Annotated in this window: 61 protein-coding genes and 1 riboswitch (2 of these 62 running past the window's edge); of the genes, 18 read left to right on the plus strand and 43 right to left on the minus strand. The window is 41.6% G+C overall.

Annotation, left to right across the window (positions count from 1 at the left end):
* The 14 genes from recN to EP57_RS06825 form a co-directional block, all read right to left on the minus strand.
* Nucleotides 1-276 carry the start of a DNA repair protein RecN gene (gene recN, locus EP57_RS06760; protein WP_036085397.1) on the minus strand. 1,422 nt of this gene lie to the left of the window's left edge, so only the first 276 of its 1,698 coding nucleotides appear in the window; it begins with the start codon at nt 274-276; the stop codon falls past the left edge of the window.
* Between the two features lie 18 nt (nt 277-294).
* Nucleotides 295-744 carry a transcriptional regulator AhrC/ArgR gene (gene ahrC / locus EP57_RS06765; protein ID WP_036085398.1) on the minus strand — a complete coding sequence of 150 codons (450 nt, stop codon included), beginning with the start codon at nt 742-744 and terminating at the stop codon, nt 295-297.
* A gap of 197 nt (nt 745-941) precedes the next feature.
* Nucleotides 942-1,757 carry a TlyA family RNA methyltransferase gene (locus EP57_RS06770; protein ID WP_036085399.1) on the minus strand — a complete coding sequence of 272 codons (816 nt, stop codon included), beginning with the start codon at nt 1,755-1,757 and terminating at the stop codon, nt 942-944.
* Between the two features lie 2 nt (nt 1,758-1,759).
* Nucleotides 1,760-3,652 carry a 1-deoxy-D-xylulose-5-phosphate synthase gene (gene dxs, locus EP57_RS06775; protein ID WP_036085400.1) on the minus strand — a complete coding sequence of 631 codons (1,893 nt, stop codon included), beginning with the start codon at nt 3,650-3,652 and terminating at the stop codon, nt 1,760-1,762.
* Nucleotides 3,653-3,841: 189 nt separating this feature from the next.
* Nucleotides 3,842-4,723 (minus strand): polyprenyl synthetase family protein, encoded by an 882-nt coding sequence (locus EP57_RS06780; protein ID WP_036085401.1) that lies wholly within the window; start codon nt 4,721-4,723, stop codon nt 3,842-3,844.
* Entirely contained in the window at nt 4,723-4,953 is a 231-nt protein-coding gene (xseB, locus tag EP57_RS06785; protein ID WP_036085402.1) for an exodeoxyribonuclease VII small subunit, read from the minus strand. The genes EP57_RS06780 and xseB overlap by 1 nt, the downstream gene beginning before the upstream one ends.
* A gap of 2 nt (nt 4,954-4,955) precedes the next feature.
* The gene (gene xseA, locus EP57_RS06790) at nt 4,956-6,296 is read right to left on the minus strand and encodes an exodeoxyribonuclease VII large subunit (protein ID WP_036085403.1); all 1,341 of its coding nucleotides are present in this window, start codon (nt 6,294-6,296) and stop codon (nt 4,956-4,958) included.
* Between the two features lie 18 nt (nt 6,297-6,314).
* Nucleotides 6,315-7,181 (minus strand): bifunctional methylenetetrahydrofolate dehydrogenase/methenyltetrahydrofolate cyclohydrolase FolD, encoded by an 867-nt coding sequence (gene folD / locus EP57_RS06795; protein ID WP_036085404.1) that lies wholly within the window; start codon nt 7,179-7,181, stop codon nt 6,315-6,317.
* Nucleotides 7,182-7,327: 146 nt separating this feature from the next.
* Nucleotides 7,328-7,711: a transcription antitermination factor NusB gene (gene nusB, locus EP57_RS06800; RefSeq protein WP_036085405.1), complete on the minus strand. Its 384-nt coding sequence runs from the start codon at nt 7,709-7,711 to the stop codon at nt 7,328-7,330.
* A gap of 49 nt (nt 7,712-7,760) precedes the next feature.
* Complete coding sequence (locus tag EP57_RS06805; protein ID WP_036085407.1) at nt 7,761-8,159, minus strand: Asp23/Gls24 family envelope stress response protein; 399 nt, start codon at nt 8,157-8,159, stop codon at nt 7,761-7,763.
* Nucleotides 8,160-8,171: 12 nt separating this feature from the next.
* A complete protein-coding gene (gene accC / locus EP57_RS06810; RefSeq protein ID WP_036085408.1) occupies nt 8,172-9,527 on the minus strand; it encodes an acetyl-CoA carboxylase biotin carboxylase subunit in 1,356 nt (451 codons plus the stop codon).
* Between the two features lie 12 nt (nt 9,528-9,539).
* Entirely contained in the window at nt 9,540-10,004 is a 465-nt protein-coding gene (gene accB, locus EP57_RS06815) for an acetyl-CoA carboxylase biotin carboxyl carrier protein (protein ID WP_036085410.1), read from the minus strand.
* A 184-nt stretch (nt 10,005-10,188) separates the two neighbouring features.
* Nucleotides 10,189-10,749 carry an elongation factor P gene (efp, locus tag EP57_RS06820; RefSeq protein ID WP_036085411.1) on the minus strand — a complete coding sequence of 187 codons (561 nt, stop codon included), beginning with the start codon at nt 10,747-10,749 and terminating at the stop codon, nt 10,189-10,191.
* A 71-nt stretch (nt 10,750-10,820) separates the two neighbouring features.
* Entirely contained in the window at nt 10,821-11,882 is a 1,062-nt protein-coding gene (locus EP57_RS06825) for a M24 family metallopeptidase (protein ID WP_036085412.1), read from the minus strand.
* 219 nt (nt 11,883-12,101) lie between these two features.
* Between EP57_RS06825 and EP57_RS06830 the strand changes: the two genes are divergently transcribed.
* The 4 genes from EP57_RS06830 to EP57_RS06845 all read left to right on the plus strand — a co-directional run bounded on the left by EP57_RS06830 (nt 12,102) and on the right by EP57_RS06845 (nt 14,426).
* Nucleotides 12,102-13,007, plus strand: coding sequence for a DUF1385 domain-containing protein (locus tag EP57_RS06830; protein WP_077916815.1), 906 nt, complete (start codon nt 12,102-12,104; stop codon nt 13,005-13,007).
* Nucleotides 13,008-13,016: 9 nt separating this feature from the next.
* The gene (locus tag EP57_RS06835) at nt 13,017-13,292 is read left to right on the plus strand and encodes an SA1362 family protein (RefSeq protein WP_036085415.1); all 276 of its coding nucleotides are present in this window, start codon (nt 13,017-13,019) and stop codon (nt 13,290-13,292) included.
* 121 nt (nt 13,293-13,413) lie between these two features.
* Complete coding sequence (locus tag EP57_RS06840) at nt 13,414-13,728, plus strand: rhodanese-like domain-containing protein (protein ID WP_077912889.1); 315 nt, start codon at nt 13,414-13,416, stop codon at nt 13,726-13,728.
* A gap of 56 nt (nt 13,729-13,784) precedes the next feature.
* A complete protein-coding gene (locus tag EP57_RS06845; RefSeq protein WP_036085416.1) occupies nt 13,785-14,426 on the plus strand; it encodes a pentapeptide repeat-containing protein in 642 nt (213 codons plus the stop codon).
* Nucleotides 14,427-14,476: 50 nt separating this feature from the next.
* Here the strand turns inward: EP57_RS06845 and gcvPB are convergent, their stop codons facing one another.
* The 3 genes from gcvPB to gcvT are packed head-to-tail and all read right to left on the minus strand — an operon-like array spanning nt 14,477 to nt 18,418.
* Nucleotides 14,477-15,961 (minus strand): aminomethyl-transferring glycine dehydrogenase subunit GcvPB, encoded by a 1,485-nt coding sequence (gcvPB, locus tag EP57_RS06850; protein ID WP_036085417.1) that lies wholly within the window; start codon nt 15,959-15,961, stop codon nt 14,477-14,479.
* On the minus strand, nt 15,958-17,304 hold the full coding sequence (gene gcvPA, locus EP57_RS06855) for an aminomethyl-transferring glycine dehydrogenase subunit GcvPA (protein WP_036085418.1): 1,347 nt from the start codon (nt 17,302-17,304) through the stop codon (nt 15,958-15,960). The genes gcvPB and gcvPA overlap by 4 nt, the downstream gene beginning before the upstream one ends.
* 16 nt (nt 17,305-17,320) lie before the next feature.
* Entirely contained in the window at nt 17,321-18,418 is a 1,098-nt protein-coding gene (gene gcvT / locus EP57_RS06860; protein WP_036085419.1) for a glycine cleavage system aminomethyltransferase GcvT, read from the minus strand.
* A gap of 96 nt (nt 18,419-18,514) precedes the next feature.
* A riboswitch (glycine riboswitch) is annotated at nt 18,515-18,608 on the minus strand.
* A gap of 359 nt (nt 18,609-18,967) precedes the next feature.
* Between gcvT and comGA the strand changes: the two genes are divergently transcribed.
* From comGA to EP57_RS06910, 10 genes are read left to right on the plus strand one after another with little or no spacing between them, the layout of a single operon-like run.
* Complete coding sequence (gene comGA / locus EP57_RS06865) at nt 18,968-19,987, plus strand: competence type IV pilus ATPase ComGA (RefSeq protein WP_036085420.1); 1,020 nt, start codon at nt 18,968-18,970, stop codon at nt 19,985-19,987.
* A complete protein-coding gene (gene comGB, locus EP57_RS06870) occupies nt 19,965-20,996 on the plus strand; it encodes a competence type IV pilus assembly protein ComGB (RefSeq protein WP_036085421.1) in 1,032 nt (343 codons plus the stop codon). Before comGA ends, comGB begins: the two co-directional genes overlap by 23 nt.
* A gap of 23 nt (nt 20,997-21,019) precedes the next feature.
* Nucleotides 21,020-21,340, plus strand: a complete 321-nt coding sequence (comGC, locus tag EP57_RS06875) for a competence type IV pilus major pilin ComGC (protein WP_036085422.1) — start codon at nt 21,020-21,022, stop codon at nt 21,338-21,340.
* Nucleotides 21,337-21,771, plus strand: a complete 435-nt coding sequence (gene comGD / locus EP57_RS06880; protein WP_036085424.1) for a competence type IV pilus minor pilin ComGD — start codon at nt 21,337-21,339, stop codon at nt 21,769-21,771. Before comGC ends, comGD begins: the two co-directional genes overlap by 4 nt.
* A complete protein-coding gene (gene comGE, locus EP57_RS16485) occupies nt 21,758-22,060 on the plus strand; it encodes a competence type IV pilus minor pilin ComGE (RefSeq protein ID WP_052167597.1) in 303 nt (100 codons plus the stop codon). Before comGD ends, comGE begins: the two co-directional genes overlap by 14 nt.
* Nucleotides 22,026-22,478: a competence type IV pilus minor pilin ComGF gene (comGF, locus tag EP57_RS06890; RefSeq protein WP_036085425.1), complete on the plus strand. Its 453-nt coding sequence runs from the start codon at nt 22,026-22,028 to the stop codon at nt 22,476-22,478. Before comGE ends, comGF begins: the two co-directional genes overlap by 35 nt.
* 4 nt (nt 22,479-22,482) lie before the next feature.
* Entirely contained in the window at nt 22,483-22,845 is a 363-nt protein-coding gene (locus tag EP57_RS06895; RefSeq protein WP_036085426.1) for a hypothetical protein, read from the plus strand.
* A gap of 23 nt (nt 22,846-22,868) precedes the next feature.
* Nucleotides 22,869-23,384 carry a shikimate kinase gene (locus EP57_RS06900; protein ID WP_077916808.1) on the plus strand — a complete coding sequence of 172 codons (516 nt, stop codon included), beginning with the start codon at nt 22,869-22,871 and terminating at the stop codon, nt 23,382-23,384.
* The gene (locus EP57_RS06905; protein ID WP_036085427.1) at nt 23,381-24,319 is read left to right on the plus strand and encodes an ABC transporter ATP-binding protein; all 939 of its coding nucleotides are present in this window, start codon (nt 23,381-23,383) and stop codon (nt 24,317-24,319) included. The genes EP57_RS06900 and EP57_RS06905 overlap by 4 nt, the downstream gene beginning before the upstream one ends.
* Complete coding sequence (locus EP57_RS06910; protein WP_036085428.1) at nt 24,316-25,143, plus strand: ABC transporter permease; 828 nt, start codon at nt 24,316-24,318, stop codon at nt 25,141-25,143. The genes EP57_RS06905 and EP57_RS06910 overlap by 4 nt, the downstream gene beginning before the upstream one ends.
* A 47-nt stretch (nt 25,144-25,190) precedes the next feature.
* On the opposite strand, the gene EP57_RS06915 is transcribed toward EP57_RS06910, so the two are convergent.
* From EP57_RS06915 to rpmG, 6 genes are all read right to left on the minus strand, one after another.
* Nucleotides 25,191-26,288 (minus strand): YqgU-like beta propeller domain-containing protein, encoded by a 1,098-nt coding sequence (locus tag EP57_RS06915; RefSeq protein WP_036085429.1) that lies wholly within the window; start codon nt 26,286-26,288, stop codon nt 25,191-25,193.
* 140 nt (nt 26,289-26,428) lie between these two features.
* Nucleotides 26,429-27,388, minus strand: coding sequence for an ROK family glucokinase (locus EP57_RS06920; RefSeq protein WP_036085430.1), 960 nt, complete (start codon nt 27,386-27,388; stop codon nt 26,429-26,431).
* A gap of 18 nt (nt 27,389-27,406) precedes the next feature.
* Nucleotides 27,407-27,613: a YqgQ family protein gene (locus tag EP57_RS06925; RefSeq protein ID WP_036085431.1), complete on the minus strand. Its 207-nt coding sequence runs from the start codon at nt 27,611-27,613 to the stop codon at nt 27,407-27,409.
* A 12-nt stretch (nt 27,614-27,625) separates the two neighbouring features.
* Nucleotides 27,626-29,173: a rhomboid family protein gene (locus EP57_RS06930; protein ID WP_036085432.1), complete on the minus strand. Its 1,548-nt coding sequence runs from the start codon at nt 29,171-29,173 to the stop codon at nt 27,626-27,628.
* Nucleotides 29,174-29,266: 93 nt separating this feature from the next.
* Nucleotides 29,267-29,821, minus strand: coding sequence for a 5-formyltetrahydrofolate cyclo-ligase (locus tag EP57_RS06935; RefSeq protein WP_036085434.1), 555 nt, complete (start codon nt 29,819-29,821; stop codon nt 29,267-29,269).
* 61 nt (nt 29,822-29,882) lie between these two features.
* Nucleotides 29,883-30,032, minus strand: a complete 150-nt coding sequence (rpmG, locus tag EP57_RS06940) for a 50S ribosomal protein L33 (RefSeq protein WP_003719608.1) — start codon at nt 30,030-30,032, stop codon at nt 29,883-29,885.
* Nucleotides 30,033-30,232: 200 nt separating this feature from the next.
* Here rpmG and EP57_RS06945 point away from each other — a divergent pair, with 200 nt between their 5' ends.
* The 3 genes from EP57_RS06945 to rsgA all read left to right on the plus strand — a co-directional run bounded on the left by EP57_RS06945 (nt 30,233) and on the right by rsgA (nt 32,378).
* Entirely contained in the window at nt 30,233-30,586 is a 354-nt protein-coding gene (locus EP57_RS06945) for a hypothetical protein (protein ID WP_036085435.1), read from the plus strand.
* A 30-nt stretch (nt 30,587-30,616) separates the two neighbouring features.
* The gene (locus tag EP57_RS06950; RefSeq protein ID WP_036085436.1) at nt 30,617-31,096 is read left to right on the plus strand and encodes an MltG/YceG/YrrL family protein; all 480 of its coding nucleotides are present in this window, start codon (nt 30,617-30,619) and stop codon (nt 31,094-31,096) included.
* Between the two features lie 217 nt (nt 31,097-31,313).
* Nucleotides 31,314-32,378 (plus strand): ribosome small subunit-dependent GTPase A, encoded by a 1,065-nt coding sequence (gene rsgA / locus EP57_RS06955; protein WP_415820904.1) that lies wholly within the window; start codon nt 31,314-31,316, stop codon nt 32,376-32,378.
* 93 nt (nt 32,379-32,471) lie between these two features.
* Here the strand turns inward: rsgA and pnp are convergent, their stop codons facing one another.
* From pnp to pyrH, 19 genes are all read right to left on the minus strand, one after another.
* Nucleotides 32,472-34,649: a polyribonucleotide nucleotidyltransferase gene (gene pnp / locus EP57_RS06960; protein WP_036085437.1), complete on the minus strand. Its 2,178-nt coding sequence runs from the start codon at nt 34,647-34,649 to the stop codon at nt 32,472-32,474.
* A 250-nt stretch (nt 34,650-34,899) separates the two neighbouring features.
* Nucleotides 34,900-35,169, minus strand: coding sequence for a 30S ribosomal protein S15 (rpsO, locus tag EP57_RS06965; protein WP_036085439.1), 270 nt, complete (start codon nt 35,167-35,169; stop codon nt 34,900-34,902).
* Between the two features lie 143 nt (nt 35,170-35,312).
* On the minus strand, nt 35,313-36,239 hold the full coding sequence (locus tag EP57_RS06970) for a bifunctional riboflavin kinase/FAD synthetase (RefSeq protein WP_036085440.1): 927 nt from the start codon (nt 36,237-36,239) through the stop codon (nt 35,313-35,315).
* A 119-nt stretch (nt 36,240-36,358) separates the two neighbouring features.
* A complete protein-coding gene (gene truB, locus EP57_RS06975; RefSeq protein WP_036085442.1) occupies nt 36,359-37,285 on the minus strand; it encodes a tRNA pseudouridine(55) synthase TruB in 927 nt (308 codons plus the stop codon).
* Between the two features lie 73 nt (nt 37,286-37,358).
* On the minus strand, nt 37,359-37,703 hold the full coding sequence (gene rbfA / locus EP57_RS06980; protein ID WP_036085445.1) for a 30S ribosome-binding factor RbfA: 345 nt from the start codon (nt 37,701-37,703) through the stop codon (nt 37,359-37,361).
* 14 nt (nt 37,704-37,717) lie between these two features.
* Entirely contained in the window at nt 37,718-37,996 is a 279-nt protein-coding gene (locus EP57_RS06985; protein WP_036085446.1) for a DUF503 domain-containing protein, read from the minus strand.
* Nucleotides 37,993-40,299, minus strand: coding sequence for a translation initiation factor IF-2 (infB, locus tag EP57_RS06990; protein WP_036085448.1), 2,307 nt, complete (start codon nt 40,297-40,299; stop codon nt 37,993-37,995). Before infB ends, EP57_RS06985 begins: the two co-directional genes overlap by 4 nt.
* A gap of 22 nt (nt 40,300-40,321) precedes the next feature.
* Entirely contained in the window at nt 40,322-40,624 is a 303-nt protein-coding gene (locus EP57_RS06995) for a YlxQ family RNA-binding protein (protein WP_036085450.1), read from the minus strand.
* A 1-nt stretch (nt 40,625) separates the two neighbouring features.
* Entirely contained in the window at nt 40,626-40,901 is a 276-nt protein-coding gene (gene rnpM / locus EP57_RS07000) for an RNase P modulator RnpM (protein ID WP_036085452.1), read from the minus strand.
* A gap of 18 nt (nt 40,902-40,919) precedes the next feature.
* Nucleotides 40,920-42,041 carry a transcription termination factor NusA gene (nusA, locus tag EP57_RS07005; protein ID WP_036085454.1) on the minus strand — a complete coding sequence of 374 codons (1,122 nt, stop codon included), beginning with the start codon at nt 42,039-42,041 and terminating at the stop codon, nt 40,920-40,922.
* Between the two features lie 34 nt (nt 42,042-42,075).
* Nucleotides 42,076-42,543 carry a ribosome maturation factor RimP gene (gene rimP, locus EP57_RS07010; protein WP_036085456.1) on the minus strand — a complete coding sequence of 156 codons (468 nt, stop codon included), beginning with the start codon at nt 42,541-42,543 and terminating at the stop codon, nt 42,076-42,078.
* A gap of 244 nt (nt 42,544-42,787) precedes the next feature.
* Entirely contained in the window at nt 42,788-47,122 is a 4,335-nt protein-coding gene (locus EP57_RS07015) for a PolC-type DNA polymerase III (RefSeq protein WP_036085458.1), read from the minus strand.
* 149 nt (nt 47,123-47,271) lie between these two features.
* Nucleotides 47,272-48,984, minus strand: coding sequence for a proline--tRNA ligase (locus tag EP57_RS07020; RefSeq protein ID WP_036085459.1), 1,713 nt, complete (start codon nt 48,982-48,984; stop codon nt 47,272-47,274).
* A 43-nt stretch (nt 48,985-49,027) separates the two neighbouring features.
* Nucleotides 49,028-50,293 (minus strand): RIP metalloprotease RseP, encoded by a 1,266-nt coding sequence (gene rseP, locus EP57_RS07025; protein WP_036085460.1) that lies wholly within the window; start codon nt 50,291-50,293, stop codon nt 49,028-49,030.
* Between the two features lie 10 nt (nt 50,294-50,303).
* On the minus strand, nt 50,304-51,446 hold the full coding sequence (locus EP57_RS07030; protein ID WP_036085461.1) for a 1-deoxy-D-xylulose-5-phosphate reductoisomerase: 1,143 nt from the start codon (nt 51,444-51,446) through the stop codon (nt 50,304-50,306).
* 15 nt (nt 51,447-51,461) lie between these two features.
* Nucleotides 51,462-52,262 carry a phosphatidate cytidylyltransferase gene (locus EP57_RS07035; RefSeq protein ID WP_036085463.1) on the minus strand — a complete coding sequence of 267 codons (801 nt, stop codon included), beginning with the start codon at nt 52,260-52,262 and terminating at the stop codon, nt 51,462-51,464.
* Between the two features lie 12 nt (nt 52,263-52,274).
* Nucleotides 52,275-53,033 (minus strand): isoprenyl transferase, encoded by a 759-nt coding sequence (locus tag EP57_RS07040; RefSeq protein ID WP_036085464.1) that lies wholly within the window; start codon nt 53,031-53,033, stop codon nt 52,275-52,277.
* Between the two features lie 204 nt (nt 53,034-53,237).
* Entirely contained in the window at nt 53,238-53,795 is a 558-nt protein-coding gene (frr, locus tag EP57_RS07045) for a ribosome recycling factor (protein ID WP_036085465.1), read from the minus strand.
* A gap of 1 nt (nt 53,796) precedes the next feature.
* On the minus strand, nt 53,797-54,525 hold the full coding sequence (gene pyrH / locus EP57_RS07050; protein WP_036085466.1) for a UMP kinase: 729 nt from the start codon (nt 54,523-54,525) through the stop codon (nt 53,797-53,799).
* 202 nt (nt 54,526-54,727) lie between these two features.
* On the opposite strand from pyrH, the gene EP57_RS07055 reads away from it, so the two are divergent.
* Nucleotides 54,728-56,512: a glycerophosphoryl diester phosphodiesterase membrane domain-containing protein gene (locus EP57_RS07055; RefSeq protein WP_036085468.1), complete on the plus strand. Its 1,785-nt coding sequence runs from the start codon at nt 54,728-54,730 to the stop codon at nt 56,510-56,512.
* A 45-nt stretch (nt 56,513-56,557) separates the two neighbouring features.
* Here EP57_RS07055 and nagA read toward each other — a convergent pair whose 3' ends face one another.
* Nucleotides 56,558-57,671: the 3' portion of an N-acetylglucosamine-6-phosphate deacetylase gene (gene nagA / locus EP57_RS07060; protein WP_036085469.1), read on the minus strand. The gene runs 26 nt beyond the window's last position; 1,114 of the gene's 1,140 nt are visible here — the last part of the coding sequence; its start codon lies beyond the right edge, outside the window; the stop codon is at nt 56,558-56,560.

Genomic DNA, 57,671 nt, shown 5'->3' on the forward strand with positions numbered 1-57,671 from the left:
CATGTGATCACTTGCATCGATACCATTACTTTCTAGTGCTTCCAAACAGCCTTTATTCTGCGGATTAATCGTAAATAACCCTTGGATTTCTAACTTTTCTTCGCCGTGTCTAATAAAATCAACAGAACCTCGGCCACCGACAAGAAGACCGAGCGCATCAATAATAATCGATTTCCCAGCGCCGGTCTCCCCCGTTAATACCGTCATACCTTCTTGAAAAGATAGATTTAAAGATTCGATGATAGCAAAATTTCTAATCGTTAATTCTTGTAACAAATCTATTCACCTCAAAACTTAGAGCATCTCAATAAAGCGCTCTGATAATACTTTCGCGTCTTCTTCGCTGCGACAAATGATTAAACACGTGTCGTCTCCACATAAAGATCCAACTTTCTCATCCCAATTCAAGTTATCGATGAGTGCACCTATCGCATTGGCGTTTCCTGGCATTACTTTCAAAAGAACCATGAATTGCACCGTTTCCACACTGATGAAGGCGTCTACGAGAGAGCGCTTTAACTTCTGATGTGGGTTGAAACGATTATCTGCTGGTAAGCTGTATTTATAGGTACCTGTTTGCGTTGGGACTTTGACTAAATGCAGTTCTTTAATATCACGTGAAATCGTGGCTTGAGTGACTTTGACATCTCTTTTTAGCAATAATTCAACAAGATCTTCTTGCGTTTCAATCTCATTTGATGTGACTAGTTCTCTAATAATAATATGGCGATGACCTTTATTCATTATTTCTCACCTCACGAACTTTTTTCTCTCTTACATCTTAGCCCAAAACGAGCATAAAGTCACGGATTTAACTTGAAAAAGTTTCACGGAAAGGCTTATGCATGTGAAAATGACGTATTAAGGCTTAGAAAAATGGGAAAGTAGCTGAAAATACAAAAATACCGAGCCATCTAAATCAGACGACTCGGTATGCATAATTATTCTAATTTCGTATGAGCTTCCTTCACAAGTTCTGCCAATCGGGCTTCTGTGAGGTGATTTTCGCTCTTATTATCCCATTTCAAATGGGCGATAAATTCGATGTTGCCTTCCCCACCTGTAATCGGCGAGAAATCAATCGCTAGCACAGAATAACCTTCTGCCAAAGCAAATGTCGTAATTTTTTCGATGACTTCTAAATGGACTTTGGCATCGCGAATAATGCCTTTTTTGCCAACTTGTTCTTTTCCAGCTTCGAATTGCGGTTTAATTAAGGTCATCACTTCTCCATCATGCACCAACACCGTTTTTAAAACCGGTAGAATCAGCTTTAAAGAAATAAACGATACATCAATTGTCGCAAAATCTGCCAAGCCTTGGTCAAAATCAGCTGGTGTGACATAGCGGAAATTCGTGCGTTCCATGACAGTCACACGAGGATCACTGCGCAACTTCCATGCTAGTTGATTATAACCGACATCAAGCGCATACGAATGTTTCGCGCCATTTTGTAATGCGCAATCCGTGAATCCGCCAGTTGACGAACCGATATCAAGCAATAATTTGTCTTTTACATCCAAATCGAATACTTGTAGTGCTTTTTCCAGTTTGAGGCCACCACGACTTACGTAAGGCATGACTTTTCCTTTCACTTGGAATTCGGATTCGACTGGAAACTTCTCACCAGGTTTATCCACGCGTTCTTCTTTCAAATAAACTAAGCCAGCCATGACAGCGCGCTTTGCTTTTTCGCGTGTTTCGAATAAACCTTGTTCTACTAATAATACGTCTACACGTTCTTTTTTTATCGCCATTTTTACGCCCTTATCTGTTTTTCTGGTAATATTTTTTGGATAGTATTTAGAATGCCTAGTGCTGAAATGCCGTGTTCCGCCAAAATCATGTCGACAGAACCGTGGCTAATGAACTCATCTGGAAGACCGATTCGGCGAATAACCGCTTGATCGTAACCATTCTCTTCGGCAAATTCGAGCACCGCTGTACCAAATCCACCGGCTAGCAATGATTCTTCCACTGTGATAATCGGAACGTTGCGTTTCATCAAATCGTGCAACATTGCTTCGTCTAGCGGTTTGATAAAGCGAGCGTTGATGACTCCTGCTTGAATACCTTGTCGTTTCAGTTCCATCGCAGCTTCTAGAGCCATCGGAATCGTCGTCCCAAATGTCAGAATCGCCACATCAGCTGGCGTACTCAGTGCTTCCCAAGAACCAATTGGTATAGCTTTCATCTCATCATCAATCGTGACACCAAGACCGTTGCCGCGCGGATAACGAATCACAATTGGTCCACCATCGTAATCATGTCCTGTTTTCACTAAATGACGTGCTTCATTCTCATCTTTTGGCATCATAATTGTCATATTCGGGATCCCACGCAAAAAGCCAATATCAAAAATTCCTTGATGCGTCTCGCCATCTGCACCAACAAGCCCAGCGCGATCAATCCCAATAAACACATTCAATTCTTGTCTACAAATATCATGAACGACTTGATCATACGCCCGTTGTAAAAAGGTCGAATAAATCGCCAAAAACGGTTTCATATCAAGCGCTGCAAGCCCAGCCGCCATCGTAGTCGCATGCTGTTCCGCAATACCGACATCAAAAAAGCGATCTGGAAACGCCGCTGCGAATTTCTCTAATTTAGAACCTACTGGCATCGCCGGCGTAATCGCCACAACGCGTTCGTCATTTTGCGCTAACTCTAAAACGGCATCGCTAATGACTGCGCTCCATGCTGGAGGCCCGCCAACTGGTTTAATGAAGTCGCCAGTTTCGATTTTGTATGGTCCTGTGCCGTGCCAAGTACCGGTACGATCAGACTCGGCGGGTTGATAGCCCTTACCTTTTGTCGTGACAACATGCATTAATACCGGGCCTTTCACTTTTTTGGCAAATTCCATATTCGTAATTAAATCGTGGTAATCGTGTCCATTCACTGGGCCAAGATATGTGTAACCCATTTCTTCAAAGAAGGTGCCTTGTACGAGTAAATACTTGATGCTATCTTTAATTCGTTCCGCCGCGCCGGCAATTTTGTCACCGGCTGTTGGAATACGTTTCATGGCTGTTTCAATGTCTTTTTTAGCGCGTTTAAATTTGCCTGATGTGCGTAATTTACCAAGAACATTATGCATTGCGCCAACGTTCGGAGCAATCGACATATTGTTATCATTTAGCACGACAATCACATTTTTCTTCATATCGCCAATGTGGTTCAGCGCTTCTAGTGCCATACCGCCTGTTAACGCGCCATCGCCAATAATCGGCAATACATGGTACTTCTCGCGACGAATATCTCTCGCAATCGCCATCCCTGCTGCTGCTGATAACGAAGTAGAACTGTGGCCTGTCTCCCAAACATCGTGTTCTGATTCCTTCCGTTTTGGAAAACCGTCTAAGCCATCATGTTGTCGTAATGTATCAAATCTATTTGCTCTACCAGTTAAAATCTTGTGCACATAAGACTGATGCCCAACATCCCACAAAAATTTATCCTCCGGGCTATTAAAACAATGGTGAAGTGCTACCGTTAGCTCAACAACACCAAGGTTTGGTCCAATGTGTCCACCTGTTTTGGACGTCGATTGAATTAGGAATTCGCGAATATCCGCACTGAGCGCTTCCATTTGCGCCACGTTCAAATCTTTAACGAACGCAGGATCCTTAATTTCCAATAAATCCAAACAAAACAACTCACTTTCTAGGATTTCTCCATCAATATCGTGTGTAGTAGCTCACTTAAGCGCTACTGTAATGTATTCATTGTTTCCATTATAAACTAGATGCGGGGAATTTACTATATAAAACTGTTCGTGCGTGTTTCCACAAGAAGAAACCCCAACCTTCAAAAGAAAGTCAGGATTTCCAACTTATTAAAATTCGCGAACAGCAATGAGTTCCGTCAAACCTAGCAAATACGTCGCATCAATATCTAGGCTCGCCAAGGCTTGCTCCGCTTTTTCTGTATGTTCCGCGAGCGCTTTTTTAGCACCTTCTAATGAGAGCAAAGCCGGGTACGTACTCTTTTGCAAATCAATATCCGAGCCGGTCTTCTTGCCCATTTTTTCTGAGTCACCGATAACATCCAGAATATCATCACAAATCTGAAAAGCGATTCCGATATGATGGGAAAATTCCCGCAAAATGTCTTGTTCTTGCTTAGAAGCACCAGCAATCATTGCCCCACTAAGTACCGAAGCAGTTAACAATGCACCCGTTTTCCGACGATGAATCGATTCTAGTTCTTCCAATGTCAGCTTCTGATTCTCACCTAAAATATCGGCTTGCTGCCCGCCAACCATGCCATCCGCGCCAGCACTTTTTGCGAAAAGTTGAATCAGTTCGACTTTCACCGTCGCGTCTAATTGGTCATCCATCACAATCAGCTCGAAAGCCTTCGTCAGCAACGCATCTCCTGCCAAAATCGCCGTCGCATCCCCGTACACCTTATGATTTGTCAGTTTTCCACGTCGGTAATCGTCATTATCCATCGCCGGCAAATCATCATGAATCAGGCTATATGTATGAATCATTTCCATCGCAGCCGCAGTCTGATAACCAAGCTCAGGCTTACTTCCAAACGCAACCAATGTCGCTAAAACAAGTAATGGCCGAATTCGCTTGCCTCCAGCTTCTAACGAATAAATCATCGACTGCTCGAGTTTCTGCTCTGAATCCGTGGCTACAATCGCTTGCGCCATACAACGTTCAATTTCCTGCTTATAATGTTCCATAAACTGTTCAAATGTCATCATTATTTACCTTCTTCTGCCTGAAATGGCACTTCTTCATCAGATTCCGTCACAACTTTAGCGAGCTTATCTTCAGCAGCCGCCAATTTCTCTTGACATAGTTTCGTCAGTTCAATACCGCGCTGATACATTTCTAGCGAATCTTCAAGCGACACATTGCCTTCTTCCAATGCTTGCACAATGCCCTCTAGCTCTTTCATAGCTTCTTCATAGCTTACTTTTTTTGTTGCCATCTTTATTTATCCTCCTTTTCTGTGATTTTTGCGTGTAGTTTGCCTTCTGCCATCGTTATTTGTACGGTATCCCCAACGGCTACTTTCGCGCTTGACGTGAGAATATCATCCTCTTTATAAACAACGCTATATCCGCGGTTTAACAAGGCGAGCGGACTTAAATGTTCTAATGCCTCGACCTTTTGTAAAAAATCGCGACGCAAGGTGGTAAGTTGTAGTTCCATTTGTCGATGGAGTTGTCTCGTCACGCTCGTTAAATGTTCTTGCTGCTGCACAATTTCACGGTCTAATCCAAGATGCGTCAATCTAAAAGCCACTCGCTCAAACGCATGTTGCTTCAAAACAAGATGTTGCTTGAGCCCACGTTCTAAACGCTCGATAAAATAATCCGTTCGTTCCTGGTATTGCTCCATTTGGCGCTTTGGACCGTGCATGATGAGGCGTTCCTGCTGTTGTAAAACGTGCTGTTTCGACACATCAATCCGTTGCCGCGTTGCCTGAATCAAGCGAAAACGTCTCTCTGCCACGCGCTCTAATAAATCACGATAATCCGGAACAGCTAATTCGGCTGCAGCTGTAGGTGTTGCCGCTCTAATATCCGCCGCATAATCGGTCAATGTTGTATCTGTTTCATGCCCAACTGCAGAAATGACCGGAATATCCGAATCCGCGACTGCCCGTACGACCATTTCTTCGTTAAACGCCCACAAATCCTCAATCGAACCACCGCCACGACCAACAATCAACACATCAATATCATTTCGAAAATTTGCGCGTTCAATGTTTCGAACTATATTTGGTGCCGCCGTATCCCCTTGCACAATCGTTGGGAAAAGCAGAATCTCTGTAGCTGGCATCCGTCTTTTAATCGTCGTAATCATATCGCGAATCGCAGCCCCAGTTTTAGATGTCACAATCCCCACTTTTGCAGGAAAAGAAGGAAGCGCTCGTTTGCGATTTTGCGCAAAAAGCCCCTCCTTATCTAATTGATTCTTTAATTGCTCAAGCTTGATATACAGGCTTCCGATGCCATCTGGCTCCATCCACTCCGCATAAAGCTGATAACGCCCACCTTTACTAAAAACACTCACACGGCCAGTCAATAGGACCTGCATCCCATCTTCTGGCTTAAATGCAAGCTTTGTTGCGGACTTCTGGAACATGACACAACGCAATTCTGCGCCCTCATCTTTTAATGTGAAGTACATATGGCCACTGACTGGCTGCTTGAAATTCGAAATTTCGCCTTTCACGTAAATATTTTTTAAATACGGATCAACTTCGAATTTCTTTTCAATATATTTCGTTAGTGCCTCGACACTGAGGTATTTATCTTGTTCCATCGTCACACAACCTTGTCTTTATTTCGTTTGTAGTTGTTTATCCCAAATACGTTTCGCCGCTTTTAGTGTGTTAGCAAGCAACATCGTAATCGTCATTGGGCCAACGCCACCAGGAACCGGCGTGATATAACCCGCTGTATCTTTGACGTCATCAAAATCAACGTCACCACATAGTTTATTATTTTCATCGCGATCCATACCAACATCAATAACAACCGCACCAGGCTTAATCGCGTCTTTCTTAATGAATTTCGCAAGACCCGTCGCCACCACTAAAATATCGGCTTCACGAGCTACTGCTGGCAAGTCTTTCGTACGACTATGCGCGATTGTCACGGTTGCATTTTCTTGTAAAAGTAACTGTGCAACTGGTTTACCAACGATATTACTACGGCCAATAACGACTGCGCGTTTGCCTTCTATCGCTGTTCCCGTAGATTTAATCAATTCAATGATTCCAGCAGGCGTACACGGCACAAAAGCCTCTTTACCAACGTATAAATTACCGACATTGATTGGGTGGAAACCGTCCACGTCTTTTTCTGGAATAATTGTGTCAATGACCTTATCTTCTGAAATATGTTTTGGAAGTGGTAATTGTACTAAAATACCATGAATCGTAACGTCATTGTTTAAATCTTCTACCGTCTCTAATAATTTCGCTTCTGAGATGTCTTCTGGAAGTTCGATTAGAACAGACTTCATTCCTGCTTCTTCTGTGCGCTTTTGCTTATTTCTGACATATGTACGACTCGCCTGATTGTCGCCAACAAGTACAACCGCAAGACCTGGTTGCAGATTTTGTTTTGCGAGTTCGGCTACCTCATGTGTTACGTCTTCCTGAATTTTCTTCGCCAGCTGTTTACCATCAATAATTTGTCCCATCAAAAAAGCCCCCTTGAATTTTATATGAAACCCGCTCAAAGCAATAGGCTCTAAGCGGATAACATGACATTTGAAGTGAAACTGTTCTTGCATCACACAAGAATTTGGAAATTAAAAATGACACTGCGTAAAAAAATGCTACGTAATTATTCGTCTTTGGCAATGTTCGCGAGTACACCGTTGATGAACTTGCTAGACTTCTCGTCGCTAAAAATTTTCGCGATTTCTAATGATTCATTTAAACTAACTCGGTCTGGAATATCTTCACAATAAACCATTTCAAAAACGCTGACACGTAATATGGCAAGGTCTACTTTATTTAGTCGATCCATGCTCCAGTTATCTAAATTCGCTTCGATTTGCGCGTCAATTTCTACTTTATTCGCAACGACACCTTCTACTAGTTTCTGCAAGTAGGCATCGCTTTCTTCCTCCATTACATTGGCTATCGCTTGGTCCAAATGCATCTCGTTTAGTTCCATTTGAAACAATATTTGGAGAGCTTTTTCACGGGCTTCTCGTCTTTTCATTAAGAGCTCTACTCCTTACTTACTGCAATGAGGAATTCCCCATTCGTTATTATATTTCTAATTCGTCAAATGATAGGGTTTCTTGACGCTCGAATTGTACACCAACGATATGGATGTTCACTTCGATGACTTCAAGTCCAGTCATATTTAGAATTGTTTCGCGAATGCTATCTTGAATGTTTTGTGCTAGCAATGGGATCGTTGCGCCAAATTGAATGTAACAAAAAACATCGATAATAATACCGTCTTCTGTTAAATCGATTTTGACACCTTTACTATGATTCACTGCGCCACCAAGACGTTCGCGCATTTCGTTTGTAAAACTGCCTTGCATTCCCGCAACGTTTTCTACTTCTGCTGCGGCAAGTCCGGCAATAACACCAATGACTTCTGGTGCGATTTCAATTTTCCCTAGTGTTTCCTCGTTCTTACTTTTCGTTTGTGCCATGATCATCTCTCCTTACGATTGATTCATTACATCATACTTTTCAAGGAATTTCGTGTTAAAGTCTCCTGATTTGAAAACTTCGTGATCCAATACGCGTAAATGGAAAGGAATCGTTGTTGGAATCCCTTCAATGGCAAATTCGCCAAGTGCGCGTTTCATTTTTGTAACAGCTTCCTCACGCGTCTCACCATAACAAATCACTTTTGCGACCATAGAATCATAGTATGGTGGGATTTTGTAGTTCGGATACGCTGCAGAATCAATGCGTACGCCATTGCCGCCTGGTGGTAAGTAAAACTTGATTTCTCCAGGTGCTGGCATGAAGTTCTTCTCTGGGTTCTCCGCATTAATACGGCACTCAATCGCCCAACCAGTTAGTTTCACGTCGTCTTGTTTAATTGTTAATGGTTCGCCAGATGCAACGAGGATTTGTTGTTTCACAATATCGATACCTGTGATCCATTCTGTCACGGGATGTTCCACTTGTACACGTGTATTCATCTCCATGAAGTAAAACGATTTCTCGTGTGGTTCGTAAATGAATTCGATCGTTCCAGCGCCAGAATATTTCACAGCTTTTGCAGCTTTGACGGCAGCTTTCCCCATTTTTTGACGCATTTTTTCGTCAAGTGCTGGAGATGGTGCTTCTTCAATTAGTTTCTGCAAACGGCGTTGGATCGAGCAATCACGTTCACCTAGATGAATCGCATTGCCATAATTATCGGCTAAAATTTGGATTTCGACATGGCGGAAATCTTGAATGAACTTCTCGATATAAACGCCTGGATCGCCAAATGCTGTTTCTGCTTCTTGTTGCGTGATTTGCAAGCCTGAAATTAGCTTTTCTTCGTCCTCGGCGACACGGATACCTTTACCGCCACCACCAGCTGTTGCTTTAATGATGACTGGATAGCCGATTTTCTTGGCTAATTTCTTCGCTTCTTCTACGTCTTTGATGATACCTGTAGAACCTGGAACAACTGGTACGCCTGCTTTTTTCATTGTTTCACGAGCGACGTCTTTTGTCCCCATTTGCGAAATCGCGTTCGCACTTGGTCCGATAAAAATAATATTGCAATCTTGGCATAGCTCTGCAAAATCAGCATTCTCCGCCAAGAAACCGTAACCTGGATGAATCGCGTCACAGTTCGTTAAAATTGCGACACTAATAATATTCGACATGTTTAAGTAACTTTCTTTGGATGAAGCTGGACCTACGCAGTATGCTTCGTCTGCGAGTTGGATATGTAAACTCTCGGCATCTGCTTCAGAATAAATCGCAACGGTTTCTATGTTCATCTCTTTCGCTGCACGAATGATACGAACGGCAATTTCTCCCCGATTCGCAATCAGTATTTTTTTTATCATGTTAATTACCCCTTATTTCTTTCTAACTTTAAATAACGGTTGGCCAAATTCGACTAATTCTCCATTAGAAGCAAGCACTTCGACGATTTCCCCGTTCACTTCTGCTTCTACTTCGTTCAATAATTTCATTGCTTCGATGATACATACTGTTGTTTTATCGTTTACAGATGCTCCTGCTGACACAAAATCTGGGCTTTCTGGGTTCGGCGCACTGTAGAACGTACCGACCATTGGCGATGTAATCACATGTAAATCTTCTGCTACTGGTGCTGGCGTTTCTACTTGTGTGTCTGCTGCTGGTTGTTGTGGCGCTGGAAGAATGGCTTGTACTGCAGGCGCTGTTGGAACGTGTGCTACTGCGTGTTCGCCACCTTTTTTCATTTTGATTTTCCCTTGCTCTGTTTCATATTCGAATTCAGTCAATGAAGACTCATCCACTAATTTCACAAGTTGCTTAATTTCGCTAATTGAAAACATTATTATAAACACTCCTTAAAATTCATCTATACAAATTATATATAAGTTCAAATGCATTCGCCACGCATCTTAATTATTGTATCATACTTTTAAAAGAAACTCGCCGTTTAAGCCCCTTTTTTTGCAAAAAAAATAGCCGTGTCAATTCCTGTTGTTACGCCTGGAATTGACAGACTATTTCTATTTATTGGGCACGTGACACGTAAGAAGATTCTGTTGTGTTAATTACCAATGTATCGTCCACGTTGACGAAGAAAGGCACATTTACAACTAGGCCAGTTTCAAGTGTTGCTGGTTTAGAACCACCAGAAGATGTATCACCTTTAATTCCTGGGTCTGTTGCCACGACTTTCAATTCTACCGTGTTCGGAAGATCGACACCAATTGTTTCTCCTTGATACATAACAATTTGTACTTCCATATTTTCACGCAAAAATTTCAATTCATACTCGATTTGTTTTTCTGGAAGTTCGATTTGCTCATAAGATTCTGTATCCATGAACACGTGTTGGTCTCCGCTTGCATATAAATATTGCATTTTGCGGTTATCGATTTGTGCTTTGGCTACTTTTTCGCCGCCGCGGAATGTTTTTTCTTGAATCGCGCCAGTACGTAGGTTACGTAGTTTTGAACGAACGAATGCCGCGCCTTTTCCTGGTTTTACATGTTGGAAATCTAGCACGCGCCAGATGCCGTTATCAACTTCAATCGTTAAGCCTGTTTTAAAATCGTTTACTGAAATCATCTTTGTTCCTCCTACTTTTAAGTTGGTTTCATCCTTACTTATTTAACCACAAAACGCGTCATTATACAATTCTATAATATAATTAGTTCTTTGGAAGAATGTGTCAAGACTTCATTTCCTGCTTCTGTGATTAAAATATCATCTTCAATCCGCACGCCGCCAATGCCTGGCAAGTAAATACCTGGCTCGTCTGTTACTACATTTCCTGGTACTAACACGTTAGGGCTTTTCACCGAAAGATTTGGCCCCTCGTGGATTTCTAAACCGATACCGTGACCAAGTGAGTGACCGAATGCCTCACCGTAGCCTTTTGAAGCGATATGATTACGAGCAATAGCATCCGCTTCAATGCCTGTTAATCCTGGTCTTAGCGCATCAATCACTTTCAATTGGGCTTCAAGCGTAATCGCATAAATTTCTTTTAGCTTCTCACTCGGTTCACCAATCGCAATCGTACGCGTCATGTCGGAGCAGTAGCCGTTATAGTAGCAACCATAATCCATCGTTACAAAATCGCCCACTTCGATGATTTTGTCGGAAGCAACACCGTGTGGCAATGCTGAACGAACGCCAGAAGCCACAATCGTGTCAAACGAAGAACCAGAAGCACCGTTTCTACGCATGAAAAATTCTAATTCATTCGATACTTCAAGCTCTGTTAAACCAGGTTTAATGAACGTTAAAATATGCGTAAATGCTGCATCTGCAATCTCACACGCCGTTTTAATCGCTGAAAGTTCGTCTGCTGTCTTTACTTTGCGCATATCTTCTAAGATGTCGCTAAACGGTTCCAATGTCGCAGAAAAAGAACTTTGCATTAATTTATGCTCCGCAACAGTCACATAAGCTTCTTCGAAAAAGACTGTTTTCAGTTTTTGTTCCGCGATAATCTCTTCTACCGTATCCAAAATCGGACCTTTATTTTGGCGTATTTCATAGCCTACTGCTTGTTTTGCCGCTTGTTCTGTATAACGGAAATCCGTAATGAAGAACGCTTTGTTTGGCGTAATTAAAGCCATACCAGTCGTTCCTGTGAAATCTGCCACGTAGCGACGGTTGTAATCGCTCGTCACAAGAATAGCATCCATTTTTTTATCCGTTAGTATTGCTTGAATTTTAGCTAGTTTTGTCATTTTTATTCCTCCTAAAAAGTCATTATGTATCCTGATTTACACTCGAATACTGCTATTCTATCACAAATGCGACAAAATAACTTTTTTTATGCGTTAAAAACTATACGAACGGGCGAAATTAGCGTAGAATAACAGGTGTATATTAAATAAGGCTGGTGAACCATTTTGAGTGAACAGACAAAAGGAATATATGGAGGACAGGCAGTTGTCGAAGGTGTCATGTTTGGTGGTAGAAAAGAAACTGTGACAGCAATTAGACGAAAAGACGGCTCCATCGAATACTTCTATTTAACAAAAAATCCTCCTGCATGGGTACAAACTTTAAAACGCATCCCATTCATCCGCGGCATCGTTGCCCTAGTGGAATCAAGCGCTATCGGTTCCAAGCATCTGACTTTCGCGACAGACCGCTACGATGAAGATCCGCAAGACGAAGCGGAGAATGTAAAAATCGAGAAAAAAGAATCGAAATTAGCCATGTGGCTTGGCGTCGCCGTTGTCGGTGTACTCTCCTTTATCTTCGCCAAATTCGTCATGACGCTAATTCCTGTTTTCATTGCCAACTTGTTCCGCCCTCTCGTTTCTGGCGATATGGGACAAATCATGTTGGAGACTTTGTTTAAGCTAATTCTTTTACTCGGCTATATTTTCGCAGTTTCGCAAACCCCAATTATAAAACGCGTCTTCCAATATCATGGCGCTGAACATAAAGTCATTAATTGCTACGAAGCAGACTTAGAACTGACGGTTGCTAATGTGCAAAGCAGATCTCGTTTACATTATCGTTGTGGTTCTAGCTTTATTCTATTTACAGTCATTGTCGGTATGTTCATTTATATGCTCGTTCCAACTGATCCACTTTGGGTTCGCGTCGTGAACCGGATTTTACTTATTCCTGTCGTACTCGGCGTTGCTTTTGAAGTCTTACAACTAACGAACAAATGCCGTAACATCCCCGTTTTGAAATACCTAGGTGTGCCAGGATTATGGTTGCAATTATTAACAACGAAAGAACCGCAAGATGATCAAGTAGAAGTCGCGATTGCTTCGTTCCAAGAACTACACCGCGTAGAACAAACAAGCAAAGAAGCTGTACTTCCGGAAAATTTAGAATTACTTGAATGAGGTGACAAGATGCGTAAATTCCCGATTTGGGTGTACATTTTAGCAATTTTGGCGGTCATCGGTATTTTTACAGTTGGATTTAAGAGCATTTTGAGTAGCGTTATCGTTTCTGTTATTGTGATTCTCCTCATCTGGCTTGTCTTTCGGTTTTTTAGTACTAAACCACCAAAGGACGATAAGTACCAAGCAGCCGTGAAACAATCGCAGAAATTGCGCGCCAAACAGCAACCAACTAGAAAAAAACGTAAAACTTCGCTGAAAGTCATTGATGGAAAGAAGAAATAAGTTATAATAGTAATTGGAAATAGATATTTGAAAGGGGTATATCAGCTTGAATATTGACTGGAGTTGGGTTTTAGCAATCGCGATTTTACTTGTGTTGCTAGGCTATGAATTGTATCAATTCATGATGAGAAGAAAAGCATTGACCATTTTAACAGAGGAAGAATTTAAGAAAGACTATCGGAAAGCGCAACTAATTGATGTTCGCGAACCAAACGAGTTCGATGCAGGACATATTTTAGGAGCACGCAACATTCCGATGTCTCAAATGAAAGCTCGCAAAGCAGAAATTCGTCAAGACTTACCCGTTTACTTGTACTGCCAAAGCGCACAACGAAGCAACCGCGCAGCTATCCTACTTTATAAGAATGGCTACCGCAACTTGTTCCAACTAAAAGGCGGCTACAAGAAGTGGACAGGAAAAACGAAATCCAAATAATAATTAAAAACCACTAGAGCAATGCGGCCTGGTGGTTTTTCTAAAGGAGAATATATATGGCAAAGAAAATCCAACAACCAAAAATGCCGCCACAACTAGCTGCATTTGATCCGAATTGGCTATCTGAGGAAGTGTATTTACGCGAAGTTCTAATCGAAAACCAAGATTTTAACCCCGACCCAATGGAACGCATTGTTTTAGACCAAGTCATTATGCGCAATGTGCACTTTGTTACGAAGGAATTTCCGAACATCGAGTTGACAGACGTTATTTTTGAAAAGTGTGACCTTTCTAATGTTCTGTTCAATACGGCGGTCATTCATCGTTGCCAATTCATTGATTGTAAGTTGACTGGTGCTGATTTATCGGATTCGATTATTCATAATACAAGTTTCCAGAACTGCTTAATGACCATGAGTTCCCTTGGATTCACGAAATTTAAGCATGTCGAATGGACAAATTGTTCGCTACTTAATGCAGATTTCTATGAATCAGAACTGAAAAATTCGGAAATCATCGGATGCGAATTGAATGAAGCGAATTTCTCAAATGTGGCGATGGAAAACATTGATTTAAGCGCCAATCATTTCGATGGTATCATGGTGTCGCTGGATAAACTGCGTGGTTGTCGCGTAACTTCTGAACAAGCGCTTAGTTTTGCGAGAGCTCTTGGGTTAGCGATTGTGGAAGATGAATAAATAAAGACGCTGAGCATTCCTGAATTAAACAGGGGCACTCAGCGTCTTTTTTAGTTTGTTACTTCGTCTTCTACTTTTTCTTGGTAGCGTAAAACTGGTTTTCTCGCAGCCTTCGTTTCATCCAGACGCTTCACATACGTATTGTATGGCGCTTCTTGCACGATTTCTGGACTATCTTCTGCTTCTTTTGCAATCTTAAGCATCACGTCGATGAACTCGTCTAACGTTTCTTTCGACTCAGTTTCTGTTGGTTCAATCATAATCGCCTCTTCCACAATGAGTGGGAAGTACACTGTTGGCGGATGGAAATTATGGTCTAACAGGCGCTTCGCGATATCCAATGTCCGGACGCCCAACTGCTTCTGACGTTTACCAGATAATACGAATTCATGTTTACAAATTTGATCAAATGGCAAATCATACGCATGCTCTAGGCGACGCATCATGTAGTTCGCATTTAATACGGCATACTCCGTTACTTTCTTCAAGCCATCAGGCCCCATCGTACGGATATACGTATATGCACGAACGTTGATACCAAAGTTACCATAATAAGGCTTCACACGACCAATAGATTGCGGATAGTTATAATCAAATGTATATTTATCCTCTTTCTTCGTCAAAACTGGTGTTGGCAAGAATGGAATCAAGTCTTTCTTCACGCCAATCGGTCCAGAACCAGGTCCACCACCGCCATGAGGTCCAGTGAATGTTTTATGCAAATTCAAATGCACAGCATCAAAACCCATATCTCCAGGGCGCACTTTTGCCATAATGGCGTTTAAGTTCGCACCGTCATAATATAATTTTCCGCCAGCTTTATGAACGATATCCGCCATTTCGACGATTTCCGCTTCAAAAAGACCTAGCGTATTTGGATTGGTTAACATAAGCGCTGCAGTGTCATCACCGACAACATTTTTCAAGTCATCAATATCTACAAGTCCTTTGTCATTTGATTTTACCGTGATGATATCAAAACCGGCCACTGAAGCTGACGCAGGGTTCGTACCGTGCGCAGAATCTGGAATAATAACTTTTGTACGGTGATGATCGCCATTCGCTTCATGGAAAGCACGAATTAACATTAAGGCAGTCCACTCCCCATGCGCACCAGCTGCTGGTTGTAACGTAACTTCATCCATTCCTGTAATCTCCACAAGACTTTCTTGCAAATCGTATAGTAATTCCATCGCACCTTGCACAGATTCTTCTGGTTGGTATGGGTGAACATTGGCAAATCCAGGGAAACGCGCTACTTTTTCATTGATTTTCGGATTGTATTTCATCGTACAAGAACCTAGTGGGTAGAATCCTGAATCTACGCCAAAATTATGGTTCGATAATGTTGTATAATGACGCATTAACTCTAATTCACTTAGTTCAGGCAAAGCTGGAGGTGTCTCTCTGACGTACGCTGCGCCGAATAAATCGTTTAAATCCACTTCTGGTACATCGCACTCAGGCAGGCTGTAACCAACACGACCAGGAACGGATCGCTCAAATACTAATGGCATTGTTTCGCTATTATTCATTTTGCACCCTCCAAACTTGTTACAAACGTTTCAATTTCTTCTTTTGTACGCATTTCTGTCACTGCAACGAGCATATGATTCGCATATTTTTCTTCGTAAATACCTAAATCATATCCCCCGATAATGCCCTGTTCCAGTAACTCCAAGTTTACCTCTTTCACTGGTTTCGATAATTTCACGACAAACTCGTTGAAGAACGCATCGCCTAGAATTACTTCAAAACCTTTGTCTTGGAAAGCTTTCTTCGCAAAATGAGATTTATCAACGTTTTGCTGTGCCATTTCAGTGATTCCTTGTTTTCCAAGCGCACTCATAGCTACAGAAGAAGCCAACGCATTTAATGCTTGGTTAGAACAAATATTAGACGTTGCTTTATCACGACGAATATGTTGTTCACGAGCTTGCAATGTAAGTACATATCCACGTTTCCCATTCTCATCCAACGTTTCCCCAACAAGACGCCCTGGCACTTTCCGCGTTAATTTCGAATTCACTGCAAAATAACCACAGTGAGGTCCACCAAACGCTTCGGAAATACCGAACACTTGTGTATCACCGACAACAATATCTGCTCCAAATTTACCTGGAGGCGTCAAAGCTCCAAGCGCTAATGGATTGCTGGAAACAACAAACAGCGCTTTATTATCATGAGCAAGCGGCGCAATTTCTTGTAACGCTTCAACTTGTCCATAAAAGTTCGGATACTGCACGATAACCGCAGCAACTGAATCATCTACTTGCGATTGCAAAGCCACTAAATCAGTCACGCCGTCCTTCTCATCAATTTCGACCACGTCAATATGTTGGCCAGATGCGTAGGTTTTTACGACATTGCGGGATTCTGGGTGCACCGCTTTTGAAATCAAGATTTTTTTGCGTTTCGTGTGAGCACTTGCAAGCATTGCGGCCTCTGCTAGCGAAGTTCCGCCATCATACATGGAAGAGTTCGCCAAGTCCATGCCTGTAATTTCAGCAATCATGGTTTGAAATTCGAAAATCGCTTGCAACTCCCCTTGCGAAATTTCTGGCTGATAAGGCGTGTAAGCCGTGTAAAACTCAGATCGTGAAATAACACTGTCCACCACAGTCGGTACATAATGATCGTAAACTCCTGCCCCTAAAAAGGAAGAATACGCCACTGAATCCGCATTTTTTGCAGCCATTCGAGCTAGCTCTTTTAGTAACGCAGGCTCAGATTTTGCTGGTTTTAAGTTATACTCCCGATTAAAACGAATCGACTCCGGAATATCCGTAAAAAGTTCGTCAATGGAAGCCACTCCAATCGTGTCTAGCATGTCCTTTTCATCTTGCTCTGTCATTGGTAAAAAACGATGTTTCGCCATATCTATATCCTCCTCATTATTTCGCGCGTTTATAAAATGGGGTTGGAACTACTTTTGCTTGTAATTTCTTATTACGAACTTCCACTTCAACAAGACTGTCTAGCGCTGTGTAATCAATATCAATTAATGCTAAACCTAAATTTTTGCCAAGCGTTGGAGATTGTGTCCCGCTTGTAACAATACCAATTTCTTTATCGCCCGCAAAAACTTTGTAATCATGTCTTGGAATACCGCGATCAATAAGCTCGATTCCGACTGATTTACGAGTTAGACCAGCTTCTTTTTGGGCGATTAATGCTTTTTTGCCTAGGAAATCGGCTTCTTTTTGAAGTTTTACTGCAAAGTCAACGCCTGCTTCCAGTGGTGAAATATCTTTGGAAAGCTCCTGACCGTAAAGTGCTAAATTCGCTTCAAAACGGAGTGTATCACGCGCTCCAAGGCCAATCGGAAGTACATCCTCTTTCAGAATTGCCTCCCAAACCGCTGGCGCATCTTCTGCTTTAGTATAAATTTCAAAACCGTCCTCACCAGTATAACCTGATCTAGAAACCAATGCTTGAACCCCTGCAACTTCTACATTATCCACAAAACCGAAGAATCCAAGTGCACCTAAATCTGCATCTGTTAACTTCGCCAAAACAGCTTCAGCATTAGGTCCTTGCAATGCCAATTGACCATATTCCAAAGATACATTCTGCACGTTTACACTATCTGTTGCATGTTCTGCTAACCATCCATAATCTTTATCTGTATTTGCCGCGTTAACAACTAGTAAATAATCGTTTTCCGCAATCATGTACACCACTAAATCATCCACAACGCCGCCGGTTTCGTAACACATAATATTGTATTGCGCTTTACCAGGCTTCAGTTTAGAAATATCATTAGACAACATTTTCTGTAGGAAATCTAAGCTCCCTGCCCCCTTCACAGTCACTTCTCCCATATGCGACACATCAAATAACCCAGCATTCGTTCTCACAGCCTCATGCTCGGCTTTAATCCCTTGAAATTGCACCGGTAAATCCCAACCACCAAAATCGATTGTCTTCGCGCCATACTTCTCATATAAAGGAAAAATAGGCGTTTTCTTAAGCTCTGTTAATTCAGTCATGTGAAATCCTCCTCTTTTTTTGCATACTAAAAGGACTTACTCGTTAAAATAAGTCTCTGTCGTGCTCCAAAATAAGGAAAAATGCCTCCAGAGTTGCGTCCCATAAACATCCTTTTGCCTGAGAGTTTCACATTCACATGCTTTCCCCGTCGGCGCCGCAAAAATATGCAGTCTCTCTGTCTATTTTCATCCGCTCTTTTATGTATTGATTGCCTTTTCTACATGTTACCACGAGAAGCTATCGTTCGGCAAATAATATACTTCAAGCGTGTATATTCCTTAAATTTGATGATTCGTTCGGAATGAAAGGGCTTTATTATTAAAACTAATAAAAATCGTACGTATGTGAAAAAGTTATCAAATTATAAATTATGTAAAAAATATTTTCGCGGTTATTTCAGCAAAAAATGGTCGTGATTTCGGCTCAAAAATAGAAGTTTGTGAATTTTTTAGGCTCAAAAATACTATTTTGCGTTTTCAGGTGAAAAAGGAATTCCAAGGGTTGACGGCGAATACGTTTAGCATAGACATAGAAAAGGAGTCGAATGTATGATTCAAAACTTAGCTGATAACTTGTTAGACCAGGCTTTATCCCTTGCAGTAAGCGATATTCACCTCATTCCAGTCGAAGATGAGTACCGCATTCTATTTCGAATCCATGGCCAATTGCAAAACTTTACTACAATGCCGTTTGATGTTGGCGAACGATTGCTTGCTCATTTGAAATATCGAGGCTTTATGGACATAAGCGAAACACGCAAGCCACAAAGCGGCGCCTTTCAAGCAGAGCTTCAATCACAACTTGTTTCTGTACGTTTAGCTACAATACCGAACTTTCGTTTTATAGAGAGTATGGTCATTCGTGTTTTTTCAGAGAATGATATGCAGCCTTTCCAGCAAAGTACAGTTTTTAAACAGATATCTTCTAGCATTCTATCCCATGTTAGAAATAAGTCTGGACTTTTACTATTTTCTGGCTCAACAGGAAGTGGCAAAACATCGAGCATGTATAGCTTAGCCCACTCGCTAAGTTTATGGTCGCCACTACAGATTATTACTATTGAAGACCCTGTAGAACGTCCAGTATCGACCTTTTTGCAAGTACAGGTCAATGAAAAAGCCGGTTTAGACTACGCTGACATTATTCGCGCAACATTGCGGCATGACCCCGATATATTGATTGTTGGAGAAATAAGAGACAGTCATACGGCTAAAATGGTCATTCGAAGTGCGCTTACTGGACATCTGGTGCTGAGTACTGTACATGCCGATAGCTCTTATGGCGTATTGGCGCGTTTGGTGGAGTTAGGCGTCGATCGAGAAGAGATTAGACAATGCTTGTTAGGCGTAACCTATCAACAACTTGAGAAGCTCTATTGTCCATTCTGTGCCGATTACTGTCACGCTTTATGCAATCATTTCTCCAAAAAGCGTACTGCTTTGTATGAATTTCTAGACAAAGAGCACATTCATAGCTTTTTTAAGACCACGAAGGAAGCAACACCATCAAATACAATTATCGAACAACGAAAGAAAGGAGTTTTATATGGATTTTTTTCTCCGCAATAACTGGCGTACAGATGGCGAATTTTTAGTTCGTCTCGCTGATTTATTAAGCAAAGGCTTCACGATGGAAGAAGCTATCTCATTTCTCTCCATCACAACGCCGAAAGATGCCGACCGTAATGCCAAAATACTACACGTGCTCCAAACAGGATCTCCGTTCAGTGAAGCCCTCCTGCAAGCTAAGTTTCCTAGTTTTGTATGCACACAGCTACACTATGCGAGCCGACATGGCTTTTTCAATGAGACAGTTCAAGAAACAGGTAATCACTTAACCCGTAAAGCGGAGCAACAAAAAGCACTACGTAAAATTTTTCAATACCCGCTTATTTTATTTATGACAGTCATTGTTGTATTTTTCCTTTTACGTATTTTCTTATTACCCAAATTTGATACTTTATTTAATCAGCTAAGTCACGGCGATAGTCAGACAACAAATTTTACGTACTTCATTTTAGAAAAACTTCCACTCATCTTTTTAGGATTTCTTGGTCTAGTTTTTGTGCTTTGTACTTTCTTTCTGACAAAGCAGCGAAATAAAAATTCCTATGAACGCGCACATCTTTACTGTCAAATCCCTATCGTAAAAAGATTCATACGGCTTCATTACTCACAACTTTTCGCACGAGAATGCGGATATCTTTTAAAAAGCGGATTATCCATCAATGACATGGTGAAAGTATTCGCATTACCAGATTCCCCGCCTTTATTCCAATACATCAGTAAGTTAATCGGAAAAGCATTCTCAGAAGGAAAAGCATTCACTAACGCATTAACCCAATTCACCATCTTCGAATCAGAAATGATTTATATCATTAAATATGGTGAAAAAAATGGCCAATTAGCAGAAGAATTATTGTTTTACTATACGCTTTGCCATCAGAAGTCCGAAGAAAAGATAGAGAAGATATTCAGCTTCATTCAACCAGTCGTTTTCATGGTTATTGGCGTTCTCATTGTTTCTATCTATCTGTCCATCCTATTCCCAATGTTTTCAATGGTCAACTCGATTTAAATCAAACTAAAGGAGCGATTACAATGTTTAAAAAAATTAATTGGAAAGATGAATCTGGTTTTACTCTCGTAGAAATGTTAATAGTTCTGTTAGTCGTGAGCGTCCTTCTCCTACTCACTATTCCAAATATCGTGAAACAGAGTAAATCTATCAATGACAAAGGTTGCGATGCTTTCATAACCATGGTACAAGGACAAGCCCAGGCTTATCAATTAGAACACAATAAAGTTCCTACATTACAAGATTTGCTTACAGGTGGCTACTTATCCGGCGAACAAAAGAAATGTCCAAACGGAAAAGATGTTGTTATCGATAGTAACGGAAAAGTGACAGAAGCACCGTGAGACAGAACGGATTTACACTAATGGAAATGCTTCTTGTCTTAGCGATCACCCTGATTATATGCAGTATAAGCTTCATCCCCGCAGGCTCACTTATCGTTCAAATATCAGAACGTCAAAGCCTCGATCAACTAAAGATAGACATTATGCAACTCCAATCCATTGCAGTCCTAACAAACCAAGAAACAATTCTAACTTTAGATGGTTCAAAAAACATATATTTTGGGTCCACCACCGATTCCTTGCAACCTAAACTATCTAGAAAGTTCACTGAAACACTCCATTTTGCAGAGAAAAGCGAGCAAGTTTTTCGCTTTTCTCCGCCGTATGGTAATATCAATAAATTTAAAACCATTGTCATAGAGGGATTCAAGAAAAAATATGCCCTCATCTTTCAAATTGGAAAAGGGAGGTTTCGCATTGAAGAAATCTAACGGTTTCTCACTTTTAGAATCACTTTTTTCGCTCAGCATGCTATCGCTTATCGTCCTATCTCTTCTTCCGATGATAATTCAAATGAAGCAACAGCTACATGAACAGAATCAAAAAACGACAGCCTTTCAACTTCTAGCAGAAGAAAGCAAATTCCATATAGATACATTAGCGTCTACAAATTATAAAACTACAATAAAAAAGCAAGCTTATCAAATAACCTACAGCAAGGAGGCGAATAAACTCTGTGCTGCTTATGCAAAAGAAAACATGTGCTACTCACTCAAATAACCAAGGCTTTACTTTATTAGAATCCTTATTTTCACTGCTCATTGTCATCATCATCGCATCATTCATCCCACTCATTTTTCAATCTTATCAATCCATCCTAAAAGCATCAGACATTGATAAAAACTACGAATGGCAAGTGTTCATAAATCAAATAAGCAAAGAATTAAACACATCCAAACAACTCGCCGTCTCAGAAAACAGCATCACATTTATTTCATCGGATAAAGTAATTACCTACGAAAAATATCAAAATATGCTGCGGCGCTCCGTAGACAATAAGGGACACGAACCACTTCTAACAAATATTAAACAAAGTATCTGGAAAAAACTAAATGATCAACAACTCTTATACACCGTCATATTTGAGGATGACCAGGAATTGACTGCACGTTTCCAAATCAATCAAGAAAGGAGCTAACCTATTGAAACAAAATGGATTTACCTATGTTTTATGCTTATACATCACCGCACTGGGAATTACAACTATGCTTGGCGCCACAAGCATCTTCCAAACAAAAATCCAAATGGAAAAACAGCTACAAAATCATTATCTTGCCTCCACTATTTTAAATCTATCTATTCCAAATAATATTCCTAAGATACAAATTTCTCAAAAATCATTTACAGAGAGGCACAATAACGCAATTTTATGGTATAATTGGGCAGAAAGTTCAGAAGATAGTATCACCTATGCTATAACAATCCAGTTAGACAATGGCTACACATCAAAACAAACTATCTGCTGGAATATAAAAACCAGAGAACTATTTATTGATACTAAATGAACATAAAAAATTAGGAGGTTTGTATGGATCAAATCGTTTTAACTGGCTTTATGGGGGCTGGAAAATCAACTGTTGGTAAAATACTGGCAGATAGTTTAGCCCTCCCTTTTATAGACATCGATAGCGAGATACAGAGAGAACAAGGAATGCTTATTACAGATATCTTTGCTCAATTAGGTGAATCCAAGTTTCGTGAACTTGAACATCAAACGCTACTACAAGCATTACAAAAAAATGCTGTAATAGCAACTGGTGGCGGTATTATTTTATCTGAGACTAATCAATCAGCACTCAAAAATGCGAATCACGTTATATACCTGAAAACAAATCCCCAGACATTCTTAACAAGGCTTTCAGGCGATACATCACGTCCTCTTATTCAAGAAAAGAGCCCACAAGAAATTCAAGCTATATTCGATTCTCGTACGCATTTATACGAAAACACAGCACACCTGATTGTTGAAACAGATAATTTAACACCCGATCAAATCGTCGACAAAATTAAAAATCATTTTCAGTTAGGAAAGGAGCAATCATGACACAACCAGTACTAGAAATCAGCCATTTAGTAAAACAAATAGGCGCTAAGACCATTATTAATGATATTTCATTCTCTGTTGAACCTGGAGAAATTTTCGGACTCTTAGGACCAAACGGAGCCGGAAAAACAACCATTATCCGCAGCATTGTCAAATTAATCAACAAAACAAGTGGTGACATCAAAATTCTCGGTCAAGACATCGATACAAACCATATAGAAGCAATAAAAAACGTCGGCGCCATTGTTGAAAATCCTGAATTTTACCCGTATATGACAGGCTTACAAAATCTAAAAACCTTTGCCTCCATGTCTCGTAAGAAAATAACTGATGAACGCATAAAAGAAATCGTGCAACTTGTTCATTTAGAAAAAGCCATCAACAACAAGGTGAAAACATATTCGTTAGGTATGCGCCAAAGATTAGGTGTCGCTCAAGCCCTCATTCACGATCCAAAGCTACTTATTTTTGATGAGCCGACAAATGGACTTGATCCTGAGGGAATGAAAGAGTTCCGGCTACAAATGAAAGATCTTGCTAAACAAGGAGTTAGTGTACTCGTATCGTCTCACTTATTAAATGAAATGGAACTTCTATGTGACCGCTTTGCTATTATCGAGCAAGGAAAACTTACTCACATTGCTGATATGAAGCAAGAAGTTGTAGCGAACGAGCCACAACTCAAGACCTTCCATATGCATTTAGAACCGCTAGATACAGCAAAACAGTTACTTTCCAGTTGGAATATTGATTACATACTAGCCGAAGATGGGACAGCTCACTTCTTCATAGAAAGCGTTCCTTCTGACATTCCACAATTAGTGAAAAATCTCGCTTTAGCCGATATTTCCATCTTCACAGTGGAACCACAAACAAAATCATTGGAAGAACGATTCCTAGAAATAACGAAACATAATGGAGGTAGTATGCAATGATGACACTAATCGCAAATGAAACAAGAAAAATATCACTTCGCTTCAGTACTTGGCTATATCCAATAATCATTATGGTGGTTATATTAGCTCTAGCAGCAATCTTTAGATCCGTTTCGCCCGACATTGATAACATTCAATTTATGCTGTCTATTAATGGCATTAGTATGTTTTTAGTCGCACTATTCTCTATCGTTATTGCTAGTTCTGTCGTTGCTTCAGAATTCAGTTTTGGGACAATCAAATTATTATTGATTCGACCATATAAAAGATGGGAAATCCTCTTATCTAAATACATTGTTGTCATGCTTTATGCTGTCGCACTTGCTCTCTTCACACTATTAATAACCTATCTAATTAGCGGCGTGCTTACCTCTTTTGGAAGCTTGACACAAGATGTAAGTGACATAATCCCAACATATTCAGAGAATGGAGATATCTTAAATACTGGTCTAACAGCAATTAATGCGCTAAGCACACAACTTGGATTCTTTCTAGTTGAATTGATTTTCTCCATGTCCATTGCATTCATGGTATCTTCCCTTCTAAGAAGTCAAGCGCTAGCAGTTGGAATTGGTCTGTTCTTACTGTTTATCAATAGCATCGCTGGCGGTATCACTTTAATGTTAGCAGAGAAATTTGAATGGTTTAAATACATCTTTGTGACCCCATTATATTATATTAATATGAATTCAAATGCGATGGGTAGCATGGAGATTAATAGTGGTCTATCGACAGGTTTAGCTATTGGCATTCTTGCAGTATACTATGTCGTATTTATGGCTCTATCTTTTATTTTCTTCCAAAAAAGAGACGTTTCTGTTTAAATTCAATGCACGAAAAAAACATGCCAGGTTAAAACGCTTGGCATGTTTTAATACATTTTATCTTGATGTTGTATTAGATAAGTTATGTTTTCGGTTTTTAAATCAATAATTTGGTCAAATAAATAGCCGTACAGACAATATCTCCCGTTCGGAGAAGTTAGAATTGGTTCGTTGTTAACCAGCTCCAATACCGTCGTCTTCTTTTTCGCTTTAGGATCGACACTAACTAGCTTGAATTCCCCGCCATAATCTTTTAGTTTTTTACTTTCATATGGCTCAAATGTGAGGAAGCTTTGCTGTTCGACATTTAAATCATAGAAAGGAAAGAAAGTACCGAGTTCGTCATACACTCGAGGTGCATCATAACTATAGTAAGACTGAAACCCTATTGTTCTAAAATTATAAGTCATCTCTTTCTCCGTATCACTGGGCTCCATTGTTAACAATGTGTTTGCCGATACCACAAACTGATAAATATCGGCCGCAATCAAGCTCTTCATTTGCTTATCGCGCATATCCTCTAAATATAAATCGCCCTTATCATCTTTTGGCGAAGTCTTCTGATTAAAAACAAATAGATTATCGCTGTACCACGTTACAAACGGTGCATCTGTATTTAATTTCGTCAAAGCCCCTGATAAAATATCCCATTGAAAAACTTGATAATTCCAGTCTGTATCAAATGTTGTTAAGAACATTTTGTCCTGATTGTCTTGGTTCCAACCAAATTCGATATTTTGTGGCTTTACAGATTTTGTATACATGAGCGCGCCAGACATGGAAATCACTTCTAAAGAAGCTTCGTTTTTATTTGCTGCTGAATAAAGTAAAAAGCGATCACGATTCGGACTAATGAGGACTTCTGAGATTACATTTTTTGTTTCATAAATTGGTTTTCTTTTGTTTGTAAAGACATTTAGGCTTTCGAATGTCATTTTCTTATTTCCTTTTAGTTGCACTAATACGTGATTGTCATCGATCCAGCCGACTACTCGTTGAAATTCTTTTGATTTAATGTTCGATGTTTTGATTGTGTCAGGTGTGCTTGTCTGCTTTTTGGTCGGTGCCTTCTCACTTTCGCAGCCATAGGAAAGAAATAAAAGACCCAGGATAGTAATTAGAAAAAATATGCGTTTTTTATTCATCTCTCTCCCCCCAATTGCTTGTGTGTTAATTACATTTTACCCTGACATTCAGACACTAAAACAAATTTCCAACAAAATTAAAAACAAGCGATATTATTAGCATTGAAATAGGTACTAATAATATCGCCAATCAATAGCTTTTATTCAGCTGGAAGCGCTAACCACGCTGCACCTAAAACGCCTGCATCGTTTCCTAAAGTTGCAATCGAAATCGATGTAGATTCTCGTACTGCTGGGAAAACCATGCCTTCGAAATAGGTTTGAATTGGTTTTAGCAATGCGTCACCTGCTGCGGAAACGCCACCACCAATAATAATTTTTTCTGGATTTAGCATGTTACCGATATGGCTACACGCAAGACCAAGATAGAAGCAAATATGATCGACTACTTCTTTCGCTAGTTCATCGCCCTCTGCTGCCAGTTCGAAAATCAATTTCGATGTTACTTCTTCGGATGTTGCTTTTAACTTGGAGTCTTTCTCGTATGTTTTGGCTAAATCTTTTGCTACGCGGACGATACCTGTAGCGGATGCAATGGTTTCTAGGCAACCTTTTTTGCCGCAAGTACAGTCATACGCATGTTCACTTGTGTCTACGGTGATATGACCAATCTCGCCTGCTGCTCCTTTTGCTCCATGAAGAATTTTGCCTTCAGCGAAAATACCGCCGCCAACGCCTGTTCCTAGGGTTACAAAGAATACGTTAGCAGAGCCTTCACCAGCGCCTTGCCATCTTTCGCCTACCGCTGCGATATTAGCGTCATTATCTAAGTAAACATCTAAACCTGTAATTGCTTTTAAGTCTGTTGCTACATTTTGTGTTTTTGCCCAGTTAAGATTGTAGGCACCTTTGACGGTTCCTTTTTCATAATCAATGGTTCCTGGGGTACCCATTCCGATACCGTAAAAGCCGCTATTATCTAATTGTAAATCGGTTAATTTTTGATTAATGCTGTCGCCGATATTGCGAACGATATGAGAGCCTTCGTCTGCGATGTCTGTTGCGACAGACCATTTTTCTTCGATTTTGCCATCTGTTGTTAAAATCGCGATTTTTGCAGTAGTTCCACCTAGGTCAACACCAATTAATTTCTTTTCCATGTTCACATGTCTCCTAATCTACACTCTATTTTTTGCTTTCTCTTTATCCAGCTCTACTTTTAAAATCGATCGCGCGCGAGCATATACTTCTCGATCAAGCAATTTATGTTTAAACAGTTCAGTAAGCTCGTATTCCATCATTTCAATGTCCCACTCCCTTTTCCCTAAGTAGACAAAGATGCCATATTTCTTAAGCAATTGAGCCACATCATAAACTGTTTTCATAACGATACCTTCTTATCTCATTTGGATTTTGCTTTCTAAATACTGCTTATACTGCATATATGTTTCAGATTTCTCCTGCTCTACAGCGATGCTTGCTTCTTTTAACGCTTGTTTCAAATCGCCTTGCATCTCGTAATTCCTAGCTAATAAGAAATGGGCATGGGGGTTAAAAGGCTGCAAGCGGATAGCTTCATTTGCGTAAATGGCGGCTTGTTTCTCGTTGTCTTTGATTGTTGCAATCACTGCCAAATTAGTAAACGTGACGTCATCAGCGCTGTTCGAAGATTTTAGTTGATTTAATATGGTTTGCGCGGTATCGTAATCTTCATTTTGGATGAATGCTCCTGCAACGCCATTCGCGTTTTGCGGGTCATATGGTTGCTGGCCTTTACTAAAACCAAACCATAGGAAAAATGCGGTTAGGGCAACGACAGAAATTCCGTAAAGGACGCGGCGCCAATGGAAATATTGGTTAGGCATGGATAAAGCGCCTGCAATCAAGAATCCGCCAACTAAACCGCCGATGTGACCAGCTAAATCGATTCCTTGCGAAAATAAATCGACGACTAAATTCACAACGACTAATCCAGCAATGCTGATTCCTAGTGAGCGCGCATAAATATGCGGTTTTAATACCACTAAATAGAGCAATGCACCAAAAATACCAAAAATCGCTGTACTAGCACCGGCCGACACGTTTACATTAAATACGAAGCTTGCAACGACACCGGTAATACCGGATATAAAATAAATTAATGCGTAACGCCATTTTCCGTATAGTTTCTCAGCCATTGGTCCAATAATATAAAGGACGACTGAATTCATGAGTAAGTGTAGCAAGCCTATATGGATAAACATCGGTGTAATAAAGCGCCACCATTCGCCAGCGTAAATGAGCGGGTTAAACTTGGCACCCCAACGAACTAGGTTGTACGTGTTGTTGCTTGTTCCACCAGTGAAAGTCATGATGAGGAATACAGCAATCTGAATGGCTAGTAAAACGTAAGTCACATAAGGCTTTTCCTTGCGGGCCTGCACTTGTTCTTCGCTAACTTTCGCAGTGATGTAGTTAATGACTTGACTGCGTTCTCTCACTACAGCCGCCTCATCAATGTCTTCTGGGACATGAAAAGTGCCTGCTGGAATGTCGAGCGATGCCTCTAAGTCTGGTAATTGTGCGTTTGCGGCTTCTTTATCAATCAATATATTATTTAAACTTATCTTTTCGTTATCGGATTGTAGCGGCTTGTCGAACCATTCTGAAATGTCCCCGACTGGCGCAAAGGGTGTGATATAAATATTGATAAGTGGGAGTTTCAAACGCCCCATTTGTTTACGTAAGTCTTCGCAAACACGCATGACTTGTTCAATATCTCGCTCTACCACATTTGCCCAGCTGAGCTCCTTCATCTGGATTCGAATCACTGGCCGCTTCTTCTGTGCTGGATTGTCTAACCAAAGTTCTTGCTTCTTTTCGTGAAGATGAATTAAGCGATAGCCTTCTTCCACAAGAAAATAGTTCGTTAATCGCCAAAAGATATACTGTTCTTGGAAGCTCAAAAAATTCCCTGCTTTCTTTAAAATCCTATTTATAAGTAATACTATACGCAAAAAGGCCAGTCTTGTAAATCAATCTCTGCCATTTTTCTGCTATTATTTTTGATTCGCCTCAATTATGAGTTTTTGAACAGGTAAGTCGTGGTTTTCTGGCGTAAAATTAGTAGATATTTGATCGGTATAGCAAAGCGAAATCGTATTGCCTTCATAACCTGCTAAATAACGGTCATAGAAGCCACCGCCAAAGCCGATTCGATACCCGTCTGGACGGAAAACAACGCCAGGAACGATGAGCAAATCTATTTTTTCTTCGGAAATGATTGGCGCATCTTTTGTTGGTTCGTATAGGCCTAGCGCTTTTTGCATGAGTGGATCGTTTGCTTCGTAGTGACGAAATTGCATTGTCTTTGTTTTGTTATTTGTTTCGGGAATGGCTACTTTTTTACCTTCTAGCCAAGCACGCCGAATGATTTCTTTTGTTGCAACTTCCGGGAAACGGGCAATGGTGATGCCGATAATTGTCGCTTGATGCCATGCTTCTTCATTATAAAGCTGTTTGGCAAGACTTGCAGATCTGTTTTCATATGTAGTTTCGTCCATTTCGTTTAGACTTGCCAATGTTTCGTGGCGTAAAATTGCTTTTTCTTCCATTTTGAAAGCCCCCTTTACTCATAAAAAGCTAAAAAAAAGCAACAGGCGAAAATCCTGCTGCTTACTTAGTTTCGCGGTGCAAAGTCACACGGCGCAATCTTGGACAATATTTTTTTAATTCAATACGTTCCGGGTTTTCACGTTTGTTTTTAGTTGTAATGTAGTTGCGATCGCCGCACTCTGTACATTCTAAAGTAATATTAACACGCATTCTATTTCCCTCCAGACTCTTTCAAACGGATTATTTATCTATCAGACCTGTATTATAATATCATTTTTAAAGGCTTTGCGCAAGGATTCCTGAGCTTTTCTTTTTATTTTCTTTACAATCTGTCTTTTTGACTATGTTTTTGCTCCAAATTGTGCTATAAATAGAAGTAGAGTTTAGGGAAAAGAGGTGTTATTCACACAATGACGGTATTAATCATAATTCTCCTTGCCTGTTCTGTTGTCCTATTCTTGCTTTCATTCATGCAAAAAGGAAATAGCAAACAACTTGAAAGCGAGCTTGAAGAGATTGCATCACAATTAATGCAAGAGAACTTCGAATTAAAAAAACGCGTGTCTACTCTAGAAAATACAATGAAAATTGATGCTGATACTGTTACACCAGTCCGCACATCAAGTAAGAAACTGCGTGACTTGCGAAAGAAACAAATCATCAATTTGTATACTTCTGGCGTCACTATAGAAGAAATTATTGTCCAGTCCGAGCTTTCTGAAGAACAAGTAAATGAAATAATCGCTGAATACGTTGCTCATTAATAAGAGCTATTTAGGGGAGGAACTTACAAAATGAAACAATCACTTCGCATGTTGGCACTCGGTTTCTTAATCTCAGCCGTGCTCTTGCTTGTCTTTGATACTTTCTTTTCATCAAGCGCACAAGCAGAAAAGTCAGCGGAACCAGAAAAAACAACGACAACCAAAGCCGATGATTCTTCTTACAAAAAGAAGTATGAGGACCTACTAGCATCTCAAGAACTAGCTAAATCACAAGCTGCAGAAGCACAAAAAGCAGCCGCTGCTAAGAAAAAAGCAGAAGAAGAAAAAGCGAAACAAGTGAAGAAATTTACGCTTGTTATCAAAAAGGGCGACCCATCGTCTAAAGCAGGTAATGAATTGCAAGCTGCCGGAATCATTAAATCTGGTTCTGACTTTGACAAATTCTTGCGTGCAAATGGCTATGAGAAGTATGTTCGTGACGGTGCCTACAACGTGAACAGCACGATGACAGCCGATCAAATCGCGAAAATCATTACGCATAAGAATTAATAAGTAAAACAGGAAAGTGATTCGTCACTCTCCTGTTTTTTTTGTTGCCTTTTTCCCCTAGCAAAAACGTTCTTGTCGTGTTATAATGAAACGGAATTCCCATTATGAAAGGATGATGAATTATGGATATTGTAACTTTTCTAGATACGAATAGCAATCACATTTTGGGAGCGTTTGATCTGAATTAAGGCTCCCCTATTATAAAGGAGCGAAAACATTGAGTATTATTAATAATTATGGATTTACAGATTTTTTTGAGGCGCAAACATTGCAGGAAGGATTAGTTCCCGCGCGTGTTACAGCGGTTTTTAGAGATTTTTTTAAGGTGATATCCAAAGATGGCGAGCACTTGGCCAAATTGAAATATGTCGCGTTTATGGGCGCGATGAATACGGATTTGCCTGCGGTTGGTGATTTTGTGGCATTGGAGAGTTATCCGCAAGATACGTCGTTGATACATGGTGTGTTGGACCGGAAAACGGTGTTTAAGCGTAGCGATCCAGCTGGTGGTGAACAATTGGTGGCTGCGAACTTTGACTATGTGTTTATTGTTAGTTCGCTAAATCATGATTTTAGTATGAATCGGTTGGAACGGTATTTGACGATTGCTTGGGATAGTGGCGCGAAACCAGTAATTATTTTGACGAAAGCGGATTTAAGTGATGACGTGGCGCAAATCGTAACGGAAATTGAACTTGTTGCGTACGGTGTGCCAGTTTTTCCAGTGGATAATTTATCGAAACGCGGTTTTGAAGCAATCGAAGCGTTTTTGAAACCTGGTGAGACGGTTGTTCTGCTTGGGTCTTCTGGTGTCGGAAAATCATCGTTTATCAATGCTTTGTCTGGCGAGTCGCTCATGAAAACGAGTGGTATTCGTGAGGATGACTCTAAAGGTAAGCATACGACGACACATCGGGAGCTGCATTTATTGCATACTGGTTTGCTCGTTATTGATACGCCAGGAATGCGCGAACTTGGTATTGGTCAAGCGAGTGATGGACTTGGTGAGACGTTTCAAGATATTGAAGATTTAGCGACACGTTGTAAGTTCCGTAATTGTCAACATGGAACGGAGCCAGAATGCGCCGTACAAGCTGCTCTCGCAGACGGAACACTTCCGGAGGCTCATTATACGAATTGGGTGAAATTAAAGCGAGAACTAGCCTATTTCGAGCGTAAAAACGACCCTGTTTTGCAACGTGCCGAGAAGCAGAAATGGAAGGCCGTTCATAAGGCACTGGAAACGCAATATAAATCCAATTTAAAAGCACGAAAGAAATAGTAACGTTAGCCTGCTGTCCTTGTGATGGCAGGCTTTTTCGATGCAAAAAAACACCCGCCATACAGTATGCCTAGGCGAGCGTTTTGGATAAATTTATTTCTTATCTTTGTTGTATGGTTTCTTGTAGCCTTCTTTGCGTGGTGGACGGCTTGATTGTTCTGTGCTGCTGTCCCCTTCTTTTTTCTCGATTAACGCTTTGCGAGATACGTTTACGCGACCGTGGTCATCGATTTCTGTTACTTTTACTTTGACGATATCGCCCATTTTCAAGATGTCTTCTACTTTGCCAACGCGTTCATGCGCTAGTTCAGAAATGTGAATCAAGCCATCTTTTCCTTTGAACAATTCAACGAAAGCTCCGAATTTCTCGATGCGGCGTACTTTACCGTCGTAAATTTCGCCGACTTGTACTTCGCGCACGATTTCTTCAATCATGGCTTTTGCTTTTTCAATCATTGCATCGTCTTGGGACGCGATAAATACGGTACCATCTTGTTCGATGTCGATTTTAACGCTCGTTTCGTCGATGATTTGGTTGATTTGTTTACCGCCAGGCCCGATAACGTCTTTGATTTTGTCTGGTTTGATTGTCATGGTAACGATTTTCGGTGCGTATTCAGATAGTGTTTCACGTGGTGTATTGATCGTTGCTTCTAAATGTTCTAGAATGTGCAGACGGCCAGCTTTGGCTTGTGTCAACGCTTCTTCTAGGATTTGGCGGCTAAGGCCATCGATTTTAATATCCATTTGCAAGGCTGTGATACCGTCACGTGTTCCAGCAACTTTGAAATCCATGTCGCCGAAGTGATCTTCCATTCCTTGAATATCAGAAAGGATTGTGTAATCGTCGCCAAGTTTTACAAGACCCATTGCGATACCAGCTACTGGCGCTTTGATTGGTACACCAGCATCCATCATTGCAAGCGTCGAACCACAAATACTTGCTTGCGAGCTAGAACCGTTCGATTCCAAAACTTCGGATACAAGACGAATCGTGTACGGGAAGTCTTCTTCACTCGGAATAACTTGTTGCAAGGCGCGTTCGCCAAGTGCTCCGTGACCGATTTCACGACGACCTGGAGCGCGACGAGGACCTGTTTCCCCAACACTGAATTGCGGGAAGTTATAATGATGCATGAAGCGTTTTGAGTCTTCAAGACCTAAACCATCAATGATTTGGTGTTCGCGTAAAGGCGCTAATGTACACACGCTAAGCGCTTGTGTTTGCCCACGTGTAAATAGACCTGAACCATGGACGCGTGGCAAGATGCCAACTTCTGATGATAGCGGACGGATTTCATCCACTTTACGACCATCAGGACGGATTTTATCTTGAGAAATAAGGCGGCGCATTTCATCTTTTTCAAGAATTTCAAGGATATGCCCTACTTCTGGTAAAACGTCAGCCGCGTTTTCGAGTTCTTTCGCTTCGTACTCCGCAATGACCGTTTCTTTTAGTACTGTGATATTTTCTTCGCGCGCTAGTTTTTCTTCTGTTTGGATTGCTTTTTTCATGTCTGCTTCTGCGCGTTGTTTGATTTCTTCTACAAGGGCTGCGTCTGGAACGAATAATTCGACTTCCATCTTCTCTTTACCCACAGCAGCAACGATTTCTTCTTGGAAGGCGATTAAGCGTTTAATTTCTTCGTGACCGAACATAATTGCTTCAAGCATTGCTTCTTCAGGAACTTCTTTCGCGCCTGCTTCTACCATGTTGATTGCTTCTTTTGTTCCGGCAACAGTTAAGCTAATATCGCTTTGTTCTGCTTGCTCCACGCTTGGGTTGATAACGTATTCGCCGTTAATACGACCAACGTCAACGCCTGCGATTGGGCCTTCAAACGGAATGTCTGAGATAGAAAGTGCGATAGATGAGCCGAGCATTGCAGCCATTTCTGGGGAACAATCTTGCTCTACGCTAAGCACAGTCGATGTGATTTGTACGTCATTACGATATCCTTCTGCAAAAAGCGGACGGATGGGACGGTCGATGAGACGCGCTGTTAATGTTGCGCGGTCGCTTGGACGTCCTTCACGTTTTAAGAAGCCACCTGGTACTTTACCAACGGCATACATTTTTTCTTCGTAGTTAACGGTTAACGGGAAAAAGTCACCTGGTCTTGGTTTTCTTGAACCTACCGCAGCTGTTAAAACAACCGTGTCACCATAACGGATAAGTGCTGCGCCATTGGCTTGTTTCGCCATTTGACCGACTTCGATTACTAAATCTTTTCCTGCCCATGTGGACTTGAATACTTGTTTTTCTGACATATTTTAGTCTCCTTTTACATAGGAGGAGCGCGCCTTGCTAGAAACTTTACCATGCATAATAATTCTTCACGCACGCCTGAGGAACATGGATTTCTCAGACACACATGAATCCAAAAACCTACTACTATCCGTGTACTAGCACGTTTTTGGATTCATGCGATAAAGCCTCTTTCTTGCTAGGTTTTCGCGCTGCCTCTGTTTTCATTTTTTCAAAAAAAAACGGGACAAAAATATCCCGTTTTCCTTGTTTTTATCGACGTAAACCTAGACGTCCGATAAGTTCGCGGTAACGTGCAACATCTTTCTTACGTAGGTAAGTTAAAAGGTTACGACGGTGACCGACCATTTTCATCAAACCACGATAAGAGTGGTGGTCTTTCTTGTGAACGCGAACGTGTTCATTCAAACTGTTAATTTCTGCAGTAAGAACAGCGATTTGAACTTCTGGTGAACCAGTGTCCGTATCATGTACACGATATTCAGCGATAATTTCATTTTTACGCTCTTGTGTCAATGCCATTTCTTACACACCTCCTTCATTTCTAATCCCCGCGTACTGAGCAAAGCGTTGGTGACTCGCTAAATGCCAAGTAAGGGTTCTTTTTTCGTACAGAATTAAAGATACACTATTTTCTAGCAAAAAGCAAGCAATAGCCGCACTTTTTATGAGAAAAATGCTCTTGTATCTGCTTCGTCTTTCTTCAATTGTTCGATTAGTCCTTCTACGCCGTTGAATTTCAATTCGGGGCGGAAATAATGGAACCACTCGATTTCGATTTCTTCGCCATAAATTTCTTGGTGGAAGTCTAAAATATACACTTCGATAGACATCGCTTGGTCGTCTTTAAATGTGATATTATAGCCAATGCTCGCCATGCCAAGATGCGTTTCGTCGCCGACTTTGAATTTCACTGCGTACACGCCTAATTTTGGAATAAGGAATCCTTCGTCAACGGCAATATTAGCAGTCGGAAAACCAATTGTACGGCCGCGTTTATCCCCATGAATGACTGTCCCAGTGACAGTATACGGATAGCCTAGAAGTTGGTTTGCTTCGTCTAACTGACCTTCTTCAATGTATTTGCGAATGTTGGTTGAGCTTACTTTATCATGCAAATCTTCTAGTTTTTCAACAATCGTGACATCAAATTGGTTATCGGCGTACTTCGTCAGTTCGGTCATTTTGCCGGCACCTTGACGTCCGTAAGAGTAATCAAAGCCTGCTACGACATGTTTCGCATTTAAGCCGATAAGGTAATTCGCGACGAAATCTTCTGGGCTAAGATTAGAAAATGCCGTTGTGAAGCGCACAATGTATAAAATATCAACGCCTAGTTCTGCCATGCGCTTTTTCTTTTCTTCTAGCGGGGTTAAGTATTTGACTTGTTTGCGCTTTTGACTCAGGACGACAGATGGATGTGGATCAAAAGTTAGAACGGCAGTTTTGATGCCGCGTTTTTCAGCTTCTTTTTTAGCTGTGTTGATTACTTCTTGATGTCCGCGGTGCAATCCATCGAAAAAACCGAGTGCGATGACTTTCGGGTCGCGTTCTTTGGTTTCTGGTGGATGGTGTAAAAAATACGTTTCCATGAAATCCCCTTCTCTAAATGTTTTACGCAACTGCTTTACGGGTACTAAAAAAGTGCGCAATCAATATGGAGTTAATACGGAAGCTTGCCTGAAAAATCGGTAGGCTTCTTTTTGTTTGGTTAATTTAATTTGCCGGCTCGTAGTTCGATGACTTTCTCTGGTTTCCAAAAATCGCGACGTTCGGGATGTTGTACGTAGATTGCGGTCAGTTTATTGTTGTGCATGAGCGCGACACGCCCTTCACTGCGATCTTTAATAAACTGTTCTGGAAGTACGACGCCGTTTAGAACTTTTTCATACACGAGATCGGATATGTCTTGTTTTTTCATGTCAGAAAGACCATCTTCTAGCGGATATAGAAAACTTGCTTCGTCTTCTTTAGCGCGCAAAGCTTCGATTTCGGCTAGCGTGAAGCATTGGGCTTCTGTGAAAATACCGCTTTGTGTTCGTTTTAGTTCGGACATGTGGGCGGGGTAGCCGAGTTTTTCACCAATCATAACAGCTAATGTGCGGATGTAGGTGCCTTTACCGCAGTGAATGCGAATTCGGAAAGTGTTATTATCTGGACTTATTGGTGTGTAAGGCTTGAGCAGGTCTATTGCATAAATATTCACCGTGCGAATAGGACGTTCCACCTCTATACCAGCTCTTGCATATTCATACAACCGGCGTCCTTTTACTTTGACAGCGGAGTACATTGGCGGTGTTTGCTGAATCGTGCCGACAAAGGATTTGGCTGCTTTTTCTACATCGATTGGCAGGATGGTTTCGGTGATTGCTTTTTCAGCAACGACTTCTCCGCTAGCGTCTTCGGTAGTTGTTGCAGTTCCTAGTGTGACGGTTGCTTCGTATACTTTGCCTTCATCGGTTATATATTCGGCGAGTTTGGTTGCCCGTCCAATGCAAATTGGTAGTACGCCTTCGACATCTGGATCAAGTGTACCTGTGTGCCCAACTTTTTTTGTTTGTAAAATTTTGCGTAGTTTAAACACGCAGTCGTGACTGGTCATTCCTTTTTCTTTCCACAAAGGGATAATTCCGTCCATAGATTGCCCTCCTGTTCCTACACAAAGAAGGATAGACGGCCGATGATACTGGCACCTATCCTTCTATTGTTTATTATTCGTTATCATTTAAACCACGTAATAGGTCGTCGATATGGTTGCCGTAAGCGACAGAATTATCAATTTCAAAAAATAGTTCTGGTACTTTGCGCAAGCGAATGCGACTTCCAATTTCAGAGCGAATAAAACCATGTGCTTTGTCTAAGGCAGTCAGGGCATCTTTTTGCTCTTTTTCTTCGCCTAAAACAGACACGAATACGGTTGCTTGTTGTAAGTCTCCTGTTACGTCAACACCTGTGACAGTAATGAAGCCTACGCGCGGATCTCTAATTTTGCGGTTTAGGATGTCGCCAAGCTCTTTTTTTAGTTGCTCTGCTACACGATTAGCTCGAACATTCATGTTTTCACCTCATTTTACAGACTTTCCATTGTTGTTTGTCCGCGTTCCCATTCTGGAAATGCGTCTAAAAAAGCAAGCACGGTATCGGCTACTTTTTCAGCGTGAATGTGTGATTCCGAGACGACAGCAAAACCGATGAGGCTTCGCTGCCATTTGTCTTGAAATCCAATTTCGGCAATGGAGATATTAAATTTCTGGCCGGCGCGTGTTAAGACGCGCTTGATGATGGCCCGTTTTTCTTTCAGCGTTTGTGGTGTCTGCATTACCCATTCGGATTCGACGTAACGGATCATTTACGTTCGATTTCCTCCATGATGTACGCTTCAATCACATCGTCTTCTTTAATGTCGTTGAATTTCTCGATTGTAATACCACATTCAAAGCCTTTAGCTACTTCTTTTGCATCGTCTTTGAAACGTTTTAGTGTCGCAATTTCTCCTTCGAAAACAACGATGCCGTCGCGGATAATACGTACGCCACTATCACGTGTGATTTTACCATCTGTTACGTAACAACCAGCAATTGTACCGATTTTAGATACGTTGATTGTTTGACGAACTTGCGCTTGACCGATAATTTTTTCTTGGAATTCTGGGTCAAGCATCCCTTTCATCGCTGCTTCGATTTCGTCGATTGCTTTATAAATAACGCGGTGTAGACGGATATCTACGCCTTCGTTTTCAGCGCCTTCACGGGCTTGTGTTGTTGGGCGAACGTTGAAACCAATAACAATTGCATTAGATGCTGCGGCAAGTGTAATATCGGATTCGTTGATGGCACCAACTGATGTGTGAATGATTTTAACGTTTACGCCTTCGACTTCGATTTTGCGTAAGGAAGCAGCAAGTGCTTCGACAGAACCTTGTACGTCGGCTTTGATGATGACGTTAACTTCTTTCATTTCGCCAGCTTTCATGTGTTCGAATAAGTTTTCTAGGCTAACGCGGTTTGTTGCAGAACGTTGCTCTACAACAGCGCGGCTAGCACGCGATTCACCGACGCTACGCGCAGTTTTTTCATCTTCGAAAACAACGAAACGGTCTCCAGCTTGTGGTACGTCGCTAAGTCCAGTGATTTCAACTGGTGTACTTGGTCCTACTTTTTTCACGCGGCGGCCAAGGTCATTGACCATTGCACGAACGCGACCAAATGTATTTCCGACAACGATTGGATCGCCGACTTTTAGTGTACCGTCTTGTACTAATAGTGTCGCAACGGAACCGCGACCTTTGTCTAGCTCGGCTTCGATAACGCTACCGATAGCTAAACGGTCTGGATTGGCTCTTAATTCTTCTACTTCAGATACAAGCAAAATCATTTCTAACAAGTTATCTAGACCTTCGCCAAATTTAGCGGAAATTGGTACGAAAATTGTGTCGCCGCCCCATGCTTCTGGAACTAATTCATATTCTGTAAGTTCTTGCATTACGCGATCTGGGTTGGCTTGTGGTTTATCAATTTTGTTGACTGCTACGATAATTGGAACGTCGGCTGCTTTCGCATGGTTAATCGCTTCAATTGTTTGTGGCATAACGCCATCGTCTGCTGCTACAACAAGAATCGTAATATCCGTAATTCTTGCGCCACGTGCACGCATTGTCGTAAAGGCTGCATGACCTGGTGTATCAAGGAACGTGATTTTCTTATCGTGTACTTCTAATTGATAAGCACCGATATGCTGCGTGATTCCGCCTGCTTCACCTAGTGTTACTTTCGTGTTACGCAAGGAATCAAGCAATGTTGTTTTACCGTGATCGACGTGACCCATGATAGTAACAACGGCTGGACGCTCTACTTCTTTGCCTTTATCTTCTTCTGTTGCTTCTTCAAAATACACATCTAAATCGGTGATATCTACTTTGATTTCTTCTTCTACTTCGACACCATACTCACCACAAATTAATTCAATGGCATCTTTGTCCAACACTTGGTTAATAGTTGCGACTACGCCTAGCATGAATAATTTTTTGATGATTTCAGATGGTTCGCGGTATAATTTACGCGCTAGTTCGCCAACTGTAAGTGATTCGGAGAAAACGATTTTTTCCGGAAGCTCTTTTGGTTTTGGCGGAGTTGGTGGTACTGTACTGTGGTTACGTTTGCCTTTGTATTTCGTGTTGTTTTTGCGACCGCGGTTTTGGTTATTGTTGCGATTGCCGCCTTGGTTGTTACGGTTGCCACCGCCGGCATTGTTTCCACCTGGACGGTTTTGTGTGCCGCTATTGTTGTTTGGACGGTTAGCGCCGCCTTGTGTGTTGCCACCGCTTGGTTTGTTAGCACTTGCTGCTGGTTTGTTTCCGCCTTGGGACGGTTTACTATTATTATTTGGTTTCGATTGATTTGTTTTATCATTCATATTTGGTTTATTAGACCCCTTACTTTGACCTGCTTCGTTTGTTGCTTTAGGTTGGCTGCTTGGCGCGGCAGATTCTTTTTTCGGTCCAAGCAATGTTTTGTCAAGTTGTCGTAATGCGTTTTCGTTAATGGTAGACATGTGGTTAGCGACTTCAACGCCTAACTCTTGTAGTGTTTCAATGACTTTTTTACTAGGTAATTGGTGTTCCTTTGCGTATTCATATACACGAACTTTACTCATGTGACACACCTCCGTTAAGATTTCACCCGAGCAGATCCGCTAATTTTGTCGCAAATCCTTTATCCATTACTGCTATAATGGCCCTTGCATCTTTACCGATTGCACCGCCAAGTTGTTCACGGGTGCCGGCTTTCACAAGCGGGACATCGTAATACTGACATTTGTTACGGATTGTTTTCTCGGTTTTTTCTGAGATATCTTCTGAAATGATGACTAACCTTGCCTTTTGACGTCTCACTTCTTTTAAAACTAATTCTTCGCCAGTTACGAGCTTACGGGCGCGAAAAGCAATTCCAAGTAAGGAATAGACTTTAGTAAGATCCATGTTATGCTCCTTCGACTGTTTTTACGTATTCAATTAGCTGATCGTAAAAACCTTCTTGTTCTGGCATTTTTAGTTGTCCAAAAATACTGTTCTTCTTCTTGGCTTTCTGGGCAACGGCACTGTCGATTAGAATATAAAAACCGCGTCCTGGCGCTTTTCCGCTAGGGTCAATCGTAAGTACACCGTCTTTGGAGTAGGCAATACGTAAAAGTTCGCCTTTTGGTTTGCGTTCACCTGTTACAATACATTTTCTTAAGGGAATTTTCTTGTTACGCATCGTGAAAAGTTCACTCCTTTATTCTTCGTCTTGCTCCGCTTCATCTGCCATATCAATGTCTACGCGTTCGATGACTGGGCCATCTGGGCGCGGATAGATACCAGCTTCTGTGGCAACTGTTTCACTCTTAATATCGATTTTCCAACCTGTTAGTTTCGCAGCAAGACGGGCGTTTTGACCACGTTTACCGATAGCTAAGGATAGTTGGTAGTCAGGTACGATAACGGTTGTCGCTTGTTCTTCTTCGTTTACAATGACATCTAGCACTTTGGAAGGGCTAAGCGCATTGGCTACGAATGTGAACGGATCTGCAGACCATTCGACGATATCGATTTTTTCGCCTTTAAGTTCGTTGACGATTGCTTGCACACGTGCGCCTTTAGGTCCAACACATGAACCAACTGGATCGATTTCTGGATTTTCTGTGTAAACCGAGATTTTTGAACGGTCGCCAGCTTCACGAGCTACAGATTTAATCTCCACGAGACCTTCATAAATTTCAGGAACTTCCATTTCAAAAAGACGTTTTAAAAGACCAGGATGTGTACGAGATACGTAAATTTGCGGACCTTTTGTTGTTTTTTCGACTTTTGTTAAGTAGACTTTGATACGGTCATGTGCGCGATACGTTTCGTTTGGCATTTGCTCGTTTTGTGAGAGAATCGCTTCGATTTTACCAAGGTTGACGTAGATGAAACGCGAGTCTTGGCGCTCAACGATACCAGTCATGATATCATCTTCGCGATCGATAAATTCATCATAAATGATGCCACGTTCTGCTTCACGTACGCGTTGTGTTACGACTTGTTTTGCCGTTTGAGCCGCAATTCGACCGAAATCTTTCGGTGTTACTTCTAGTTCCACGACATCGCCAACTTTAAACGCCGGGTTGATTTTGTGGGCTTCTTCTACTGAAATTTCAAGTCTTGAGTCAAATACTTGATCAACAACATCTTTACGTGCCAGTACGTGCATCGAACCGTTATCTAAGTTCAAATCTACGCGTACGTTTTGCGCTTGGTTGAAGTTACGTTTATAAGCAGACACAAGTGCCGCCTCAATTGCCTCGATAATAACATCGCGGGAAATTCCTTTATCATGTTCTAAAACATGGAGAGCATCCAATAATTCTGTGCTCATTCTTTCTCAGCTCCTTTAATCTTTACTGCTTCCTTTAAAATTTAATCGCTAGTCTTGCTTTGGCTACGCTTTTTCTCGGGATTTCGCAAACGATTTTACGCGTTTTATCGAGAATCTCAATCGTCAATGTTTCGCCGTCGTAGTTCGTGAGTGTACCTTCCCACATTTTGCGGTCGGCAATTGGTTCGTAACTTGTCACGTGGACCCACTTGCCTACTGCTTCTTCAAAATCTTTTTCTTTTTTCAGTGGTCGTTCAGCGCCTGGTGATGATACTTCTAAAAAGTAATTCTGCGTAATTGGGTCATTTTTGTCTAAGATTTCGCTTAATCGTTCGCTAACCAAGGCGCATTCATCAATGTCAATGCCACCTTCTTTATCTAAGAATACCCGTAAATACCAGTGCTTTCCTTCTTTTTCAAACGCTAAATCGACCAGTTCTAGTTGAAGCTCGCTTGCGATTGGCAAAACGATTTCTTCTACTTGTTCAAGAACTTTACTCATTTTAGCCTCCTTATATTCTCGTGAATTATAAGCGTTGTCTAACGTAGCTGATGGTGTGACTGTACTATCAAACGCAGCGTAAATTCATGTTTTACGATAAGTTAACCCTGCAAAGTTGCAAAAGGAAAGAGTGGGCATTAGCCCACTCTTGGTTGAGTTATCGTCATTTCGTTATTAACTATAACACAAAGTCCCGCTTACTGCAACCGTTACACCTTGCTTGAGCCTTTGTGTGAAGCCAATTTTAAAATAAGGATAGTTGGTTTTGATCTGGTAAGCCGTCTAAACAGCCTTGGTCATCCATGTATTGGATAATCGTTTTGGACACTTTTCCGCGTTGTTGTAGGTCTTCTTTAGACAGGAATTCGCCGTCTTCACGCGCTTCTACGATAGCTTTGGCAACGTTGGTACCAAGACTTGGAATCGCGTTGAAAGGCGGGATTAACTGGTCGCCGTCGATGATGAATTCATCTGCGCTTGATTTGTATAGGTCTACTTTTTGGAAAGAGAAGCCGCGTGCTAGCATTTCATTGGCAATTTCTAGAACAGTTAGCAAATTCTTCTCTTTTGTCGAAGCTTCTAGACCTTTGGCGTTGATTTCTTGCATTTTGGCTTTGGTTGCTTCTTTTCCGTTGACCATCGCGGTTAAGTCAAAGTCATCGGCACGGACGGTGAAATAGGTCGCGTAGAAGAACAATGGATGATGGACCTTGAAATAAGCGATACGCACAGCCATTAGTACGTAGGCCGCGGCATGGGCTTTCGGGAACATGTACTTGATTTTTTTACAAGAATCAATATACCAATTCGGTACTTTGTTTTCGATCATTGCTGCTTCCATGTCTTCTGTGAGGCCTTTCCCTTTACGAACGGACTCCATGATTTGGAAGGCAAGCGAACTGTCTAACCCTTGATAAATAAGGAATACCATGATGTCATCACGACAACCGATTACTTCGGCCAGCGAACAGATGTCATTTTTGATAAGTTCTTCGGCGTTTCCTAACCAGACGTCGGTTCCGTGTGATAGTCCGGAAATTTGGACAAGCTCGGAAAACGTGGTCGGTTTGGTTTGTTCTAACATTTGACGAACGAAGCGGGTTCCGAACTCTGGAATGCCAAGCGTACCTGTTTTGGAATCAATATCTGCTGGTTTTACGCCTAGTGATTCTGTGGAGCCAAATAGTTTCATCACTTCTTTGTCGTCTGTTGGGATTGTTTTTGGATCGATACCGCTTAGGTCTTGAAGCATCCGAATTGCGGTCGGATCATCGTGTCCGAGTATATCGAGTTTCAGCACGTTATCGTGAATCGAGTGGAAGTCAAAATGGGTTGTTTTCCATTCAGAATCTGTGGCATCCGCTGGGAATTGGATTGGCGAGAAATCATATACATCCATGTAGTCCGGGATAACAATAATCCCCCCTGGATGCTGTCCTGTCGTCCGTTTAACTCCGGTACACCCTTGCACTAAACGGTCAATTTCAGCGCCACGAATCGTCATATTCATATCGCGCTCGTAATTTCGCACGTAACCAAACGCCGTCTTCTCGGCAACCGTACCAATTGTTCCAGCACGATAAACATATTCTTCACCAAAAAGTTCTTTCGTATATGCATGGGCCACTGGCTGGTATTCCCCAGAGAAGTTCAAATCAATATCGGGAACCTTATCCCCTTTAAAGCCTAGGAACGTTTCAAACGGAATATCTTGCCCTTCTTTCGTTAGCGCCGTGCCACAATTCGGACAATCTTTATCTGGCAAATCAAATCCAGAGCCGACCGAACCATCATCGAAAAACTCGGAATGTTTACAGCTAGAGCAAATATAATGTGGCGGCAATGGGTTTACCTCGGTGATTTCCGTCATCGTCGCAACGAGCGAAGAACCAACCGATCCACGCGAACCTACGAGATAGCCTTCATTTAGCGATTTCTTAACAAGTTTATGCGAGATCAAGTAAATAACGGCAAAACCGTGACCGATGATGCTTTTCAGTTCTTTTTCCAGTCTTGCTTCGACGATTTCTGGCAATTCGTCTCCGTAAATACTGCGCGCCATCGTGTAGCTCATATTACGAACTTCGTCTTCTGCGCCTTCGATTTTTGGCGTATATAGGTCGTCTTTAATTGGTTTTAAGTCATCCATCCAATCAGCAACTAGGTTGGAGTTCGTCACCACGATTTCTCGCGCTTTCTCTTCTCCTAAAAAGGCAAATTCGGCGAGCATTTCGTCTGTAGAACGGAAATGAACGTCTGGCAAAGAGGCACGGTTTAGCGGATTAGCACCACCTTGGGAGTGAATGAGAATTTTGCGGTAAATTTTATCGTTGGGATTTAAATAATGTACGTTTCCTGTTGCAACAACTGGTTTTCCTGTTTTTTCGCCGACTTTAACAAGGTTGCGAATGATTTCTTCAAGCGCTGTCTCATCACGAACGAGCTCCCGTTCAATGAGTGGCTGGTACACAGGTTTTGGTTGTACTTCGATAAAATCGTAAAAATCGGCAATTCGTTCTGCTTCGGCCATCCCTTTTTGCATCATTGCTTCGAAAATTTCGCCTTGATTGCAGGCAGAGCCGATGATTAGCCCTTCGCGTAGTTTTTTGAGTTGCGATCTTGGGATGCGGGGTACGCGGAAGAAATAATTGATTTGTGATAATGACACGAGTTTGAAAAGATTCTTCAGGCCAACATCGGTTTGTGCATAAATCGTTGCGTGGAATGGACGGGCACGTTTATACGCGTCGCCTTCGCCCATGTAGTTATTAAATTGGTCATGGAAGTCAATGTCACGCATTTCTTTCGCGTCTTTAATGAGCTTCCAACCAAGATATGCCGTTGCTTCTGCATCAAAAATCGCCCGGTGATGCTGTTCTAACACGATATTGAATTTCTTCGTTAACGTGTTTAGGCGGTGATTTTTAAAATGTGGGTATAGAAAACGGGCAAGTTCTAGCGTATCAATAACGGAATTCTCGGCTTTGGTAATGCCGACTTTTTCGTAGGCGGTGTTGATGAAGCCCATATCGAATGAAGCGTTGTGGGCTACTAAAATGGCGTCGCCTGACCAATCTTTGAAATTTTGCAACACGACTTCGATTGGGTCGGAACCTTTAACCATGTCATCAGTGATACCCGTCAAGTTGATTGTCGTTGCAGAAAGCGGGTGCCCTGGGTCGACGAAAGCCTCGAATTTATCGATGATCTCGCCGTCTTTCATTTTAACGCCGGCAAGCTCGATGATCGTGTCGTAAACTGCAGAAAGACCGGTTGTCTCGACGTCAAAAACAACATAGGTGGCGTCTTTTAGCGCGGTGTGTGTTTCGTTATATGCGATTGGAACGCCGTCATCGATAAGGTTGGCTTCGATGCCGTATAGAATTTTAACACCGTGTTTCTTTCCAGCACCATATGCTTCTGGGAACGACTGGGCAACGGCATGATCGGTAATCGCGATGGCTTTATGCCCCCATTCACCTGCTTGTTGTACTAAATCATTCACGGATGACGTCGCATCCATTTGACTCATCGGTGTGTGTAAATGTAGCTCGACGCGTTTTTCATCTGCTGTATCTAAACGCTTCACGCCAGCAATTTCATTCACATCTTGAGCCATCATAATCAGGTCACGAACGAAAGTATCCATTTGGACGCTACCACGAACACGGACCCACATACCTTTCTTCATATTTTTGAACATCGCGGCGTCTTCATTGTCACGCGAGAACATTTTTATAATAATCGAGCTTGTATAGTCGGTGATTTTGAATTGTAACAGGCTTCGGCCACTGCGTAGTTCGCGAATTTCGGTCGCAAAAACATAGCCTTCCACCGTGATGCGGCGTTCTTCGTCGTAAATATCGCCCAATTTTTTCCGTTCTTCGTCGTCTTTGATTTTGTAGCCGATTTGGAACGGTCCAGATGGGGCTGCTCCTCCGCCATCGCCACTTGCTTGTTGTTCTGCACGTTTTTGCATGACTTGCACGGCTTCTAACGCTTTAGCTTGATCTTCTTTTTCTTTTGCTTCTACAAATGCTTTATACTTATCCGTTTCCGACTGATCGAGCAAACTTGTTCGCAACACCATATTTGGAAAACCTTTTTCGCGTAGGCTTTCGGCAATTGCTTGTTGAAAGCGCTGAGCAATCGTCGTCTGCTCCATCTCGTTATGTACACGAATTTCCATAAAATTAGGCGCACTAAACACCGGCGTCTGCTCTAAAAGTAACTGGCCAATCATCGGAGACTGCTTGGCAAACGGCGTAATCGTGTCATTCCAGTAGTCTGTCACGAGCCGCTCTGTCACCGTTTCATCGCGCACATGAATCCGCATCGTCGTCTGCGCAATTTGAGCAAACGCTTGGTTCATCCCCACCCGCATCATTTGAAACAGTTCAAACGGCAAAATTTGCGCAACATCTAAGTGAAATTCCCAGACTTTATTCGTTTTATCTACAACCAATTTCTCGATTTTCCCATCTTTCGTGAAATCTTGAAATACGGCATCATTTCCTAATCCAATTTGCTGCAACAAAATTTGGAATCGTTCTTGTTTTTCGGCATCTGTAATCGACAAATTTAACAACTCCTCGTGTTTGGCTTAACAAAAAAACGTCTTTACACTTCGAAAATACAACACCAGACTGTATTTTACTCGTAAGGACGACTTCTTTTTAAATAATTGCCCAGCTTTGGATAAACTGCCAAAACTGGGCAGATTTTATATTACGCGTTTTCGCCAAGAAGAATCGGCAATGTGTTCATCAATTCTTCTTTACGAACTTCGATCATTTCGCCTGTTTTGCGAATTTTAACTTCGACAATGCCCTCAGCGGCTTTCTTACCAACTGTAACACGCATTGGTAAACCGATTAGGTCTGCATCAGCAAATTTCACGCCAGCGCGCTCTGTACGGTCATCAAGTAGAACCGAATAACCCATTTCTTGCAAGGATGCGTACAGTTCTTCCGCAAATGCTACTTGTTCTTCGCTCTTCATATTGACAGGAATTAAGTGCAAGTCAAGTGGGCTAATATTGCGATCCCATACAAGACCAGATTCATCTGCTTGTTGTTCTGCAATCGCTGAAAGTAAGCGAGAGACACCAATTCCGTAACAGCCCATAATAAATGGATTACTGCGTCCGTTCTCATCCAAGAAAGTCGCGTTCATCGCTTCACTGTATTTCGTGCCCAGTTTGAAAATATGGCCAACTTCAATGCCTTCTGCGAATTTAATAACGCCATGTCCATCCGGAGACAAATCGCCTTCTTGAATTAAGCGCAAGTCGAAATACGTATGCACATTGAAATCTTGTTTTGGCTGTGTGTTAATGATATGGAAATCTTCCTCGTTCGCACCAACTACCGCATTCACAATATCTTGTACCGCATTATCCGCAAAAATACGAACATGTTCTGGTACGCCAATTGGGCCAAGAGAACCGAAGCCAGAACCAAGTAATTCGATCGCTTGCTCGTTTGTCGCTGGTTCCACCGTTGTTGCTGATAACGCGTTTTTGATTTTAATATCGTTCACTTCATGATCACCACGGACAAGTACCATGATGATTTCTTCTTCATCCAACACGAATAACATCGATTTCACTGTTTTTTCAATCGGAACTTCTAAGAATTCAACAATGTCGGCAATCGTGCGTTGACCTGGCGTCGCTACTTTTTCAAGCGTACCGGTTTCTTCGTGAGATTTCTTCTCCATGTACATTACTGGCGCCATTTCGACGTTCGCAGCGTAATCGGAAGAATCACTATACGCGATTGTATCTTCGCCAATATCAGATAACACGATAAATTCTTTCGTTTCATTCCCACCGATAGAACCAGAATCCGCAATAACTGCGCGGAAATCAAGACCACAACGTGTAAAAATATTAGAATATGCTTGGTACATCTTGTCATACGTTGCATCCAAACTTTCTTCTGTCGCGTGGAAAGAATACGCATCTTTCATAATGAACTCACGGCCACGTAATAAACCAAAACGAGGACGCTTTTCATCACGGAATTTCGTTTGAATTTGGTAAAGCGTTAATGGTAAACGTTTATATGACTTAATCTCATCTTGTAAAAGCGATGTGATTACTTCTTCATGTGTTGGTCCAAGCGCAAAATCACGCGAATTGCGGTCTTTCAAACGCATTAACTCCGAACCATAATCTTCCCAACGACCTGACTCTTGCCAAAGTTCGGCTGGTTGCAATGCTGGCATTAATAGTTCTACCGCATCAATCCGATTTAATTCTTCGCGAATAATGGTTTCGATTTTTTGTAATGTTAATTTTGCGAGTGGTAAATAGCTATAAATTCCACTTGCCGTTTGTCTAATAAAGCCTGCGCGCAATAATAATTGGTGACTTTTCACTTCTGCATCAGCAGGTACTTCTTTTAATGTTGGTATAAAACTTAATGTTTGACGCATATACTCACACCCCTATTTTTATCTTACTTCCCTATTTATCTCCCTAGAAAAAGGCTCGCTGGATATCATTCCAGGTAACGAGAATCATTAGTACCATCAGCAATGCAAAGCCGATAAAATGCACCATGCCTTCTTTTTTCGGATCGAGTGGTTTGCCGCGAACAAGTTCGTAGAGGAAGAACAACAATCGTCCGCCATCTAGTGCTGGTAACGGTAGCAAATTCACGATTCCTAAGTTGATGCTTAGAACCGCAGTCCAGTTAAGCAATGTTAAGAAACCATAGCTGACCACTTCTTGTGTCGAGGTATAAATCCCGACTGGTCCATTTAACATGTTCAGCGAGAAGTCACCTGTAACCATTTGGCCTAATACATGTCCGATTTGTGTAATCCAGAACCATGTTTGTGTGAAACCATACGTGATTTTTGTTACGAAGGAATCAGAACCCGGTTGTGCCACGCCGATTTTGCCGACGCTTGTGCCATCTTGGGCTTTCTCCGCTTTTGGCGTTACATCGATATCTTGTGTTTTGCCGTCGCGGTCGATTTTGAAATCAAGTTCTTTATTCGGGCTCTTCTCAACAGTAGCGTAAATATCTTGCCACGAATCGACAGCTTTTCCGTTGATAGAAATAACTTCATCGCCCTGCTTCAAGCCAGCTTCTTGCGCTGCCCCATTATCCATGACTTGCCCAATTTCAGGCGCATTCGACGGAACACTTCCTGAGACAAAGGCTAGAATCGTAAAAATAATAATAGCTAAAATAAAGTTGAATAACGGTCCTGCAAAAATTGTCATCGCGCGTTTCCCTAACGATTTCGATTGGAAAACACGGTCGTACGGTGCAATAATCGTTTCTATTTTGCCATCTACAACAATCGCATCGCTTGCTACTTGATAACGAACAATTTTATCTTCGTCGTATTCTTCATAACCTTCGATGAATAGTTCTTTTTCCAAGTCGCTACCTGATACTTCAAGCGGCTGCACATCTTGGTATTGATCTTTGCCGTTCACGATTATTTTCGTTACGACTTCATCATCATTTAAAATCAAGCCAACGCGGTAACCCGGTTTAAGCTCTACTACTTCGCCATCTTCACCGGCCATGCGTACGTAACCACCGATGGGGAGAAGCCTTAATGTGTACTGTGTTTCTTTCTTGCGGTAAGCAAATATTTTCGGACCAAAACCGATCGAGAAATCACGAACTAAAATACCAGACCTCTTCGCAAACAAGAAATGTCCTAGTTCATGGAAAAAGACGATTAGGCCAAAAACAAATATAAACGCAATAATGGTTGTCATTGTTTCACCTCTATAAAAGTGTCTTCACGTATGCACGTGTTTCCTGATCTACTTGGAAAATTGTCTCCAAATCAGGGTTTGCAATTGTCTCATGGCGATTCATTGCATTTTCAACGAGCGCTTCGATGTCTTGGAATGCGACTTGACCATTTAGAAAACCTGCCACTGCAATTTCGTTAGCTGCATTTAAAACAGAAGGCATCGTACCACCTATTTTACCAGCAGTGTACGCTAATTTCAACGCTGGGAAACGATGGAAATCCATTTTATCAAAGTGCAAGGCACCGAATTCTGTAATATCGAATGGTTTGTTAAATGAAATCGAGGCACGTTCTGGATGTGTCAACGCGTACTGAATCGGAACACGCATGTCCGGCAAACCAAGTTGCGCGATATGACTACCATCTTTAAAAGCGACCATCGAATGAATCACGCTCTCGCGATGAACAACGACTTCAATATCATCATAATCTAGATTGAACAACCAATGGGCTTCAATCACTTCCAAACCTTTGTTAAACATCGTTGCTGAATCGATCGTAATTTTGTTCCCCATCGACCAATTCGGATGCGTTAAAGCTTCTGCTACTGTCACGTTGCGCAGCTGTTCGCGCGTGCGATCACGGAAGCTACCACCAGATGCCGTCACAATTAATTTGCTAATATTCGCTGGATTCTCACCTTGCAAACATTGGTAAATCGCAGAATGTTCACTATCAACTGGAACAATGCGTACACCTTTTTCTTTTGCTGCTCGCATCACTAAATGCCCCGCTGTAACAAGTGTTTCTTTGTTCGCAATCGCAATTTCTTTTCCTGCCGCAATCGCATCAAGCGTTGGTTGTAAGCCTACACTTCCCATCACCGCATTAATCAATATATCCCCATGCGCGTATGTGGCTACTTCTTGCAAGCCTATCGCGCCATAATACACTTTCAAATTCGGAAACTCAAGCTTCAATTTCTCATAATCGCGACGATGTTCCACAGAAACAAGTTCCGGTTTAAATTCCTCAATGACCGCCGTTCCAAGTTTCATATTTCTTCCGAATGATAATGCGACTACTTGAAATAGTTCTGGATGTTCCCGCACAATTTCGAGCGTTTGGCTTCCGACAGAACCCGTTGCGCCCAGCAAATTAATTTTTCTCATTAGTACACCTCTATTTTATAGAATTTGGAGTATATGTAGTAGTGGCAAAAGAAGCGGTAAAACAAACAACAAGTTATCAAACCGATCGAGCACCCCACCATGACCTGGTAGTAATTTTCCAGAGTCTTTTACACCATAGTAACGCTTCAGCGCGGATTCTACTAAATCGCCCAGTTGCCCGAAAATGGACAGCACGATAATAATTAAAATAATAACTAAAATTTCACCCGGCAAGTCCATGTAGAAATAATAACCGCCAGCAATCAAGACTGCAAAAACAATCCCGCCGACAAAGCCTTCTACCGTCTTGTTCGGACTAACATTTGGCGCAAGCTTATGTTTCCCAAGCGAACGACCAACAAAGTAAGCCATCGTATCCGTCATCCAAACAATCAATAACGCGAAAATAACGTACTCCAAACCAGCATTTCGCGTCTCAGCCAAATAATGAAAGCCAATCCCCGTATAAAATGCCGCTAAAATCCCGATACCAACTTGATCAAAATGATACCTGTTTTTTGAAAATACCGTGTACGACAAAAGCAATGCCATACAAACAAAGATAATCTCGTTTTGCGTGATGTCGTAATCTTCTAGCCACTCCAAAAAACGACTCGGCGCAGCTACAGTAAGCGTCAGCACGAGCGTAATGATTCCGTTCACCGAAACCAGTTTTTGCTTTGTCATCACTAAAATTTCGTAAAGCGCAATCGCCGCAAGCAACATACTGAGCAGTTCAAACGGCAAGCCACCATAAATGACAAACGGTAAAAACACCGCCAATGCTACAATCGCTGTAATAATTCTTGTTTTCACAATATATCCTCCCTATAGACCCCCGAAGCGTCTCGAACGATTCTGATACTCCACAACCGCCTGCTTAAAATCCTCTTCCGAAAAATCAGGCCAGTGTGTTTGTGTAAAATAAAACTCGCTATACGCAAGTTGCCATAGCATGAAATTACTAAGTCGCAATTCACCACTTGTACGGATGAGCAAATCAGGATCGCTTAAATCAGCACTCATCAAATGTTTCGCCAACCGTTCTTCCGTCAAATCTTCTGGACTAAGGCCCTCATCTAACAGTTCCCGCATCGCAACTTGTGTCGCCGTCACGATTTCTGCCCGAGATCCATAATTAAGCGCAAAATTAAGCACAAGTCCCGTATTATTCTTCGTTGCTTCAATCGCCCGTTCCACCGCGTCTAACGTATGTTTCGGCAATTCTTCTTTGTAACCCATCACATTCACGCGCACATTTTCTTCCATCAATTCCGGAATAAATGTATCGAAAAACTCACCCGGCAGCTTCATCAAAAAATCGACTTCATCTTCTGGTCGCTTCCAGTTTTCCGTTGAAAAAGCGTATAACGTCAATATATTAATGCCTAGCGAATTGGCATAACGCGTCATTCGTTTCACTACTTGCATACCTTCTCGGTGCCCAGCGACACGCGGTAAAAACCGTTTCTTCGCCCATCTACCGTTACCATCCATAATAATAGCAACGTGGCTTGGCAAAGGCAGTTCCGCTGAAATTTCACTATTTATCGCATTCTCATCTTGACGAAAAATTTTCTTAAACATGTTCTTTCCTCCAATAGAATTACCAAGAGTCGGCACGCCTACACCTATAATAACAAAAATAACAGAAATTATGTACTATTAATTGTTGAAACTAGATTAGAAATTAATGTGAAGCTCGCTAAATTACAATTGGAGGGAGGCATCTCCTTCCTAAAAGAAAATGCCTCCCCGCAAAAAAATTCATTTGTTTTAACTTGGGATTTCCTAAACTTCCATGACTTCCGCTTCTTTATCTTTCGCGATTTCATCAATCTTTTTGATGCTAGCGTCTGTCAGTTTTTGAACTTCTTCTGTGAAATTACGCAAATCATCTTCCGTAATGTCGCCTGACTTCTCTAACTTTTTCAAGTCATCATTGGCATCACGACGAACGTTACGAACAGCAACTTTTGCGTCTTCTGCTTCTTTTTTCACTTCTTTTACAAGTTCTTTACGACGTTCTTCTGTTAATTGCGGAATCGCGATACGAACCACTTCACCGTCGTTGTTTGGCATAATGCCAAGGTCTGCTTTTAAAATCGCTTTTTCGATGTCAGGTAATGCTGTTTTATCGTAAGGCGAAATCATTAACAGGCGCGCTTCTGGAACGCTGACTGCTGCTAATTGGTTGATTGGTGTTGGTGCGCCGTAATAATCTACGGATACACGGTCAAGTAATGACGCGTTGGCACGGCCAGCACGAATCGATCCTAATTGGTGTTGTAACGCTTGTTCTGATTTTGCCATTTTCTCTTTTGCTTGTGCTAATACTTCTTTACTCATGTTACTTCCTCCCTCTTACTGTTGTCCCGATTTTTTCGCCAAGGATAACGCGTTTGATATTGTTCTCTTTTTCTTCAAACGAGAAGACGACTAGCGGGATATCATTGTCCATACTTAATGATGATGCTGTGGAATCCATGACTTGTAGGTCTTCTTTAATTACGTCTAGGTAAGATAGCTCGTCATATTTCACAGCTGTATCGTCCAATTTCGGATCAGCGCTATACACACCATCCACATTGTTTTTCGCCATCAAAATAACTTCCGCTTCAATTTCTGCTGCACGGAGCGCTGCGGTTGTATCTGTCGAGAAGTACGGATTACCCGTTCCAGCCGCAAAAATCACCACACGGCCTTTCTCTAGATGACGAATTGCTTTACGACGAATATATGGTTCAGCGATTTGGCGCATATCGATAGACGTTTGCACACGCGTTGCCACACCGACGCTTTCCAATGAATCTTGAAGTGATAAAGAGTTCATCACTGTTGCAAGCATACCCATGTAATCCGCTGCTGCACGATCCATTCCCATTTCGCTTCCAAGCTTACCGCGCCAAATATTGCCACCACCGACAACAATAGCAACCTCCACACCAAGTTCTACTACTTCTTTGACTTGCTGTGAGATGGAGTTCACGACACGCGGGTTAATCCCAAACCCTTCTGTTCCTGCTAAAGCCTCACCACTAAGTTTCAATACTACTCGTTTATATTCTGGGGTATCCATATTGACCTCCATCTACTATCTATTTGGCTCGTTCCTAAACTCTAAGAACAATTCCATCATATTCTATAATACTAAAAAAAAGCCTTAAGCAAAAGCATTTTCGTATAAAATTATAAAATAATATTTCCTGCATGCGTTTTGTACTACTATTCCCTCCCAAACTATCGTATAATAAATGACAGAAATAAGGGGGAGAAATTTCATGAATCCAATCAAAATACTACAGACATTAAGGACTTCTTTGTTTTATACCCGTTTTAACTCGTGGTATTACATAAAATTCGTATTTATTTTACAAGCTGCTATTCTGTTCCTCGCTTTTCCGTTCTTGGCGCTGTTTTTCCAGTTCATGACGGCATCGCTTGGTTATGATAGTATTACAGATCAGAATATTTTGGAGTTTTTGCGAAATCCGTTGGGGCTACTTTTTGCGGTGATATTTGCTTTGTTCGCGCTGTTTTTTATTTATCTTGAATTGTCTGTGTTAATTCTCGTTGCGTATTATCATCAACAGCAGATTCCGTTTACGATTCGTGAGATTTTACGGAAAATTGTGCGGCAGTCGAAATATTTATTGTCGTATCAATTCGTCTTTTTTCTATTATACTTTGCGCTAATTGTTCCGCTTGCCGGTATGGGGCTTCATTCAGAGTTAACGGACGGGATTTATATTCCGAATTTTATTGTGAATGAGTTGTTGAAGTCGACGTCTGGCGCGATTTTGTACTTTAGTTTTATCATCGTTGTGATTTACATAAATATCCGGTTATTGTTCGCCTTGCCTGTTTTCTTAACGGGAGAATATACGATTTTCCAAGCGATTAAGCGTAGCTGGGTGATTACAAGATGGCAAACGTGGCGGATTATCACGATTTTTGTGTTGATATCGCTGGTTGCTACGGCATTCGTTTTTATCGCGATTTTTATCTTTTTGATGCCGACGATTTTGACGGAACAATTATGGACCCCTGCCGCGCCGATTGTGGCTGGGATTTCATTGACATTGAGTCAAGTTTTCTTTATTGTCGCTTTTACCATTATGCCGATTTACATTGCGCACACTGTCATTTATATGTTTTTAACACGCGAAAATGATATTTTAAAACCGATGCGCCACAAAGAGAAGCGAAAGCATCGCAAATCATTTTATATTACGATTGCTGCTGGTATCATTGCATTGGTGACGGTTAACGGGATTTATCTGAACGAGGTGACCTATAGTGATAATACGCAAATCATCGCCCACCGAGGCTTGAAGAGTGCTGGTGTGGAGAACTCGTTAGAATCGCTTCATGGCGCCGCGAAAATTGGTGTTGATTTTGTGGAAATGGATGTTTTGGAGACGAAAGATCATCAATTTGTCGTTTTTCATGACACGAATTTACGACGATTGGCAGGGATTAATCGCAATGTGCGTGATATGACACTGGCGGAACTGGAGCAAGTGACGATTCGTCAAGATGGCTTTACATCAAAGATTCCATCTCTTGATTCGTATATCGAACATGCGAAAAAATGGCAAGTTAATTTGAACATCGAGATAAAAACGCACGGCGGTGAGTCGAAAGATTTCCTAGAGAATTTCGTGAAAACAATACAGAAACATCATGTGGAGGCTGATTATATTTATCAATCACTGGATCGTTCGATTGTAGAAACATTGAAGGAGAAACATCCACTGATGCGCGTTGGTTTTATTGTGCCGCTTAACTTCGGGAATCTTGTGAATGTAGATGCTGATTTTATCGTGATTGAGGAGTTTTCTTACAGTTCTAGCATGCAAGAACAGGCACGGGCACGAAATATGGACCTGCTTGTGTGGACGATTACAACACCTGAGGCGGCGCGGAAATATATGCTGGCTGGCGTTGATGGCATTATCACCGAGATTCCAGAACAAGCGATAAAAGTACAAGATGATTTGCGAAACGATCAAGCCGTAAGTACGAAGCTTGCAGATGCGATTGATTTGCTGACGAATAACTAAAAAATAGGCAAGCGGTGATTTAGAATGTCACTGCCTGCCTATTTTTTAGATTGCGATTTCGCCCTTTAAAAGAACAGAAATGACCTCAAAATTTTCATTTAGAAGGACTAAATCTGCATCTTTGCCAATTTCGATACATCCGATATTGTTTTCGTTTAAAATTTGAGCTGGTGTCGTTGTTGCCATTTTGATTGTGTCGTGTAGCGGTATCGCCATGTCTGTGCTTACTTTTAAGGCTTGGTTCATTGTCACCGTACTTGAGGCTAACGTGCCATCGTCCAAGCGAGCAACGCCATCTGTGACCGTCACGTGATGACCGCCAAACTGATAATCGCCATCGCCAACTCCCATCGCCTGCAATGCATCTGTGATTAAAACCATTTGATCTGCCGTTTTCACTTTGTGCATCAGTCGAACAATGCCAGGATGAAGATGTACGTTATCGACAATCGCTTGTACACTGACTCCGTCCCGTTCTAGTGCCGCCGTCGTAATTCCTGGGCTACGATGATGAATTTGTGGCATCGCGTTACAACAATGCGTAATATGCGTCACACCTTGGTCGAACGCATCAATCGCTTCTTCATACGTCGCGTTTGTGTGCCCCGCCGCAATAACAATATCTTGGCTCTTCAAATACGCAATCATTTCTTTTGCACCGGGTAATTCTGGAGCAATCGTGACCATCTTAATTAATCCGTCTGCGTGCTTCATAATTTCTTTCATTTCATTCAAGTCAGGATGTCTCAAAAACTCCGGATTCTGCATTCCTTTTTTCTCGATATTTAAATACGGTCCTTCCAAATGAATGCCTAAAATTTTAGCACCCATCTCATTGCCGACGACTTGTTTGGTAGCTTCGATCATTGCCAGGAGTTGTTCTAACGAAGAAGTCACAGAAGTTACCAAAAAACCAGTGCATCCTGTTTCGAGACTTTTTTTAGATACTTCTTGAATGCTTTTGGTTGTGCCATCCATCATGTCGTAGTGGTTAGCACCATGGATATGCACGTCGATCATACCAGGAATGAGTAATTGATTCTGCCCTTCGATAATTGTGTCGTATGCGGATTCATCCCCGATTGTATCTGTTATCTTTTGAATTTTGCCGTCGTGTATGATAATATGCGCAGCTTTCGTTCCTTTTTCACCGCTTATT

It is taken from the genome of Listeria booriae (assembly GCF_000766865.1).
In the GTDB taxonomy this organism is placed as follows: Bacteria; Bacillota; Bacilli; order Lactobacillales; family Listeriaceae; genus Listeria_A; species Listeria_A booriae.

What these genes read in the sequence shown, in the direction of transcription:
- rseP (WP_036085460.1), bottom strand. Translation starts at nt 50,293, where the DNA reads ATGACAACCATTATTGCGTTTATATTTGTTTTTGGCCTAATCGTCTTT.
- EP57_RS06780 (WP_036085401.1), bottom strand. Translation starts at nt 4,723, where the DNA reads ATGATGACATTTGAACAGTTTATGGAACATTATAAGCAGGAAATTGAA.
- accB (WP_036085410.1), bottom strand. Translation starts at nt 10,004, where the DNA reads ATGTTTTCAATTAGCGAAATTAAGCAACTTGTGAAATTAGTGGATGAG.
- xseB (WP_036085402.1), bottom strand. Translation starts at nt 4,953, where the DNA reads ATGGCAACAAAAAAAGTAAGCTATGAAGAAGCTATGAAAGAGCTAGAG.
- EP57_RS06995 (WP_036085450.1), bottom strand. Translation starts at nt 40,624, where the DNA reads ATGGATCTTACTAAAGTCTATTCCTTACTTGGAATTGCTTTTCGCGCC.
- truB (WP_036085442.1), bottom strand. Translation starts at nt 37,285, where the DNA reads ATGGACGGAATTATCCCTTTGTGGAAAGAAAAAGGAATGACCAGTCAC.
- rbfA (WP_036085445.1), bottom strand. Translation starts at nt 37,703, where the DNA reads ATGAATGTTCGAGCTAATCGTGTAGCAGAGCAACTAAAAAAAGAGCTT.
- comGA (WP_036085420.1), top strand. Translation starts at nt 18,968, where the DNA reads ATGATTCAAAACTTAGCTGATAACTTGTTAGACCAGGCTTTATCCCTT.
- rimP (WP_036085456.1), bottom strand. Translation starts at nt 42,543, where the DNA reads ATGAGTAAAGTTCTTGAACAAGTAGAAGAAATCGTTTTGCCAATCGCA.
- rnpM (WP_036085452.1), bottom strand. Translation starts at nt 40,901, where the DNA reads ATGCGTAACAAGAAAATTCCCTTAAGAAAATGTATTGTAACAGGTGAA.
- EP57_RS06845 (WP_036085416.1), top strand. Translation starts at nt 13,785, where the DNA reads ATGGCAAAGAAAATCCAACAACCAAAAATGCCGCCACAACTAGCTGCA.
- EP57_RS06970 (WP_036085440.1), bottom strand. Translation starts at nt 36,239, where the DNA reads ATGGAAACGTATTTTTTACACCATCCACCAGAAACCAAAGAACGCGAC.
- pyrH (WP_036085466.1), bottom strand. Translation starts at nt 54,525, where the DNA reads ATGGATACCCCAGAATATAAACGAGTAGTATTGAAACTTAGTGGTGAG.
- EP57_RS06985 (WP_036085446.1), bottom strand. Translation starts at nt 37,996, where the DNA reads ATGATCCGTTACGTCGAATCCGAATGGGTAATGCAGACACCACAAACG.
- EP57_RS07030 (WP_036085461.1), bottom strand. Translation starts at nt 51,446, where the DNA reads ATGAGAAAAATTAATTTGCTGGGCGCAACGGGTTCTGTCGGAAGCCAA.
- EP57_RS06925 (WP_036085431.1), bottom strand. Translation starts at nt 27,613, where the DNA reads ATGAAAACAGTTTATGATGTGGCTCAATTGCTTAAGAAATATGGCATC.
- gcvPB (WP_036085417.1), bottom strand. Translation starts at nt 15,961, where the DNA reads ATGAATAATAGCGAAACAATGCCATTAGTATTTGAGCGATCCGTTCCT.
- EP57_RS06920 (WP_036085430.1), bottom strand. Translation starts at nt 27,388, where the DNA reads ATGGAAAAGAAATTAATTGGTGTTGACCTAGGTGGAACTACTGCAAAA.
- EP57_RS06950 (WP_036085436.1), top strand. Translation starts at nt 30,617, where the DNA reads ATGAAACAATCACTTCGCATGTTGGCACTCGGTTTCTTAATCTCAGCC.
- EP57_RS07040 (WP_036085464.1), bottom strand. Translation starts at nt 53,033, where the DNA reads ATGTTTAAGAAAATTTTTCGTCAAGATGAGAATGCGATAAATAGTGAA.
- EP57_RS06935 (WP_036085434.1), bottom strand. Translation starts at nt 29,821, where the DNA reads ATGGAAGAAAAAGCAATTTTACGCCACGAAACATTGGCAAGTCTAAAC.
- EP57_RS06835 (WP_036085415.1), top strand. Translation starts at nt 13,017, where the DNA reads ATGCGTAAATTCCCGATTTGGGTGTACATTTTAGCAATTTTGGCGGTC.
- pnp (WP_036085437.1), bottom strand. Translation starts at nt 34,649, where the DNA reads ATGTCAGAAAAACAAGTATTCAAGTCCACATGGGCAGGAAAAGATTTA.
- xseA (WP_036085403.1), bottom strand. Translation starts at nt 6,296, where the DNA reads ATGGAACAAGATAAATACCTCAGTGTCGAGGCACTAACGAAATATATT.
- gcvPA (WP_036085418.1), bottom strand. Translation starts at nt 17,304, where the DNA reads ATGGCGAAACATCGTTTTTTACCAATGACAGAGCAAGATGAAAAGGAC.
- comGB (WP_036085421.1), top strand. Translation starts at nt 19,965, where the DNA reads ATGGATTTTTTTCTCCGCAATAACTGGCGTACAGATGGCGAATTTTTA.
- EP57_RS06830 (WP_077916815.1), top strand. Translation starts at nt 12,102, where the DNA reads ATGTTTGGTGGTAGAAAAGAAACTGTGACAGCAATTAGACGAAAAGAC.
- rpsO (WP_036085439.1), bottom strand. Translation starts at nt 35,169, where the DNA reads ATGGCATTGACACAAGAGCGTAAAAATGAAATTATCGCTGAATATCGT.
- rpmG (WP_003719608.1), bottom strand. Translation starts at nt 30,032, where the DNA reads ATGCGTGTTAATATTACTTTAGAATGTACAGAGTGCGGCGATCGCAAC.
- ahrC (WP_036085398.1), bottom strand. Translation starts at nt 744, where the DNA reads ATGAATAAAGGTCATCGCCATATTATTATTAGAGAACTAGTCACATCA.
- nusA (WP_036085454.1), bottom strand. Translation starts at nt 42,041, where the DNA reads ATGAGCACAGAATTATTGGATGCTCTCCATGTTTTAGAACATGATAAA.
- EP57_RS07055 (WP_036085468.1), top strand. Translation starts at nt 54,728, where the DNA reads ATGAATCCAATCAAAATACTACAGACATTAAGGACTTCTTTGTTTTAT.
- EP57_RS06905 (WP_036085427.1), top strand. Translation starts at nt 23,381, where the DNA reads ATGACACAACCAGTACTAGAAATCAGCCATTTAGTAAAACAAATAGGC.
- EP57_RS06770 (WP_036085399.1), bottom strand. Translation starts at nt 1,757, where the DNA reads ATGGCGATAAAAAAAGAACGTGTAGACGTATTATTAGTAGAACAAGGT.
- EP57_RS06900 (WP_077916808.1), top strand. Translation starts at nt 22,869, where the DNA reads ATGGATCAAATCGTTTTAACTGGCTTTATGGGGGCTGGAAAATCAACT.
- EP57_RS06825 (WP_036085412.1), bottom strand. Translation starts at nt 11,882, where the DNA reads ATGACAAAACTAGCTAAAATTCAAGCAATACTAACGGATAAAAAAATG.
- accC (WP_036085408.1), bottom strand. Translation starts at nt 9,527, where the DNA reads ATGATAAAAAAAATACTGATTGCGAATCGGGGAGAAATTGCCGTTCGT.
- infB (WP_036085448.1), bottom strand. Translation starts at nt 40,299, where the DNA reads ATGAGTAAAGTTCGTGTATATGAATACGCAAAGGAACACCAATTACCT.
- nusB (WP_036085405.1), bottom strand. Translation starts at nt 7,711, where the DNA reads ATGAAAAGACGAGAAGCCCGTGAAAAAGCTCTCCAAATATTGTTTCAA.
- frr (WP_036085465.1), bottom strand. Translation starts at nt 53,795, where the DNA reads ATGAGTAAAGAAGTATTAGCACAAGCAAAAGAGAAAATGGCAAAATCA.
- comGF (WP_036085425.1), top strand. Translation starts at nt 22,026, where the DNA reads ATGCAAAAGAAAACATGTGCTACTCACTCAAATAACCAAGGCTTTACT.
- EP57_RS06805 (WP_036085407.1), bottom strand. Translation starts at nt 8,159, where the DNA reads ATGGCACAAACGAAAAGTAAGAACGAGGAAACACTAGGGAAAATTGAA.
- gcvT (WP_036085419.1), bottom strand. Translation starts at nt 18,418, where the DNA reads ATGACTGAATTAACAGAGCTTAAGAAAACGCCTATTTTTCCTTTATAT.
- EP57_RS06910 (WP_036085428.1), top strand. Translation starts at nt 24,316, where the DNA reads ATGATGACACTAATCGCAAATGAAACAAGAAAAATATCACTTCGCTTC.
- EP57_RS06840 (WP_077912889.1), top strand. Translation starts at nt 13,414, where the DNA reads ATGATGAGAAGAAAAGCATTGACCATTTTAACAGAGGAAGAATTTAAG.
- EP57_RS06915 (WP_036085429.1), bottom strand. Translation starts at nt 26,288, where the DNA reads ATGAATAAAAAACGCATATTTTTTCTAATTACTATCCTGGGTCTTTTA.
- folD (WP_036085404.1), bottom strand. Translation starts at nt 7,181, where the DNA reads ATGGGACAAATTATTGATGGTAAACAGCTGGCGAAGAAAATTCAGGAA.
- EP57_RS07020 (WP_036085459.1), bottom strand. Translation starts at nt 48,984, where the DNA reads ATGCGTCAAACATTAAGTTTTATACCAACATTAAAAGAAGTACCTGCT.
- EP57_RS06945 (WP_036085435.1), top strand. Translation starts at nt 30,233, where the DNA reads ATGACGGTATTAATCATAATTCTCCTTGCCTGTTCTGTTGTCCTATTC.
- comGC (WP_036085422.1), top strand. Translation starts at nt 21,020, where the DNA reads ATGTTTAAAAAAATTAATTGGAAAGATGAATCTGGTTTTACTCTCGTA.
- efp (WP_036085411.1), bottom strand. Translation starts at nt 10,749, where the DNA reads ATGATTTCAGTAAACGATTTTAAAACAGGCTTAACGATTGAAGTTGAT.